This window comes from Candidatus Poriferisodalis sp., from assembly GCF_965262965.1.
Taxonomy (GTDB): Bacteria; Actinomycetota; Acidimicrobiia; order Acidimicrobiales; family Poriferisodalaceae; genus Poriferisodalis.
This window is the reverse complement of sequence record NZ_OZ253573.1, coordinates 1263760-1320927: the sequence shown is the minus strand read 5'-3', so window position 1 is coordinate 1320927 and position 57168 is coordinate 1263760. Positions and strand designations below refer to the sequence as shown.

The 57168-nt window shown below is 64.7% G+C and carries 57 protein-coding genes (2 of these 57 cut by a window edge); 29 read left to right on the top strand and 28 right to left on the bottom strand.

Features of this window, described 5'->3' with window-relative positions; genetic code table 11:
* Positions 1-561: the 5' portion of a DMT family transporter gene (locus tag ACQY5K_RS06365; protein WP_428121127.1), read on the bottom strand. The gene continues 369 nt to the left of window position 1, outside the view; 561 of the gene's 930 nt are visible here — the first part of the coding sequence; it begins with the start codon at positions 559-561; the stop codon falls past the left edge of the window.
* Positions 562-716: 155 nt separating this feature from the next.
* On the opposite strand from ACQY5K_RS06365, the gene ACQY5K_RS06360 reads away from it, so the two are divergent.
* The 3 genes from ACQY5K_RS06360 to ACQY5K_RS06350 are packed head-to-tail and all read left to right on the top strand — an operon-like array spanning position 717 to position 1970.
* Positions 717-842 (top strand): hypothetical protein, encoded by a 126-nt coding sequence (locus ACQY5K_RS06360; RefSeq protein WP_428121125.1) that lies wholly within the window; start codon positions 717-719, stop codon positions 840-842.
* A gap of 12 nt (positions 843-854) precedes the next feature.
* The gene (locus ACQY5K_RS06355) at positions 855-1808 is read left to right on the top strand and encodes a molybdopterin cofactor-binding domain-containing protein (RefSeq protein ID WP_428122587.1); all 954 of its coding nucleotides are present in this window, start codon (positions 855-857) and stop codon (positions 1806-1808) included.
* Complete coding sequence (locus ACQY5K_RS06350; protein ID WP_428121122.1) at positions 1809-1970, top strand: hypothetical protein; 162 nt, start codon at positions 1809-1811, stop codon at positions 1968-1970. It begins immediately after the preceding gene.
* A gap of 26 nt (positions 1971-1996) precedes the next feature.
* Here the strand turns inward: ACQY5K_RS06350 and ACQY5K_RS06345 are convergent, their stop codons facing one another.
* From ACQY5K_RS06345 to ACQY5K_RS06335, 3 genes are all read right to left on the bottom strand, one after another.
* The gene (locus tag ACQY5K_RS06345; protein ID WP_428122584.1) at positions 1997-2317 is read right to left on the bottom strand and encodes a type II toxin-antitoxin system PemK/MazF family toxin; all 321 of its coding nucleotides are present in this window, start codon (positions 2315-2317) and stop codon (positions 1997-1999) included.
* Between the two features lie 55 nt (positions 2318-2372).
* Positions 2373-3161, bottom strand: a complete 789-nt coding sequence (locus ACQY5K_RS06340; protein WP_428121120.1) for a Panacea domain-containing protein — start codon at positions 3159-3161, stop codon at positions 2373-2375.
* Between the two features lie 409 nt (positions 3162-3570).
* A complete protein-coding gene (locus ACQY5K_RS06335) occupies positions 3571-4878 on the bottom strand; it encodes an AAA family ATPase (RefSeq protein WP_428121118.1) in 1308 nt (435 codons plus the stop codon).
* A gap of 338 nt (positions 4879-5216) precedes the next feature.
* Between ACQY5K_RS06335 and ACQY5K_RS06330 the strand changes: the two genes are divergently transcribed.
* The 7 genes from ACQY5K_RS06330 to ACQY5K_RS06300 all read left to right on the top strand — a co-directional run bounded on the left by ACQY5K_RS06330 (position 5217) and on the right by ACQY5K_RS06300 (position 14967).
* Entirely contained in the window at positions 5217-7325 is a 2109-nt protein-coding gene (locus tag ACQY5K_RS06330) for a type I restriction-modification system subunit M (RefSeq protein WP_428121116.1), read from the top strand.
* A 32-nt stretch (positions 7326-7357) separates the two neighbouring features.
* Positions 7358-8644, top strand: coding sequence for a restriction endonuclease subunit S (locus ACQY5K_RS06325; RefSeq protein WP_428122582.1), 1287 nt, complete (start codon positions 7358-7360; stop codon positions 8642-8644).
* The gene (locus tag ACQY5K_RS06320) at positions 8641-11733 is read left to right on the top strand and encodes a type I restriction endonuclease subunit R (protein WP_428121114.1); all 3093 of its coding nucleotides are present in this window, start codon (positions 8641-8643) and stop codon (positions 11731-11733) included. Before ACQY5K_RS06325 ends, ACQY5K_RS06320 begins: the two co-directional genes overlap by 4 nt.
* Positions 11734-11739: 6 nt before the next feature.
* On the top strand, positions 11740-12051 hold the full coding sequence (locus ACQY5K_RS06315) for a DUF1883 domain-containing protein (RefSeq protein ID WP_428121112.1): 312 nt from the start codon (positions 11740-11742) through the stop codon (positions 12049-12051).
* A 31-nt stretch (positions 12052-12082) separates the two neighbouring features.
* Positions 12083-13192: an IS630 family transposase gene (locus ACQY5K_RS06310; RefSeq protein ID WP_428122579.1), complete on the top strand. Its 1110-nt coding sequence runs from the start codon at positions 12083-12085 to the stop codon at positions 13190-13192.
* 61 nt (positions 13193-13253) lie between these two features.
* Positions 13254-13775, top strand: a complete 522-nt coding sequence (locus ACQY5K_RS06305; RefSeq protein ID WP_428121110.1) for a toll/interleukin-1 receptor domain-containing protein — start codon at positions 13254-13256, stop codon at positions 13773-13775.
* 133 nt (positions 13776-13908) lie between these two features.
* Positions 13909-14967, top strand: a complete 1059-nt coding sequence (locus ACQY5K_RS06300; protein WP_428121108.1) for a DUF2806 domain-containing protein — start codon at positions 13909-13911, stop codon at positions 14965-14967.
* 52 nt (positions 14968-15019) lie between these two features.
* Here the strand turns inward: ACQY5K_RS06300 and ACQY5K_RS06295 are convergent, their stop codons facing one another.
* The 5 genes from ACQY5K_RS06295 to ACQY5K_RS06275 form a co-directional block, all read right to left on the bottom strand.
* Positions 15020-16063 (bottom strand): hypothetical protein, encoded by a 1044-nt coding sequence (locus tag ACQY5K_RS06295; protein ID WP_428121105.1) that lies wholly within the window; start codon positions 16061-16063, stop codon positions 15020-15022.
* Between the two features lie 658 nt (positions 16064-16721).
* Entirely contained in the window at positions 16722-17333 is a 612-nt protein-coding gene (locus tag ACQY5K_RS06290) for a TIGR02391 family protein (RefSeq protein ID WP_428121102.1), read from the bottom strand.
* A 194-nt stretch (positions 17334-17527) separates the two neighbouring features.
* A complete protein-coding gene (locus ACQY5K_RS06285; RefSeq protein ID WP_428121099.1) occupies positions 17528-18454 on the bottom strand; it encodes a hypothetical protein in 927 nt (308 codons plus the stop codon).
* A complete protein-coding gene (locus tag ACQY5K_RS06280; protein ID WP_428121097.1) occupies positions 18451-19488 on the bottom strand; it encodes a hypothetical protein in 1038 nt (345 codons plus the stop codon). The genes ACQY5K_RS06285 and ACQY5K_RS06280 overlap by 4 nt, the downstream gene beginning before the upstream one ends.
* Positions 19489-20115: 627 nt before the next feature.
* A complete protein-coding gene (locus ACQY5K_RS06275; RefSeq protein WP_428121095.1) occupies positions 20116-20367 on the bottom strand; it encodes a hypothetical protein in 252 nt (83 codons plus the stop codon).
* A gap of 97 nt (positions 20368-20464) precedes the next feature.
* On the opposite strand from ACQY5K_RS06275, the gene ACQY5K_RS06270 reads away from it, so the two are divergent.
* The 4 genes from ACQY5K_RS06270 (at position 20465) to ACQY5K_RS06255 (ending at position 23000) form a co-directional block, all read left to right on the top strand.
* A complete protein-coding gene (locus ACQY5K_RS06270; RefSeq protein ID WP_428121093.1) occupies positions 20465-20884 on the top strand; it encodes a hypothetical protein in 420 nt (139 codons plus the stop codon).
* A gap of 229 nt (positions 20885-21113) precedes the next feature.
* Complete coding sequence (locus ACQY5K_RS06265; RefSeq protein WP_428121091.1) at positions 21114-21434, top strand: hypothetical protein; 321 nt, start codon at positions 21114-21116, stop codon at positions 21432-21434.
* Positions 21435-21655: 221 nt separating this feature from the next.
* Positions 21656-22348 carry a topoisomerase DNA-binding C4 zinc finger domain-containing protein gene (locus ACQY5K_RS06260; protein WP_420623287.1) on the top strand — a complete coding sequence of 231 codons (693 nt, stop codon included), beginning with the start codon at positions 21656-21658 and terminating at the stop codon, positions 22346-22348.
* Between the two features lie 409 nt (positions 22349-22757).
* The gene (locus ACQY5K_RS06255) at positions 22758-23000 is read left to right on the top strand and encodes a hypothetical protein (RefSeq protein ID WP_420623288.1); all 243 of its coding nucleotides are present in this window, start codon (positions 22758-22760) and stop codon (positions 22998-23000) included.
* A 105-nt stretch (positions 23001-23105) separates the two neighbouring features.
* Here ACQY5K_RS06255 and ACQY5K_RS06250 read toward each other — a convergent pair whose 3' ends face one another.
* The 3 genes from ACQY5K_RS06250 to ACQY5K_RS06240 form a co-directional block, all read right to left on the bottom strand.
* Positions 23106-24200, bottom strand: coding sequence for a hypothetical protein (locus tag ACQY5K_RS06250; RefSeq protein ID WP_428121089.1), 1095 nt, complete (start codon positions 24198-24200; stop codon positions 23106-23108).
* 262 nt (positions 24201-24462) lie between these two features.
* Positions 24463-25956 carry a hypothetical protein gene (locus ACQY5K_RS06245; protein WP_420623290.1) on the bottom strand — a complete coding sequence of 498 codons (1494 nt, stop codon included), beginning with the start codon at positions 25954-25956 and terminating at the stop codon, positions 24463-24465.
* A gap of 489 nt (positions 25957-26445) precedes the next feature.
* A complete protein-coding gene (locus ACQY5K_RS06240) occupies positions 26446-26913 on the bottom strand; it encodes an alkyl sulfatase dimerization domain-containing protein (RefSeq protein ID WP_428121087.1) in 468 nt (155 codons plus the stop codon).
* A gap of 12 nt (positions 26914-26925) precedes the next feature.
* On the opposite strand from ACQY5K_RS06240, the gene ACQY5K_RS06235 reads away from it, so the two are divergent.
* Positions 26926-27459 carry a DNA sulfur modification protein DndB gene (locus ACQY5K_RS06235; RefSeq protein WP_428121085.1) on the top strand — a complete coding sequence of 178 codons (534 nt, stop codon included), beginning with the start codon at positions 26926-26928 and terminating at the stop codon, positions 27457-27459.
* A gap of 151 nt (positions 27460-27610) precedes the next feature.
* On the opposite strand, the gene ACQY5K_RS06230 is transcribed toward ACQY5K_RS06235, so the two are convergent.
* The 8 genes from ACQY5K_RS06230 to ACQY5K_RS06195 all read right to left on the bottom strand — a co-directional run bounded on the left by ACQY5K_RS06230 (position 27611) and on the right by ACQY5K_RS06195 (position 34873).
* Positions 27611-27784 (bottom strand): hypothetical protein, encoded by a 174-nt coding sequence (locus ACQY5K_RS06230; RefSeq protein ID WP_428121082.1) that lies wholly within the window; start codon positions 27782-27784, stop codon positions 27611-27613.
* A gap of 172 nt (positions 27785-27956) precedes the next feature.
* On the bottom strand, positions 27957-28277 hold the full coding sequence (locus ACQY5K_RS06225) for a DUF5678 domain-containing protein (protein ID WP_428121080.1): 321 nt from the start codon (positions 28275-28277) through the stop codon (positions 27957-27959).
* 316 nt (positions 28278-28593) lie between these two features.
* Entirely contained in the window at positions 28594-29901 is a 1308-nt protein-coding gene (locus ACQY5K_RS06220; RefSeq protein ID WP_428121078.1) for an alkyl sulfatase dimerization domain-containing protein, read from the bottom strand.
* A gap of 103 nt (positions 29902-30004) precedes the next feature.
* Complete coding sequence (locus tag ACQY5K_RS06215) at positions 30005-30751, bottom strand: ABC transporter ATP-binding protein (RefSeq protein WP_428121075.1); 747 nt, start codon at positions 30749-30751, stop codon at positions 30005-30007.
* Positions 30752-30753: 2 nt separating this feature from the next.
* Positions 30754-31470, bottom strand: coding sequence for an ABC transporter ATP-binding protein (locus tag ACQY5K_RS06210; protein ID WP_428121073.1), 717 nt, complete (start codon positions 31468-31470; stop codon positions 30754-30756).
* Positions 31467-32456 carry a branched-chain amino acid ABC transporter permease gene (locus tag ACQY5K_RS06205; RefSeq protein ID WP_428121071.1) on the bottom strand — a complete coding sequence of 330 codons (990 nt, stop codon included), beginning with the start codon at positions 32454-32456 and terminating at the stop codon, positions 31467-31469. The genes ACQY5K_RS06210 and ACQY5K_RS06205 overlap by 4 nt, the downstream gene beginning before the upstream one ends.
* A gap of 32 nt (positions 32457-32488) precedes the next feature.
* Positions 32489-33415, bottom strand: coding sequence for a branched-chain amino acid ABC transporter permease (locus ACQY5K_RS06200; RefSeq protein ID WP_428121068.1), 927 nt, complete (start codon positions 33413-33415; stop codon positions 32489-32491).
* Between the two features lie 45 nt (positions 33416-33460).
* Positions 33461-34873: an ABC transporter substrate-binding protein gene (locus ACQY5K_RS06195; protein ID WP_428121066.1), complete on the bottom strand. Its 1413-nt coding sequence runs from the start codon at positions 34871-34873 to the stop codon at positions 33461-33463.
* Between the two features lie 335 nt (positions 34874-35208).
* Between ACQY5K_RS06195 and ACQY5K_RS06190 the strand changes: the two genes are divergently transcribed.
* Positions 35209-35934 carry a hypothetical protein gene (locus tag ACQY5K_RS06190; protein ID WP_428121063.1) on the top strand — a complete coding sequence of 242 codons (726 nt, stop codon included), beginning with the start codon at positions 35209-35211 and terminating at the stop codon, positions 35932-35934.
* 59 nt (positions 35935-35993) lie between these two features.
* Here the strand turns inward: ACQY5K_RS06190 and ACQY5K_RS06185 are convergent, their stop codons facing one another.
* Entirely contained in the window at positions 35994-36419 is a 426-nt protein-coding gene (locus ACQY5K_RS06185) for a GlcG/HbpS family heme-binding protein (protein WP_428121060.1), read from the bottom strand.
* Between the two features lie 133 nt (positions 36420-36552).
* Here ACQY5K_RS06185 and ACQY5K_RS06180 point away from each other — a divergent pair, with 133 nt between their 5' ends.
* From ACQY5K_RS06180 to ACQY5K_RS06155, 6 genes are all read left to right on the top strand, one after another.
* Positions 36553-37503 (top strand): TIGR03560 family F420-dependent LLM class oxidoreductase, encoded by a 951-nt coding sequence (locus ACQY5K_RS06180; RefSeq protein WP_428121058.1) that lies wholly within the window; start codon positions 36553-36555, stop codon positions 37501-37503.
* A 100-nt stretch (positions 37504-37603) separates the two neighbouring features.
* Complete coding sequence (locus ACQY5K_RS06175) at positions 37604-38176, top strand: VOC family protein (RefSeq protein ID WP_428121055.1); 573 nt, start codon at positions 37604-37606, stop codon at positions 38174-38176.
* A gap of 13 nt (positions 38177-38189) precedes the next feature.
* Positions 38190-39158, top strand: a complete 969-nt coding sequence (locus tag ACQY5K_RS06170) for a quinone oxidoreductase family protein (protein ID WP_428121053.1) — start codon at positions 38190-38192, stop codon at positions 39156-39158.
* A gap of 96 nt (positions 39159-39254) precedes the next feature.
* Positions 39255-40820: a 4-hydroxyphenylacetate 3-hydroxylase N-terminal domain-containing protein gene (locus ACQY5K_RS06165; protein ID WP_428121050.1), complete on the top strand. Its 1566-nt coding sequence runs from the start codon at positions 39255-39257 to the stop codon at positions 40818-40820.
* 116 nt (positions 40821-40936) lie between these two features.
* Positions 40937-42247 carry an LLM class flavin-dependent oxidoreductase gene (locus ACQY5K_RS06160; protein ID WP_428121048.1) on the top strand — a complete coding sequence of 437 codons (1311 nt, stop codon included), beginning with the start codon at positions 40937-40939 and terminating at the stop codon, positions 42245-42247.
* Positions 42244-43062 carry an alpha/beta fold hydrolase gene (locus ACQY5K_RS06155; RefSeq protein ID WP_428121045.1) on the top strand — a complete coding sequence of 273 codons (819 nt, stop codon included), beginning with the start codon at positions 42244-42246 and terminating at the stop codon, positions 43060-43062. Before ACQY5K_RS06160 ends, ACQY5K_RS06155 begins: the two co-directional genes overlap by 4 nt.
* Positions 43063-43123: 61 nt before the next feature.
* Here ACQY5K_RS06155 and smpB read toward each other — a convergent pair whose 3' ends face one another.
* Positions 43124-43612: an SsrA-binding protein SmpB gene (smpB, locus tag ACQY5K_RS06150; RefSeq protein ID WP_428121043.1), complete on the bottom strand. Its 489-nt coding sequence runs from the start codon at positions 43610-43612 to the stop codon at positions 43124-43126.
* A 100-nt stretch (positions 43613-43712) separates the two neighbouring features.
* Between smpB and ACQY5K_RS06145 the strand changes: the two genes are divergently transcribed.
* From ACQY5K_RS06145 to ACQY5K_RS06115, 7 genes are all read left to right on the top strand, one after another.
* Entirely contained in the window at positions 43713-43988 is a 276-nt protein-coding gene (locus tag ACQY5K_RS06145) for a ubiquitin-like small modifier protein 1 (RefSeq protein ID WP_419922708.1), read from the top strand.
* Between the two features lie 46 nt (positions 43989-44034).
* The gene (locus tag ACQY5K_RS06140; RefSeq protein WP_428121039.1) at positions 44035-44982 is read left to right on the top strand and encodes a PLP-dependent cysteine synthase family protein; all 948 of its coding nucleotides are present in this window, start codon (positions 44035-44037) and stop codon (positions 44980-44982) included.
* Positions 44983-45004: 22 nt separating this feature from the next.
* Positions 45005-45808, top strand: a complete 804-nt coding sequence (locus tag ACQY5K_RS06135; RefSeq protein ID WP_428121037.1) for a hypothetical protein — start codon at positions 45005-45007, stop codon at positions 45806-45808.
* Between the two features lie 86 nt (positions 45809-45894).
* Complete coding sequence (locus tag ACQY5K_RS06130; RefSeq protein WP_428121034.1) at positions 45895-46644, top strand: MBL fold metallo-hydrolase; 750 nt, start codon at positions 45895-45897, stop codon at positions 46642-46644.
* 42 nt (positions 46645-46686) lie between these two features.
* Positions 46687-47415, top strand: coding sequence for a ribonuclease PH (rph, locus tag ACQY5K_RS06125; RefSeq protein ID WP_419922712.1), 729 nt, complete (start codon positions 46687-46689; stop codon positions 47413-47415).
* Between the two features lie 19 nt (positions 47416-47434).
* On the top strand, positions 47435-48016 hold the full coding sequence (gene rdgB, locus ACQY5K_RS06120) for an RdgB/HAM1 family non-canonical purine NTP pyrophosphatase (RefSeq protein WP_428121032.1): 582 nt from the start codon (positions 47435-47437) through the stop codon (positions 48014-48016).
* A 94-nt stretch (positions 48017-48110) separates the two neighbouring features.
* Positions 48111-48692, top strand: coding sequence for a ClpP family protease (locus tag ACQY5K_RS06115; protein WP_428122577.1), 582 nt, complete (start codon positions 48111-48113; stop codon positions 48690-48692).
* Positions 48693-48732: 40 nt separating this feature from the next.
* Here ACQY5K_RS06115 and ACQY5K_RS06110 read toward each other — a convergent pair whose 3' ends face one another.
* The 6 genes from ACQY5K_RS06110 to ACQY5K_RS06085 form a co-directional block, all read right to left on the bottom strand.
* Positions 48733-49179: a hypothetical protein gene (locus ACQY5K_RS06110; RefSeq protein ID WP_428121030.1), complete on the bottom strand. Its 447-nt coding sequence runs from the start codon at positions 49177-49179 to the stop codon at positions 48733-48735.
* 81 nt (positions 49180-49260) lie between these two features.
* A complete protein-coding gene (gene rpe / locus ACQY5K_RS06105) occupies positions 49261-49992 on the bottom strand; it encodes a ribulose-phosphate 3-epimerase (RefSeq protein WP_428121027.1) in 732 nt (243 codons plus the stop codon).
* A gap of 74 nt (positions 49993-50066) precedes the next feature.
* Entirely contained in the window at positions 50067-51314 is a 1248-nt protein-coding gene (locus ACQY5K_RS06100) for an acetyl-CoA C-acetyltransferase (RefSeq protein ID WP_428121024.1), read from the bottom strand.
* Positions 51315-51469: 155 nt separating this feature from the next.
* Entirely contained in the window at positions 51470-53770 is a 2301-nt protein-coding gene (locus ACQY5K_RS06095; protein WP_428121022.1) for a xanthine dehydrogenase family protein molybdopterin-binding subunit, read from the bottom strand.
* Positions 53771-53938: 168 nt separating this feature from the next.
* Positions 53939-54745: an alpha/beta fold hydrolase gene (locus ACQY5K_RS06090; RefSeq protein ID WP_428121019.1), complete on the bottom strand. Its 807-nt coding sequence runs from the start codon at positions 54743-54745 to the stop codon at positions 53939-53941.
* Positions 54746-54788: 43 nt separating this feature from the next.
* Positions 54789-57168, bottom strand: partial view of a hydantoinase B/oxoprolinase family protein gene (locus tag ACQY5K_RS06085; protein WP_428121017.1) — the 3' portion only. It continues 1763 nt past the right edge of the window; the window shows 2380 of its 4143 coding nt (coding positions 1764-4143); its start codon lies beyond the right edge, outside the window; it ends in the stop codon at positions 54789-54791.

Below are 57168 nucleotides of genomic sequence, written 5' to 3'. Positions count from 1 at the left end.
CAGCTTGGAGAAGACGAAGTAGCCCGTCCACGCGAACAGGGTCAGCAAGGCCAGCAGGTCGCCCCACGCGCTCCACTCGGGAATCCCTGACGATCCGAACACCACGATGGCAATGCCGCCAATGGCAGTCACCGCCATGCCCCAATGGCGCCTCTGTGGCTGCTCACCGAACAGTCTCGGCGCCAGAAACAGCATCAACAGCGGCTGCAGCGACGCGACGACCGTTGCGTTGGCAACGGTGGTGAGCCGTAGCGCCGTGAAGAACAGCATGATGTCGAAGGCCAGCGAGACGCCGCCCCAGGCCGAGATCTTGATCGAGTTCCATCTCAGCGGCGTGCCGTTCGCCCACAGGAACAGCAGAACCAACGCCGTGTAGAGCCACATCCGCCAGAACACGACGGCCAGCGGGCCCAGCTCGGAGAGCCCTTTGGCGATGACCCCCGATGCTGCCCAGCCCACCATCGCGACGGCCGCCGCAGGGACGCCCAGCGCACGCTCGGACGGGTCCGGCAGACCGCGGCCGCCATAGGGGTCGCTCGGCGCGCCCGGTGTCTCGGCCATAGCCCCGCCCCCCTCGGCCGCGGGCAAACCGAGCCGACGTCGGAAGACTACGCCTACTGGAATCGGGGAGTGCAGTTGTTCGAGGGCCGTAGCTCAGGCGAAATGAGCGCGCTCATAAGTAGCGTGCGGGCAGCAATCCACCACGGGGACTGAACATGAGCATTCTCGGCAACGCCGTCGTCCGGCGAGAAGATCCCGGATTCCTGACGGGGTCGGCTACCTACGTCGACGACCTGCTGCCGGCGGACGCCCTGTATTTGGCCTACGTCCGTTCGCCGTAGGCCCACGCCCGCATCACCGGCGTGGAAGTTGACGAAGCCGTCGCTGCGCCTGGCGTTGCCGGTGTGTTCACCGGTGCCGATGTCGCCGAGATGGGGCTCGCTCCCAACGTCCTGCCAATGTTCCCCGACGCCATGAGGCGTCCCTACGTCGCTGCCGATGTCGTGCGCTACCAGGGTCAGCCGGTCGTGGCGGTGGTGGCCGAGACCCAGGCTCAGGCGGTCGACGCGACGGAGCTCGTGATCGTGGACTACGAGCCGCTGGCGCCGGTCACCGACCCTGAAGCCGCCGCGCAAGACGGGGTGCTGATCTTCGGTGATCACGGCACCAACGTTCTCAGCCACATGGAATCGCCCGCGGCGGCCGATTTCTCAGAGTGCGAGGTCGTCGTCTCCGAGCGCATCGTCAACCAGCGGTTGACGGCCGCACCCATCGAGGGCCGTACCGGCATGACCCAACGCATGATCACTGGCACCTACGAGTTCGGCAACGTCGGCTTCAGCGCCGACGTGGTCGTCACCAACACCGTCCCGATCACCGCGTACCGGGGTGCGGGCCGGCCCGAGGCGGCGGTGGCCATCGAGCGGATGGTCGACCGCTTCGCAGCCGAAATCGGTATGGATCCCGCCGAGGTGCGCTCGCGGAACCTGGTGCCAAAGTTCACCGAGCCGTACGTGACCGCGATGGGCACGAGCTACGACGTGGGCGACTATCCCGAGGCCCTGCGGCGTGCACTCGATGCCGTCGGCTACGACGAGCTGCGGGCAGCCCAGTGCGAACGCCGGGAGCGGGGCGACACCCCGCTACTGGGCATCGGCATCGCTCAAGGCGTTGCGCAAGCCCTGCTTGAGGGAATCCAGTACGACGAAGGCGGCAACCTGCTCACCGGCAACTTCATGGACTACTTGGTGATCTCCGCTGCCGAGCTGCCGTCGTTCGAAGTCGTTCACATCGAAACGCCGACGTAGGTGAACGAGCTGGGCGCCAAAGGCGTGGGGGAGTCGGGCACCATCGGCGCCATCCCCGCGGTCTACAACGCTGTTGTCGATGCGGTGTCACACCCCGGCGTCCGCCACCTCACCACCCCCATCACCCCGCAACAACTCTGCGAAGCCATCGCAGAAACATAGGAACTCAGCTCGTCGTGATGATCGGGCTATGGGATCTTGAGTCCCAGATAGTAGAGAATGCTTCCCCTCACTTCGGCTAGCAGCCGAGCGGGTAGCCGTCCCCTCCAGCGGGATGGCAGAAGGTCTGACTTCTCCAGTGGTTGCAACGCTGGTGTCCGAACCCAGCTTGTCTTCTGCATGCCAGCCACGCCGCTCTGTAGCTGGATACAGAACGCGGTTGTTGACTTGGCCGAACTGGATATCGGGCAGCCCATGACGACGGGCCAATTCGGCTGGTCGTTGCCTATGTCGTTGAGGACGACGAAGGGCCGCGATGCATGAAGGCTGCGATCGCTCTCAGGCAGCATGCGAATCAAGTCGTCGTCGACGTCGTAGACGTCGCCTAGTCGGATTTGCGACACCTCAATCAGCCAGCAACCTGCGATTGGCCCGAACTCTGTTGCCGCGAAAAACCCCGACTATCTCTGCTGCGTCTGGGGTACCCAAAGCACTGACATCGATCTGAGGCATGACAACGAGGTCGGGCCGATCAGCTATTGCGGACATGACGGCATCAACGTCAGCGATATCAGTTCGTGCCTCATGCATGTCCAACAGAACGCCTCTCTCCCCGACACGCCGAGCTTCGAGCATCGGAACAGTGTCGTATGCCATGTCCGTTAGTGAGCGAGCGGTATGGCGACCGTAGTCTTCGAGCACGGCTTCGAGATGCGCCAGGAAATCACCTGCCTGCGCAGAAACGTCCGCAGAAGTGCGAGAGGCGCTCAGCACTGCTTCTTCAATGTCTGTTGAAAGACGGCTGGTATTGCGCTCGATCACACCGTCAGCTACGAGCCGGTCCTCGACCTTGCGCAGCGATTGGCAGTAGGGACCGTAATGCCACCAGCGCCACAAAATCCCTGAAAGGGCCTTCCCGTCTGATGCGACAGACCGGAGGTCTGCCAGATACAGCAGCTTGACGACTTTGCTGCGCGTCATGTGCACTCCGTGGTCGCCCGCGAGCCGCACCAGCGCCTGCATCGAGATGCCCGCACGATCCTCGTCGGTCGCCAGCAGCACCACATCGCCAGTGTAGGCAGCGGTGCCACCAGCCGAGCGAGCAGGCACCGCTCCAGCATCTTCGTTCTCAGCACAGCCCAGAGAGCTTGCCGCTGTGTCTCGCAGGCTCGTGGTCGCGCTCAGTTCATTCATCACGCAGGAACATACGTTGCGGCTGTCACACCTCGGCGTACGGCACCTGATCACGCCGATCACCCCGCCACGGCTGCGCGACGCCATCGCCGAGGCATAGAGGCCGAGCATCGTTCTCACCATTCAAGGGTGGGCGGCAACCGCTTGGAAGTTGATGCTCGACACTCTCTTCCCAGGTCCTAGAATCTTCTTCGAAGGCCCCGGAACCGTCACTGCTTCGGCAAACGGCCGGGATTACGCCTTTTAAGGGCTCTCGGCCGGAGCCCCTTGGTCAGGTCCGCTGACCAGCAGGTACGAAATCGCTGACGTCCCACCCGAGATGCACGCCACAGCGCGTGCCCGATATCAGCTGTAGGCCGTCAGTTCCTGGTCCAGGCTCCAAACTTCGGCTCTCACGTATGGGCCCCGATCAGAGCCCAAGTACATCGACCAGCGAACGCTGCGTAGCTGGCACGTGCTCACGCGGTCGCAGTCGGTCACGAATTGCTGAGGTTCCCAGCGGCCCGCCGCCGATCACCTCGAAGTAGTCAGGAAAGTCGGTGAGACGCGTGGACTGCGTCCATCCATCCGAATCGCGGCTGCAGACGATGACGCCTTCGTGATCTTCGCCCTCCAACGCATCGAGAATGGCAGGGCTGTGGGTCGTCGCCAAGGTCCGTGCACCCGCGGCAGCAGCCATCTTGAGGCGGCCAAGCAGCAACTCGACTTGCGACGGGTGCAGGCCGTTCTCGAGTTCTTCGACAACAAGCAGTCGAGAAACCGGTGTCGAACCTGCCGACTCATCGTCAGCAGGCCGAGCCTCGAGCAGCGCCGCTGCAATGGCAAGAAAACGCAGGGTGCCGTCGCTCATGAGGCGCGCCGGGATTGGACGCAACGCATCGCCGAGCCGTTCGTGCATCGTCGTCATCACATCGCCGAGGTCGCTGCTGACGACGCCCAGATCGGCAACTTGGGCTTCCGACAGGGACCGCGTCATCTCGAACAAGGCCCGACGTGATTCTTCATCGCGCATCAGGCTCGCGAGCGCTGCAGAGAGGTTCTCGGCGTTCCTGCGAAGGCGGGTGTCCTTCTCGGGTACGTACTCGCGCATCTGCTGCGGAATGGGGTCGAGAATGAAGATCCCGCGCAGGGCCGCGAGCATGTGTTCAGCAACACTGTGAATGTGCCGACCCGCCTTCGATGTCGCCGGCACTCGAGTCGCCACCTGCGATGTCAGCAGCTGCGTCGCCCGAAACGTCACTGCCGGGTTTGGACCCTGCTTGCGATTGTCCCAGCGGGCATCAATGTCGCCCGAGTCCTTCCGGGGCGCATCTGTCTTGAGCAAGTCTTGAGCCTCGCCATGGCGCGAGCCGCCGACGCGTCGTGTCCAGAGCCGCTCCCGCACAATTTGCACGCTCGGACGAACAGACACTTCTACATCCAAGAAGTAGGTCCTCTTTTCGATACGGGCGGCGCAACCGATCTTGAAGACGTCATCGCCGACTGGCGCGCATCCTTCGGATCCGCCTCGAACCAGTGGCCCGTCTCGGCCGCCATCGAGCGCATCTCGGACGGTCATGCCGCTTACAAGGGCCGACAGCACCGCTGCAGCGTCGATGACATTCGATCTACCGCTGCCATTGCGCCCGACGAGCAGCGTCAGTGGCCCGAGCCGGACGTAGGCGTTCCGCAGGCTCTTGAACGCTGGCAATCTGAGTTGTTCCAGCGTGGCAGCCATAGTTGCAAGCGTATTGATGCCCCAGACGGGCGGACTGAAGCTGACGCGGACCAGAACCTGAAGGCCGTGACACCCTGCCCGAATCCACTTCGAGTGTCGGGCCACAAGAAGGGCGAGTCACTGGACTGAACGCCCAATGGGCATGGCGAGAAAGAGCGGACGGCGTCGGTACAAGTCGAGGGATTGGTCCCCCACACATAGGCCGTGGCGAGTGGTTTCGACCCATGCGGCCAATTGGGCGCTGCCGGCCCGTTGGCGACCTCGCGAAGTTCCTCTCACTACAGTCGCCGACGGACCATCACTGCCCAGGTCCTGCAGCGGCGCGGTCGGAGGATTGAGTGAACGCACAGACCCACGGCGAGCTTGCGAACTTCATCTGGGACATCTGCAATCTGCTGCGCGGCCCCTACAAGCGCAACGAGTACCGCAAGGTGATCTTGCCCCTCACGGTGCTGCGCCGTTTCGACTGCGTGCTCGCTGACACCAAGGACGACGTGCTGGTGGCTGAGCGGGTCCACGCCAAGCAGTCCGAGAACGTGCGCCATCAGCTTGTCGCTGCCGCGGCGCAGCGGCCGTTCTACAACACGTCCCCGTTCGACTTCGCCCGTCTGCTCGACGACCCCGACCAGATCGCGGTGAACCTCAATGCGTACATCGCCGCGTACTCGCCGAACGTGCGCGACATCATGGCCAGCTTCGACTTCGGCGCCCAGGTCGACCGCCTCGCCGAGCGCCAGCGCCTGTTCCAGGTGATCCAGCGCTTCGCGAACCTCGACCTGTCGCCCCAGCGCGTGGACAACATGCAGATGGGCTATGTGTTCGAGGAATTGATCCGCATCGGTGCCGAGCAGTCGAATGAGGAAGCCGGGGAGCATTTCACGCCCCGCGAGGTCATCCGGCTCATGGTCAGCCTGCTGCTGTCCCCCGAGCCTGACCTCGGCAAAGCCCACATCGTCAAGACCATCTATGACCCCGCGTGCGGCACAGGCGGCATGCTCAGCGTCGCCGAGGACTTCCTGCGCAGCCACAACGCCGATGCCAGGCCGCATCTGTTCGGCCAGGACATCAACAACGAGTCATGGGCGGTCTGCCGCTCGGACATGCTCATCAAGGGCGAGAACGCCGACAACATCAGGCTGGGCGACTCGTTCACCGCAGACGGCTACAAGCACAAGTCAGACGACACCCGGTGGACGTTCGACTACATGCTGGCCAACCCGCCGTTCGGGGTCGAGTGGAAACAGCAGCAGCAGACCATCAAGAACGAACGCGACACGCTCGGCTACCAGGGCCGTTTCGGCGCGGGGCTGCCGCGCATCAACGACGGCTCGCTGCTGTTCCTCCAGCACATGCTGTCCAAAATGGCGCCCGTCGCCGCTGACGGCACCGGCGGCAGCCGTATCGCGATCGTGTTCAACGGGTCGCCGCTGTTCACCGGCGACGCAGGCGGCGGCGAGAGCAATATCCGCCAGTGGATCGTCGAGAACGACTGGCTGGAGACGATCATCGCCCTGCCCGACCAGCTCTTCTACAACACCGGCATCTCCACCTACATCTGGGTACTGACGAACCGCAAGGAGGGCGACCGCCGCGGCAAGGTCCAACTCATCGACGCCCGCGAGTTCTACGTCAAGATGCGCCGCAGCCTCGGCAATAAACGCAACGAACTCTCAGCAGACCAGATCGACGACCTGACCCGCATCCACGGCAGCTTCACCGACGGCGAGACACGCAACCTCACCGACGAAGACCCCATCACACATGAGCCGCGCACCCGACCCCGCGTTGTCAGCAAGATTTTCGACAACGACGACTTCGGCTACCGCAAGATCACCGTCGAACGCCCGCTGCGGCTCAACTTCGCCGCGACAGCAGAACGCATCGCCCGCATTGAGGACCAGACGACATTCGTGAATCTGGCCAAGAGCAAGAAGGGCGCTGGGCCAGCCCACGACGCCGAGGTGGCCGAGGGCAACGCCCGCCAGCGGGCCATTCGCGACACGCTCGAAACCCTGTCCGACACCACTGGCGGCGAGATCATCGGAAACCGCGACGAGTTCACCGCACGGCTGCGAGCAGCCGCCGAAGCACACAGCGTCAAGCTGTCCAAGCCCGAAATCACGGCAGTCCTCGCAGCGCTCGGCGAACGCGACCCCCTAGCCGACATCTGCGAGGACCGCAACGGCAACCACGAACCCGACACCGGGCTGCGCGACACCGAGAACGTGCCGCTCGGCGAGGACATCGACGCCTACATGGAACGCGAAGTCCACCCGCACGTCCCCGACGCCTGGGTCGACCACGACAAGACCAAGACCGGCTACGAAGTCCCCCTCAACAGGCACTTCTACGTCTACGAACCGCCCCGCCCACTCGAAGTCATCGAAGCCGACCTCAAGACGCTCGAAGCCGAGATCGGGCAACTGCTCGCGGAGGTGACGGCGTGAGGCCGCCATATCCCGATTACACCGAGTCGGAAATGGAGTCGATCGGCGCGATCCCGTCTCACTGGGAGACGCGGCGTCTTAGGACACTGGCTGCCTACCGCACAAGCAGTGTGGACAAGAAATCCGCTCCTGACGAGGCAGCGGTTCGTCTCTGCAATTACACCGACGTGTACTACCGAGAGCGAATCCTCGCCGGTGACGACAATTTCATGCACGCGACGGCCTCCGCCCAAGAGATCGACCAGTTTGGTCTGGAAATCGGCGATGTGCTGATAACGAAGGATTCGGAAGACTGGTCTGACATCGCCGTCCCTGCGGTTGTCGAGGAGACTGCCAACGACTTCGTGTGCGGTTATCACCTCGGCATTATCCGTCCGGGTAGTCACCTCGAACCGGCGTTTCTGTTTCGCGCGCTGCAGTCGCAGAGCGTGAATGTCCAACTCCAGACGGCAGCCACAGGGGTAACCCGATTCGGGGTTACCCGAGGGGGTGTCGGACGCACGGTTGTCCCTCTGCCTCCCATGGATGAGCAACGTTCAATCTCAGCTTTCCTCGACTCCGAGACCGCCCGCATCGACAAGCTGATCACGAAGCAGGAGTTGCTGATTGAGCGGCTTGACGAGTACCGGACGGCGTTGGTCACGAAGGTGGTGACGAAGGGGCTGCCGCCCGAGGCTGCGGAGGCCGCTGGGCTGGACCCGGCGCCGGCGCTGAAGGACTCGGGGGTGGAGTGGCTCGGAGGAGTGCCGGAGCATTGGGAGATCAAATCCTTGGTCCGCGCCGTCATATTCCAGCGTGGTCATGATCTCCCCAATGATGTACGCGAGCCAGGAACTGTGCCAGTTGTTTCTTCGGCCGGAGTTTCCGGCCACCACGCCGAGGCAGCCGCTACCGGTCCTGCGATTGTGACAGGGCGATATGGCTCGATTGGAGATTTCTATGTCATCGACGGCCCTTTCTGGCCATTGAACACGAGCCTCTACAGCATCGATCTCCGTGGCAACGACGTGATGTTTCTGATCTTCATGCTGAGGAGCATCAAGCCATTGTTCATCGCCAATGCAGCAAAGTCGGCAGTCCCCGGCGTCGACCGCAATGACATTCACGGAATCCAAGTAGCGATTCCCGGACGAGAAGAACAGGAGGCCATCGCTGGCTACCTCAAAAAAATGTCCGAGCGCATCGACGCTCTGAGAGCGAAGGCCGAGTTGTCGATCGAGCGCCTGTCGGAGTACCGCTCGGCGCTGGTGTCAGCGGCGGTGACGGGCAAGATCGATGTGCGAGAGGCGGCGCTGGCTGGTTCTGGGGGTGGCGGATGATGTCTGTTCAGACGACGGAGCATGCGTTCGAGTCGTCGGTGGAGTCGATGCTGGGGCAGGCCGGCTGGACCTCGGTTGATGCGTCGGAGTGGGATGTGGATCGGGCGTTGTTCCCAGCGCGTGTGATCTCGTTCGTGCGTTCGACCCAGCCGGAGTTGTGGGAGCAGGCTGAGGCGTCTCAGGGAGCTGAGCTTGAGCCGCGTCTGCTGGAGCGGCTGTGTAAGGAACTGGACTTGAAGGGCACTTTGGAGGTGTTGCGTCACGGGTTCAAGTTCGTGGGCAAGACGTTCCGGCTCGCGTATTTCAAGCCCGCGCACGGCCTGAATCCTGATGCGGTGGCTTTGTTCGGTGCGAACGAGTTGACGGTGACCCGTCAGGCGCGTTGTCATCCGGGCAAGAACGACACGGTTGATCTGCTGTTCGCGTTGAACGGTGTGCCGGTGGCGACGTGCGAGTTGAAGAACCCGATGACGGGTCAGAACTGGCGGCACGCGGTCAGCCAGTACAAGTCTGATCGTGAGCCGGGTGCGCCGTTGTTCAGGTTCGGCAAGCGGGCGTTGGTGCATTTCGCTGCGGACCCTGATGAGGTGCACATGACGACGCGTCTGGCGAAGGGCGATACGCGGTTCTTGCCGTTCAATCGGGGCAGCCACCCGGGCGAGGTGCGTTGCGGTGCGGGCAACCCGGCTCATCCGTCGGGGCATCGGACGGGCTATTTCTGGGGCGAAGTGCTGGAGCGGGACCGGTTCTTGGAGATTGTTGGCTCGTTCATGTTCACTGAGCGCCGCGAGGAGAAGGTCGTCGACGCCAAGGGCGCCCGCACGGTCAAGCGCGAGACGCTGATCTTTCCCCGCTATCACCAACTCGACTCGGTGAGCCTGATGGTCGAGACCGCCCGCGCCGAAGGGGCGGGCAGCAACTATCTGGTGCAGCATTCGGCGGGCAGCGGCAAGACGAACAGCATCTCGTGGCTGTCACATCGCCTGTCGAGCCTGCACACCGCCGCTGATGACAAGGTGTTCGACTGCGTAGTGGTGATCACCGACCGGCGTGTGCTCGACGCGCAATTGCAGGACGCGATCCGCCAGATCGAGCACACCGAAGGGGTCGTGCAAGCCATCGACGAGAACTCCCAGCAGCTTGCCAAAGCGCTCACCGACGACACCAAGATCGTCATCACGACTTTGCAGAAGTTCCCGTTCGTGATGGGCGGCCTGATGCGCATCGCCGGCGCGGACTCTGCCGCGGCGAGCGAGGCTGAGAGCGCTCAGGTGGCGGAGTGGGCGCAGGGGCTGGCGTCGCGGCGTTACGCGATCATCGTGGACGAGGCGCATTCGAGCCAGACCGGCGACACTGCCCACCAGATGAAAGCGCTGCTGGGCGCGGGAGCGCTCGCGGGCGGCGACGACCCGCAGGACTGGCAGGACGGCCTCAACGCGGTGGTGGAGTCACGCGGACCGCAGGAGAACCTGAGCTTCTTCGCGTTTACCGCCACGCCGAAGGGCAAGACGATCGAACTGTTCGGGCGTCCGGAAGCGGACGGCAAGCCGGTGCCGTTCCACACCTACAGCATGCGCCAGGCCATCGAAGAGGGATTCATTCTCGATGTGCTGGGCAACTACACCGACTACGACACCTATTTCAGTCTGGTCAGCACCGCGGAGGAGGACGACGACTTCCCCAAGCGTCGCACCGCGACGAAGCTGTCGAAGTTCGTGACCCTGCACGAGCACAACCTGTCCCAGAAGACCGAGATCATCGTCGAGCACTTCAGAAACCAGGTCATGCACGCCATGGGCGGCAAGGCCAAAGCGATGGTGGTGGCGGGGTCGCGGCTGCACGCAGTGCGCTACATGAACCACCTCACCCGCTACATCGACGAGCACGGCTATGACGACGTTCGGCCGCTGGTGGCGTTCAGCGGCACCGTCACCGACCCCGACACGGGCTTCGAGTACACCGAGCCGAAGATGAACATCGACGTCGTGTCGGGCAAACCGATCAGCGAGGCCGCGCTGGCCGGGCGGTTCGACTCGCCGGACTACCAGATACTGCTCGTGGCTGAGAAGTACCAGACAGGGTTCGATCAGCCGCTGCTGCAGGCCATGTACGTGGACAAGCCCCTCTCGGGGGTGCATGCGGTGCAGACGCTCTCGCGGCTGAACCGCATCGCCGCGGGCAAGCAGCCCCCGTTCGTGCTCGACTTCGTGAACTCGCCCGCTGACATCGCTGCGGCGTTCGCCCCCTATTACGGCGTCGCCGAGTTGCGCGAGCAGTCCGACCCCTACCAACTCGACACCCTCGCCCACGAACTCGGCCAAGCAGGCGTGTACCAGCAGCCCGAGGTGGACGGCTTCGCGTCAGTGTTCTACCTGCCCGCACACAAGCAGCAGCCGACCGACCACGCCCGCCTCGAAGCCGCCCTGCAGCCCGCACGGGACCGCTTCGCCGCCCTCGACGACGAAGAAGCCCAAGAAGAATTCCGGGACCGGCTCACCGCCTACGTGCGCCTCTACACGTTCCTGAGCCAGATCATCCCCTATGCCGACTGCGAACTCGAACGGCTCTACTCCTACGGCCGCATGCTGCTGCCCCGGCTGGCCGCACCCGACGGCGGCGACCCCATCGATCTCGGCGGCGACGTCGAACTGGAGTACTACCGCATCCAGAAAATCTCCAGCGGAGCAATCAGCCTCGACAGCGACGACGCCACCGTCACCAGCCCCACCGCAGTCGGCACCGGCACCGCCGAAGAAGAAACCGAGCCGCTGTCACAGATCATCGAACGCCTCAACCACCTCTTCGGCACCGACTTCGACGACACCGACCGCCTGTTCCTCGAAGCGGTCCACAACGACGCCATGCAAGAAGACGACATGCTCGTCACCGCACGAGCCAACGACTTCGACAAGTTCTTCCTGGCACAGCGGACTCGCCTGCGAGAACTCATGCTTGACCGTCTCGCCGAGAACGAGGCACTCGTGAACCGCTGCCACAACGAGGCCGATGTCGGCGATGTCGTGGACTACGGAATGATGCAGGCCATCTTCGGCAGCGCCAACGCGGTGACCGAGAGCGGTGAGGACTGAACGCGGGTGGGCGAGTTCATCCACAGCGATCTCGGATTCCGGGACAGCGGCGACGTCGTTGTCGTGACGCTCAGCGGTTCTGCCGCGAACGTGCGACTCGTCGACTCCCTCAACTTCTCCCAGTACCAGAGCGGGCAAGAACACCACTACTTCGGCGGCCTCGCCGAGCAGTCGCCGGTGCGCATCCCGATCCCGCACAGCGGCATGTGGCACGTGGTTGTCGACATGCAGGGTTTGAGCGGAAGCGTCAATGCTGGTTTCCGTGTGATTCCTGCGGAGGCACTTAGTGTCCTGAGTGGTGAGTTAGTCGCGTTTTAGTGTTCGGTGCGCCATCATGGAGTCTTCGACGATGATCGGAGGCTGTGATGGGGCTCGACGGGGACGGCCGGCTGTGCCGGTGGAGCTGGACGTCGGGGAGCGCGAGACCCTGGAGCGGTGGGCGCGGCGGCCCAAGTCGTCCCAGGCGCTGGCTTTGCGGTGCCGGATCGTGCTGGGCGCCGCGGCGGGGCGTGCGAACAATGACATCGCCGCGGAGCTGGGCTGCCATCCCGCGACGGTGTCGAAGTGGCGCAAGCGGTTCGCGCAGCGGCGCCTGGACGGGCTCGCTGACGACCCGCGGCCCGGGCCGCCGCGCAAGATCACCGACGCGGTGATCGAGGACGTGCTGGTGCGCACTTTGGAGACCGTGCCGGGCGACGCGACGCACTGGTCGACGCGGTCGATGGCCAAAGCGGCGGGGGTGACCCAGACCGCGGTGAGCCAGATATGGCGCGCGTTCGGCCTCAAGCCCCATCTCGTCGACGAGTACAAGGTGTCCCCCGACCCGCAGTTCGTCGACAAGGTCCGCGACGTCGTGGGCTTGTACCTGAACCCGCCCGACGCGGCCGTGGTGCTGTGCGTGGACGAAAAGACCCAGATCCAGGCGCTCGACCGCACCGCGCCGATCCTGCCCCTGATGCCCGGCACGCCCCAAAGACGCACCCACGACTACCGCCGCCACGGCACCACCGACCTGTTCGCAGCCCTCGACACAGCCTCGGGAAAAGTCATCACCTCCATGACCGCGCGCCACCGAAGCGAGGAGTTCCCCAAGTTCCTGAACCAGATCGACAAAGAGATCCCCGACGGCCTCGGCATCCACATCGTGCTCGACAACGTCTCCACCCACAAGACGCCCGCGATCCAACGCTGGCTCGTGCGCCACCCCCGCTTCAGCCTGCACTTCACCCCCACCTACAGCTCATGGATGAACCTCATCGAGCGCTGGTTCTCCGAACTGACCACCAAATGGCTCAAACGCGGCACCCACCGCAGCATCCAAGAGCTCAAGGACTCCATCAACGCCTGGACCGACAACTGGAACGACAACCCGAAACCGTTCGTGTGGCACAAGACCGCCGACGAGATCTTCGACACCATGGCCGCATATATGCAACAAATTCCCCACTCAGGACACTAGGCCGCTGCCGCCCATCCAACAGTCGCCCGTCTCGCCCACTGCCAGCTACACCTTGCAGGACGTGGTTGACAATGCCGCTGCACTGAGTCCGGCCAGCGCAACGGCTGATTACGACATCTTCATCTCGCACGCGACCGAGGACAAGGAAGCGGTAGCTCGACCTCTCGCGACAGCGCTCGACGCCCGCGGCATCACTGTCTGGTACGACGAGTTTGAGCTGCGCATCGGGGACAGCCTCCGCCGGAAAATCGACGCAGGCATCGCCGGGAGCCGTTTCGGACTGGTCGTGCTGTCTCACGCCTTCTTCGACAAGGGATGGGCGCAATACGAACTAGACGGTCTAGTTACTCGGACAGTCGGAGGCGACCAAGTGCTCTTGCCGGTCTGGCACGAGATTTCCAAGGACGATGTTGCGGCGCGCAGTCCATCGCTCGCCGACAGAGTGGCCCTCAAGACCTCCGACTTCACGATCGATGAAATCGCGGATCAGATCGCAGAAGTCATAACGGACGGCCGTCAACCGGAATCTGGCAGGGCATTGCGGCACGAAGATGCGGCGAGCGCCGAGACAAGCTCGTGTTGAGCACAGAGGATTCTGGTCGGGCAAGCGCCGCAACATTCGGCGCTACGAGCACTTCGCGAGACCTCGAATGCCATGCCACGTCTGCTCGACGTGATGCGTTTGCGGAGTCGAGCATCACAGGGAGGTCGCAGCAGTGCTAGAGCTTCCGGCGATTGCGAAACTGATCGACTATGTAGCTGCTGGTATCGGCGCGGTGGCAGGGCCTCTGCTCGAACCGTGGGCAGCCCGCCGCCACGCCAAAGCCGCAGTAATCGAAGCCCAAGGCCGAGCAGACGCTCAGAGCATCCTCGCGACATCGGAAGCTCATCAACTCCAGACCATTGCGCAGGCGCAACTTGAAGCCAGACGGCTGTTTGACCCGACGGCGCTCACGCAAGCCGGTCAGCGGACAGATGCGGACGTGGTAGCGCAGGCTTGGCAATTCCAGCAGGAAAAGCGCATCCAAAACATCCGGGCAGTGACTGAGGCCGCCGCTGCGGAGCTAGGCGACGAGACCGTGCCGGGCGACGGCCCTGACCCTGATCTCGACTGGGCTGCCAGGTTCTTCAGCGGCGTCCAAGATGTGTCATCGGCTGAGATGCAGGAACTCTGGGCGCGTGTGCTCGCGGACGAGGTACGTCAACCCGGCAGCACGTCCATTCGCACGTTGGAAATCCTGCGCAATCTGGATCGTCGAACTGCCAAAGTATTCCAAAGGCTCTGTGCCTTGTCCACATCGCTCGTGGCCCCGATCGCCCGAGTCGATCTGCCCGATGAGATCGTCGGCTTGGGCTTCGACGTCCGGCATCAGCGGCTCGTGATCGACCAACGCGTAATCGCGATACGAGGGAGCGCGGCCAGCAACGCTCTGAAGGACTACGGATTGGACTTCGGAACGCTCAACGTGCTCAACGAATACGGTCTCATCATTTCTGACTACAACTCCTGGCGCGACTACCGTCCCGCAGTCATCCCGCCAAGCGCGGCCCCGGCAGGACCCTTTCGAATCGACCACGCAGACCGCCACTGGGTCCTCCTCCAAGACAGCGGCGACACAGCCCAAGGGGAACTCCGCCAGCACGGCGTCGCGTTGTCGAGCGCAGGCCGAGAGCTTGCATCCGTAGTGGACTTCGAACCAGACGAGCAATACCTCAACGACCTGCGCGGCCACTTCCAAACACAGGGACTTCGGCTCGTCGAAGCAGCTACTTAGACAACGGTTGGGGAGTGCTTCTGCCTCGCTGCCAAGATGACTGCCGTAGCGGTCAGGCAGTGGGGTTGGATGAGGGTTCGGGCCGGAAGTACTTGGCGCGGATCAGTTGGTTGACCGTGCGTTGGAGATCGGCCAAGAAGTTCACATCGATGCCTTCCGTGCGGCCGTGAGCGATGTCGTTCCTGTAGTCCTTTAGCTCACTTGGGGTCTTGCTGCCTGCGAGCGGAGCGTCAGCGGCCGCGATCTGCGCACGTTCGTACAGAGCGCCCGCCGCGTCAACGCCTGACTGCCGCAAATGCAGATAGAAGAGCTGCTGGAACGATTCGTCCTTGGCGTCTTCGCAGTACATCGAGCGGAACACGAGCGCCACGCGATCGTCGTCGAGGTCTCGTTCCATCTCCTCGACGGCATCCCGAATGCGGGCCGCTCGCTCGGCGTAGCCCGTCGCATCCAATGGCGTATCCGCGGTGAGTGCTGGTGCGTGCATGGTTGGCTGCATGATGTCGACGAAGCGGCCGTCGTCGGTGACGAGGCAGCGCTGGTCCAGAAGTTTTTGGATCGGGCCGGCGTGCTGCTGTGCGGCACGCACCCCTGCCATGACCAAGTTCAGTTGCCTCTGGTCTGCGGGTAGTTCGGGCCATGCGCCGTCAATTGTCGGCCAGGCGGCGATGAACTGTTCACCTTGACGGCCGCCAAGCAATCTGGGCAACTCCTCGCCGCCTTTGGTCAGGACTTCATCGGAGACGCAGCATTCGCCTTGATTCATTGCGACTGGTGCTACCGCATCGACCTCTTCGACCACGACAAACAGACGCGTGCCATGCGCCCGTGCCGCTCGCGGCCACGTCTCGTCCACGACATGCCGCAGGGACGGGCTGATTGCATAGTGATCACCGAATGCTGCATCGGCGAAGCAATCCACGAGATTCGATGTGACCGTCGCCCCCATCGACGCCGACTCATAGATCGTGTGATGCGGCTCATCGCTGCTCTCCGTCAAGAGCGCCCCGGGAAATTCGAATACCCGCGTTCGTCGATGACCGCTGATCGTGCACGCCAACGCAATGCCGCCCCATCCCGAGTACATCTTTCGCACTGCGGCCAGTGTGAAGTTTCGCGATTCCGTACGAGGCTGCAACGACTGCAACAGACGCTCTGCCGAATTTGAAATTTGAGCCATCTCAACAGTCCGATTGGTCTGCGCCTGACAACCGCCCGGCCTCACTCGGCGAGGCAGGCGACAAACGCACCACTGACTCGCCTGTGCATCTTCTGTGACACAGGCAAGGTATCGGACCCGACGGCTACTGCCCGCGTGTGATTCCAGCTTTGGCGAGCAGGCCTGCTGACGCTCCGGCTTCGCGTGAGGTCGCGTACCGGATGCCCTTGCGTTGCCCGTGGCTGGCAGCGTGGGTGATGTACCCGTCTACGGCGGCGGCTCGGTTCGATGCATCTCCGGCACAGCAATGCCATTCCAAGCGTGGAGGCCTGCTCACCCCGCTTGTCATCTTGAGTTTGGTATCTCGTCACGCAAGTGGGGTGTCAGTGAGCCTCTTCGAGTTCACGATCTGTGCTGGACCGTTCGACGAGATGGAAGCTCGACTCCGCAGCGCAGAGATCAACCATGGCCAGGAGCAGGGCGCTGACCCTCGGATGACGTGAACCGTGGCCGCCGAGACAAGGCGGAGGAACATGGCCGTAGCTCAGTGGGCTGCGCCAACGCTTTCCGTGGAGCGCGGGCCAGGCTGAGGCCGCTATGTCGATCCGGCCTCGACCAACTCGCTGTCATCAACCCAGCGCGCCGGGGTGCTCAGTGCTCCAAGCTGCTCCAGTGCCTGTTGCTCGGTGAGGTCGGCCTTCTTGTGGGCGACAAGGTTGCGAAAGCCCTGCGAACATGCTTCGCCGAGGCTCGTGGCTCCCTCGTGAGCGGACTTCCAGGATTCCTCGTCCTGCCGCTCCACGAAATTCAACCTCAGCCTGGGTTTGTTGGGAGTTGGATCATCGAGTGAGAACGACTGCTGAAAAAGCGCTTTGCCGCTGATGTCTCTTCGGCTGAGTTTCACCTGTGTCTTACGGATTACGGCTTCTGCTGCGGCATGCACAGCGTCGCCGAAGTAGCCGTCGTCCCAGTATCCCCTGGCCGCATCCCAGACCCACGGATGAAACCCGATCGCCGCCAGCGCCGGTCCTGAGGGTCCGAGGATTTCAACCACGTCGTCCTCATAGGCGAGCATTCCGATGAGGATGTCTGCCGCTTCAAGCCCGTGGCTCATGTCGTCGAATGTCCAATGCGCATCGAGATGGGCCAGTTTCTCTAGCAGCGAGGGATCAAGACGCGCTGCGACCTGACGAACCAGCGGCAGCAACCGTAAGGCAGCGGAACGTGCGATCTCGTGTTCGGAGCTGTAGTCGTTCGCGCGGGCATCATCGAGCCAGGCACGGAATTGCCCGACTCGCTCGATCGCCACCCCAGAGTTGTTGAGTGTCACAACGGAAATGCCCTCTCAGTCCAAGCGAGAAGATCGACGGATCGAGTCCTCAGACGGCGTTGGGTGCGCATTTAGTCGCCGCACTCGCGTGTGTTTCTGCGCGGGCCGCCTCGGCTGAGCCGCAGGATGATGGCACCGACGACGTGCACGGTGAGCCACGCGTCCTCGCCAACGGCGTTCCCTTGCCCGGGATGGGCGCTGCCGAGGTTGCCGCGATCCGCTATCAGCCAGCCCTCCAGCGGTTTGTCGTGTTTCGCCAAGAGTCCATTGTCGATCGCGGCTGCAAATTGCTTCGAGAGATTGTCGGAGCCGCCGCCACAGCCGAGTGCAGTCAATACGGATTGCAGCGCTGTGCATGCCTTGGTGATGGCTTCGTCGGGCTGGCGGTGCTGGATCGCCCTGAGAGCCTCTCGGTATGTGGAGTCGGCGTCAGCGAAGGCTCGCTCGCCGGTGAGGAATTCGACGGCGGGGACCAGAATTTCTTGATCCGCGATGCTGCCGCTGCGCGGCAGAAAGTCCCCGTCCACGAAGACGAAGCCGATCCGGTGGTCGTCGAGGATTTCAGTGATCCGGTCCCGGAGCAACTCGCGCGAACGGGGACGTCTCGCGATGAACTCCTCGTCCCTGACCGCCTGCCAGCGCCAGAGACCCTCGATCAAGCCCAAGATGACCGCCGGCGACGCGTCCGGGTCCCTGATGCTGTCCACGAAGTCATCGACGCTCTGGCGGCCGAACAACTCGGGCACTTCGGCCACCCGGCTCACGACCCCCGCGGCGTCAGAGACCTCCTGGGTGATGGCACTCAACAACGTCTCTGCGTCGCGGCCGTCCATGTCGTCCCAGAGTTGGTTTCGTACGCATGCAGCGAGCTTGATGCGTGCCGTCGCGTCCAGCGCCTCGGTCCACAGGCTCACGCCCGCAGCCTCTCGCTCGGCCATGTCGCGTCGAAGCTCCTGTTTCGGAAAGAGCACCCATGGCTGCTCGACCGGATCGGTCATGACTGACAAACAGCGTCGGCCACGACCCCGTGGAACTGCTCAGCCAGCGACGTCGCCAGCATGACCGCGGTCAACGACCGGCACGTCGAGAAAACACCGGGCTGGCCCGCAGCATGGACAGTTGCGTGCCTGGAGAAGCCACGAGGAGGCGGCCTCCCGCTCTCCGGCGACCATCGCACGAGTGCTCGGGCGACAGGCTGGAGGGCCAGCCAACAGCGCAGCCTGCCAATCGGCACACGGTCCAAGTACGCGCCGGTGAACTCCTTGGCTGACTGTGTTCGGAGCCTCAGCGCGACGCTCTCGATGACGCCCGCCGCGAGCGCCTGGGCAGCCGACGTGTACCCATCGGAGAACGCTTCGACTGCCTCGCTGCACAAGCCGACCAGTTCGCCGCCGAGATCGTCGAGCACGACGCGGCAGTCGTCCATGATCTCGTCGCTGCGTTCCACGAGTACTTGTCGACGCGCAGACGCATCGGGTGCCGCCAGAAGCTTCTGGACGATCTCCGCACGCGGAACCCCGCACACGGCGATGCCCTCGACTCGCGCTATCTCCGCCACCGCGTCGAGAGACGGCAGGCTGCGCAGATTCGGCGGGTAGCAGTCCTCCAGCCGCTTCCACAAGTCATTGGGCGAGCGCGTCGAAGCAACGATGGAGGCTTCTTCGACTGAGCGGCCGAACCTCGCGACAGGCGAGAGGTCGAGTCGCAGGCCCGACTGGAGCCTGTACACGCACGAATCTGCCGCTGCAGCGATGTCGTCCACGAACCCCTTGGACGTTGCGGCCATTCGGGTCAACCCCCGACTCGCAGCAATCCCCGCGTCGAGGCGCCCCGCTGCGCTGATCGACCTCGACCATGAGGCTCCGAGTTGTCCGCTCTCGGCGAGTCCGGAACTGAACGCTGCGACACGAGGAGTTTCACGAGCGAACGCCGTCACTGCCCGCGCCGTGTGATCCAATCCGAGGACAGCGCGAAGCGATAGCGCCTCAGCCATCCCGCGGTGGCCGTCACGACTGGACAAGCTATCAGCCATGCGGTCGAGTATGTCCCGACCCCACCAATGCGCCAACCCGGAACGACACATCTGTCATTTCGAGATCGTTGCGTCCGCGGCGCACAAGGCCCGCAGGCGCTGCTGCTGCTCCAGAACCAGCACGATCAGTGATCGCGCCACCGCATCGTATTCTGGCCACATTCTCGCAGACCATCGATAATGCGCGACTCTTCGCGAGCAAGTGTAGGGAATCCCCGAATGGCACCCTGAACCCGCGGATCAGGCGAAATACCTGTTGCGCCGCAAGGTCAACGCAATCGCCGGATCGCCTTTTCCCCGACAGCGTTTCGGCAGCGATCCCGACCGGCCAAGCAGTCGATGTGGCCCCTCCATGCTCGCAGACGAGTCAAACCGCAACGCATTTGGGACTCACGGCGCCCTGCCGGCCCCGAAGTCGGCCTGACCTGCACAAGTGCCGGCCCCGAACGAACCGCGTCGTGTCCGGGGCAGAACGCAAATGTGGACCACCCGCTCGTCCCGATGTGGAGCCTCAAGTGCGGCACTCGTGAAACAGCCGTGACCTGCGAGTCCGCCTGCTTGCGAGCCATCCGCAGACTTCCACCGCGGGCGATATTGACTCAGCCACAAGGTGCGCGCCAAGTAGGTTCAGCGGCCCGACCCGAAGGAACCCGCGCTATGTCCGATGACCACATGAAGACTGCTCTCAGCCTCGTTCATGACCGCCAAGCTCGAACGGCCAAGTTGAGCGAGGTGGTTGAGCGACACCCGAATCTGAGTCGCAAGGGGCTTGAAGAATCCGATGTCGGCATGGTCGACTGGGACCAAGAAGAGCTGCGGCGGACGTTGTTGTGGATAGCCGCTTGTGAACCTCATCCGCATACGGAAATCGGTCGTCACAGCTACTCCTACAAGCATCGGTGCAGAGGACGCGACCGGTGCTTACGTTGCCAACGGCTCGCTGATATGTGCAGCGTTGATGTGCGAACTTCTGGTCGTGCCGATCGCAGGATCGCTGAATGCGGACATCGGGTTGAAGTCCCCGGTGCTGACACCTGCCAGAGACCATCTCATGGCATGCCAAGCGGCGGATTGCGAAGGGGCGTGCTTGCTGCACAATCGCGTCGCATCGATTCGGGCGTACCGGCACCCGACTCTTCGAGAGTTGGTCGGGCGAGCCGGGTTCTATTGGGATGAGTTGTCGCCACGGGTGCAACGGGACCTCAAGGCCGAGCACGAAGCCGATCCGTACAGGGCAATCGAGGACGACGTGAGCGGTCTCTACTCTCGCCTGACTGAGATCGCTCCAGAGGCACACGAGGCATGGGCCTGGTGCGCCGATTGCGAAGAGCACCACTGCTGGCCGTGCGGTGAATCACCGATTGGCATGTTCGTCTTGCCATCGCTCGCCGCCTAGGTGCGACACACGCAACCCGACAACATCGACCGTCTCGACCGGCCGCGATGTCGCAATTGGAGCCGACACTCTCGATGAGCGCAGCGGAGCCGATTGACCCAGACACGCATTCTCAAGATACTGCTCTGACCAGCGGAAACGGGTTTCGAACCAGCGCCCTCGCGGTCGTGACCGGCGTGAGTCGCAAGGAGCGGCATCGATGTCGCTCTCGGGGCGATTGGAGCGGCGTGTGAGTTCGATTGCCTGGACGGCGGTGGTGGTCGGGGGATGGTTCGTGCTGAATCTGATCGGCACGCTCGTCAACCGAAGCGATGAACGGATCGGCAGGTTCGTTCGGATTGAGCAGTCAGGCGATGTCCCCACGCCGTCGGACCAACGCACAAGTCGTCTCCGGGGCGTCCGAGACACCAAGACCAGCGGCAAACTGACAGTCCACCACCCCGACTGGCTGCGACCCGCAGTGCGTGCTCTGAACAACATGCGAGCGCAAGCGCCGTACTTGGCTGCGACGATGGCGTTGGCGTGGTGGATCGAGCGGATGTGGTCCTAGGCGGGCGGTCGTCCTCGGCTTGCAGCAACTGGCGCGCAAACGCACTTCGCTAGCCCTCGAAGCCCCCAAGGACATGCAGCCAGTAGCGAGTGGCACCGTGAACCCGCAGGTCAGCCTGAGTGCCTGTTGCGCCACGAGGGACCGCAGCGAACCCTCCATCGGCTGCGTCCCGCCGCTCAGCACTACAGTCCGCGATGATCGCGACTACTAGGACGCTAGGCATGACGTCGAAACGCATCGATCCCTCGGACAACGAAGCCGCTACGGAATCTCCGTGCCCGAAGTGCGGATCGGTGATGGTGCGCCGGGTCGCGAAGCGAGGCGACAACGCGGGGAACGAGTTCTGGGGCTGCTCGACGTTTCCGAAGTGCCGCTCAATCGTGCAGATCGCAGAACCCGAACCAGAGGCTTCGCCGGACGCGGATGGAACCGATCCGGTGTGCCCGTTCAGCAGCCCGCCGCCCGATCCGCCCAAGGGACTGCTGAAGCGGGCCGTCTCCGCGATGGACGGCATCTGGCGTTTCAACCTCGAACTTGACGAGCCGGACGCGAACGACCGCTGGGACCGTGAGCACCGCCGCAAGGTGCTCAACTACCTGCACATCCGCGACGGCGAGCGCTGCGGTCTGTGTGGCGGCAAGATGAAGCTGAAAGGCGCACAAGTCGAGCACGTCGTGCCGAAACGGTTCGCGGTGTTCGAACTCACCGCCGAAGGCGAAGCCCGGCAGGGCACGTACTACACGAGCGTGCTGCACGGCATGGAGAACCTCCAAGTCGCACACCAGCGATGCAACAAGTTCAAGGGCAACAAGCCTGACATCCGCGAATGGCGGCACCCGAGCATGCCCCGACTCGTAGTCGCCAAAGCCCAAGACGACCGGGTGCTGATGCTGCCGCCGCAAGAAAGCGTGTAAGCGGCGAGTCGCCAGGTGCGCCAAGTGCACTGTCGATCTCATCACCGACCTCGTACCGGTCTGCCCGAACTGTCACGCCACGCTGCACCGCCATCCCGACAAGCCGTGCAGCGCGGAGGAACTGCGGCGGCTGATGGGGGAGGCGAAGCAGGCGTGACCGCATCACCGGTGACGGACCGGCGCGCTCTCATCGGGCTGTGCGGCGCGGTCCAGAATCTGTTTGTTCGCGTTCGCGAATCCTTCGGTTCGCGTTCCGGAACCAGTCCGATCGCGGTGCGGTTTGGGAGAAACCGCGAATTCGAGGACCGAGCTATTGTTTCTGTTCGGCGCTCTGACCTGCATGAACGGCTGTCAGAATCATTCCGCGCTCGTCCCTCTACAGGAAGAGTCACGCGGCTAGCGTCACGGCATGGACGAAGCCACCGACGACGCACTAGCGCACATCGCTTCACACCTGCGATCCATCGCAGACGAACTGGTCGGCGTCGAACTCGGAGCACAAAACGTGATCCCCGAAGCAATCGTGTGGGCCGCGGCGTACAGCGACGATCCTGCTACGAACTCCACGACACGAGCGAGTCGTGCGAAAGCGGCGGTGGAGCAGTGGCGTGAGTGGCAGGAAGCAGATTTTCAGGCACGCGAGGGCAGCTAAGCCGCGGCTAGCTGTAATGCCCCCACAGGTTGTTGACGCGGCTGGCGGGCCAGCGTCAGCAGTCGGTGCTCTGGTCGGCTTGGCGAGGTTCCGCCTTCCGGTATATCAGGCCTCGTCGCGGTGCTTGTCGCGTATAGCGTCGCAGATGATCTGCGGCATGAAGCGTCTCCACAGGGCACTGCTTTCACCGTGGCGGTGGAGGTGGCATGCACAGACCGATGCGTCGAGCGCATCGAGATCGGCCTGAATCTTGCAGGCGTCCTTGATCATCGTGTCGTGGACTCTGTTCTGTACGGATTCACGCAGCGCCCGAGTCTTGAGCGCCAGTTGGTTGTCGGCGTAGGCGTCGAGGCGTTGATGCCAATTGGCCTGCTGCTCGTGGGTGGCGTTGTCGAACGTTGCGATGCGGTCTTGTAGCGCGCGCCAGTGCGTGCCGCGGCCCTCGCAGAGTTCCAGCACGGCTCGTGTGGTGGGTTCTAGCGCTGGGGGTTCGCAGATCATCCACTGGCTGGCGAACAGGCCGAATATCCCCGCCATCGGCAACATCTGTAGGACGTCGTGTTCGATGCGCTCAGGCTCAATCTCTACCTGTGTTGGGGGCAGCCACATGGCGCCGTTGATCACCACACGCGGTGCCAGAGGCATCATGAACCGTGCGGCGACTGATTCGCGTGGACCCCAAATCTTGGTGTCGAATACAGGCACAGCGCCCAAGGTGATGGGCAAGTCGGATGGCAGCACCGTGAGCACGGCACCGCAGTCGTGGTAGTCGCGTGTGCTGTCCCAGCGTTCTTGGATCATGGCTTCGGCTTCGGCGCTGTTGGGCGTCTTGCGCGAGTCGGCGAATTGTTGTGCGAGCACGGCCAACGAGCGTGCGTGGTGGAGTCGGGCTAGGTCTATGAGCGGCGTGAGATTCTCTGGTTCGGACAGGAAGTCTCGTGCTGCCTCGTAGTCCGTCATTTGGGGGCCGAGCGAGTCCATCAGCCCATCGAGGGCGAGTTTTGCCGGGTTCTCGATGTCGTTGCCCCATGTGTCTTCCTGTTCTGGTGACGACAGGGAGCGCAGCAGGTGAAGTTTGTCGGCGGGCACGATTGCGCTGTCACGGTGGTACGTGCAAACCACCCCGACATCGCCGTTCTCGTCGGCCCATCGCTTGATCAGGAACTTGCTGATGTAGTGCTGACGCCGTGGTCTGGGCACCGCGTGAAGCTAGCCGTGCCATGCCGAAATCTTCGCTGTCACGAGATGCATGCTCCTTCGTCCGCGTCCGATGAGCCGCCGAACGCCCGGTGGCGCTGCGTTCCAACGCGGCGCAGGGAGAACGGAGAGTGGAGGCCGCGCGTCGTTCTGCACGACCTCGGTCTCGTCTGGGAGGACACCCCCGATCAACGAGCGCGCGGCACCGTCGAAATCGCGTGTGCAGGCGGGACGTCTTGCACCTACGGCTACTCCATGCCCGTTCTCATGCCCACATTTCGAGAATCCAGCGCACCGCGGGAATCAGCACGATGGCTACGCCTACAACGGTCATCGCTGCTACTGCGATCGTGAATTTCTTGATTGATTTCTGCAGTCTTACGTTCTCGCTTGCGCCGATCAGGGTGCCGATTTGCGTGGCGCGTTCTCGGGTGGCTAGTTCGAATTGCTGTAGCCAAGAAGCCTTGTCGTGGATGTCCTCATGCCGTCGGTCGGCCATTGAGACGGACTCTTCGCCTTTCCTTGGCTCGACGGGGATGAATGTGGGCACGCTGTCACGGAACAGCCGCCGGGCACCGGCATGCTCGGCGAGTTCAACTGCGACAGCAGTCACATCGGCCGCAGCGAGCATCTCGTTCTCGATGTCCTCCAGCACTGCCGCGGCTCGGTCCCGTGACTTGATTTTCTGCAATTGAGTGTTGCGTGCTTTGACTATTTGGGTCGTGCATTCGTCAATCAGCACAGTGATGGCCCAAGCCAAGACGACCTCTCCTGCCTCCAACTCGACGTCTTGGACGCGAGCGGACCTGCTCGATTCTGAATCCTCGCCCATCGCGGCTGTCAGTTCGTCTTCTCGGACCGCCATGGCAGCGTGATGCTGAGACCCGAAAATGGTCCCAAACCGCAGTCCAGCGGTGTCAGCGCTCTTCCACGCATACCAACCGATGTCGATTCCGAGCAGTCCCATGAAGTGGCCCATCGAACCTTCACGCTCAACTTGGGTCGGGAACGGCACAGCCTGACGTGTCGTGATGAGTTCACAGGTCGGCACTCTGCCGTTCTGCGTTCCCGACGAGAAGACTCCCGGAAACTGGTCCCCGAACCAGTCGGTTATGGCCGCTGCGTGTTCATCTCTCAGCCGCTTCAGATCATCCTTTTTCTGATTCGCCGGGTCATAGACGGTGTAGCCCAGACCCTTCGGAATCAGGCTTGATTCACGATCCTGTTGCAGTACTTCGTGAATGGACTTCGAGTGCTCGTCGGTGAGCACGAATCCCACTACCAGCGCTGTCAACGAAGCGCTTACCGAGTGCATCATGGCTTTGGCGTACCGAAACTGCTCTGGCATCGGCACTCTGTACTGAGCGCCGATGGCATAGATCATCTCCTCGGTCGGAGCGAAGGGGTCCAAGTTGAGCCATCCGCCGCTGAAACGCGAAGGGCGCAGACTGCGCAGCCAGTCAGCGGGATCGTGGCGCGACACGCCTTGCCACGGCATGTCACGAGCAAGCCGCTCGAATGAAGATACGAGGCCGTCGAAATGCGACGGCGTGTAGAACTCGACGCCCCAAACGCAATGGAGGTCGACACGCTCGCCTTCGGGTACTGAAGATGATTCGTTCCACTTCGGGTCGATGGCGCGCCAACGCTCCACTTCGGCTTCGTCCTCACTTAGGTGAGGCGCGGTCAGTGGCTCCTTGCGAATGACGAGCCTCTTGAGTCGTCCTTCACGAGTTGGAGTCTCGTCGCTCGTGCTCATCGGTGCTGTCAGTTCCGTCCGCAGGACTCAGCCCGACAAGCCGTCAGGGCGACAGCGACGCTACCCGCGCGACGAGAGCTGCCTACGGCAACGTCGAAGCAAGCCGCGGTGAGACCCGGCACCCTCCCGGCGAGGCGCATTCCCCCAATCTGGCTGGCAGATTCCCGCCTCAGCTACTGCCCCGTGCGATCCCAGCTTCGGCGAGAAGGCCTGTCGGCACGCATGCTTCCCGCCAGGTCGCGTAGTGGGTGCGCTTGCGCTGCCCGTAGCTGGCGGCGTGGGCGATGAATCCGTCTTCGGCGGCGAATCGGCTCGATGCATCCCCAGCAGCAAGACCACTCGGAGCGTAGGAACCGAACAACGAACAGGGGCTACGAAATCCCGGGTTCGCCTTGTCCCCGACAGCGTTTCGGCAGCCATCCCGACCGGCCAAGCAGCCGATCCGACCCCTCATAAGTCAGACCGAAACGCATTCGGGATTCGCGGCACCTAGCTGCCGTCGGCAATCTCTCGGGACTCGGCGGCGGCGGCGCTGAAGATGCCGATCGACATGAGCGAGCGCTCGGCCATCCGTCGAGCATCGTAGATCTCAGCTCGAGTGCCGTGCAGGCTGACGGAGGTCGGGTCGGATGCCACCGCCAGCTCGATCAGGTGGCACGCCAGCTTGAAATCGCCCTCGTCGACCAATTCCTGCGCCCGTGCTGCGATCACCTCAGCACCACCGCCGAGGCGCACCACTTCGCCGGCAAGCTCAGCCTTGGGCGACGGCTTGAGATACGCCGGGTCGAGATCCCACCAACCCCCGTACTGGCGCCAGATGTTGCGAATCACGAACTCGGGCTCGTCGTAGACGGGCCTCATCCAGGAGCGCTCCAGCCACTCCGCTGGCAGCGAAACGCTCTGGAGGATCTCGTCGAGGGACGCGCCCTCGTTCATAAGGTCGATCGTCTGGCTCACCAGCGTCTCCAGATGGACTGCGTGGATGCCGTGGCGTCGTTCAGGGGGCGCACCGACAAGGAACGCGTATCGCTGTCGGTCAGGAACCGGAACTTCGCGACGCTCTCAGGGCTGCAACGCGCCAACACCCAACTGCTGGGCGACATACCCGACGACGCTGACGAAGCGACCGTCGCCGAAGCACGCAACTACGCCATCGACTTCTGGAACCGAGTGACGCAGTTCGTGGAGCCATGGTCGGAGATCGCGGCTGGAACGATGACCTCAATCGAAGCACGCCAGGAATACCTGTCCTCATACACGCTGGTGCTGTGGGCGCTCGGACGCGTCGGCGCTGTGCTGAGAGAACAAGGCATGAGCCTCGACGCCCTTAGCGCCCTCGCCGACGTGGACTGGCGTAAGCGCAATCCCGAATGGGAGGGCATCTGCATCCTCGGCAACAGCATCATCACCAGAACGTCAACACGTGACGCCGCCGGCGAGCTTCTCAAGCACAAGCTCGGGCTTCGACCTGACGCTCCAGATGCAGTGCTTGAGAAGCTCTGAGCCGTCCTGCCCTTGTCGTTCCCCTTACGAGACACCGGTCCCGGCTGGTAGCGCGGACGGAAAGGAAATGGGGATTCTGTGTGGGCGCCGGGACAAGGAGGAATCCTCCGCACCGTCCACGAACCGGCGCACTCGCTCCGTAAGGGTGTCGCTACTGCGGAACGTGAATACGGCAACCGTTGCGGTCAAGCCAGTCGGCTGCGATCTCCAACAGCTTGCACTCGTACTGGCTCAAGTGTCGCGTCCGCTCGTTGCCGTGACGCTCGACAAGCTCCAGCAAGGCTTCCGGCAGCGTCAGCCCTCGGTAAGCCTCGTAGATCGCCACGCCGAGAACTTACCGGCAGCACTCGGTCACTTTCTCCCCGGTAGGTTCCATGCCGTCCGACCCGCTTGGCATCGCTGCCGCTGGGCCGAGCGCGGGCGTGCGACACCAAGTCGAGGCAATTCGACGAGTGCGACTGCGTACGGGCGTTGGTCTGATCTGCTGAAGTCGCCCTTTACGCGGCGCACCGGCTCCCTTCGGCAAGCAGCCAGATGGAATCCTCAACGCATGCATGGTGCAGGACAGCACCGCTGATGTCTTCATCGGCCTCAAGGAGTGCTGCCAATACGTCGTCCGCTGTGTCTCCGTGGGCGACGACCCGCAGGTGCACGATTCCGATCCACTGGTCCGGATACTGCTCCTTGAAGCGTTCGCGGTTGTCCTCCAGGTACCTCTGGTCGGCTTTGAACTGGCGTTCGCCTTCAAGCACGGCCTCCAGACCGCCGACAGATTCAACCATCTCGCGAATTCGGTCCTCGGAAACGACGGTGCTCACCTGATCTCACCTCCGAATCGACACAGCGGGCGAGCATGGCGTCAACCAACCCGCGAGCGTCGGAGCCATGCCTGATGCTGGCCTGTTCCTCGCCTCTCACAACACGAGCCTACTGAAGGCACCGCCCACACCTCTACCAGAGTCGGGAACACTCGGAAACGCAGCAGTAGCGCGATTTTGACCAGCCCTGCGCGTTAGCGAATCGCCGTCAGCATCCCGATTGCACGGCAGTCTTGTCACACCTCGGCGTACGGCACCTGATCACGCCGATCACCCCGCAACGACTCTGCGAAGCCATCGCCGCAGGAGCGCAGGATTAGCTGCTCTCGGCGATATGGCGTGACTCGGCGGCGGTTGCGCTGTAGATGCCGATCGACATCAGCGACGATTCGGCCGCCCGGCGAGCCTCGTAGATCTCCGAACGCACGCCGTGCAAGCTCGCGGACGTCGGGTCAGCGGCCACGGCCAGCTCGATGAGGTGACACGCCAGCTTCAGATTCCCGGCTTCGACCAGCTCCTGGGCCCGCGATGCGAACGCCTCGGCGCCGCCGCCGAGACGCACCACCTCGCCGGCAAGCTCAGCTTTCGGCGACGGCTTGAGATACGCCGGGTCCAGATCCCACCAACCCCCGTACTGGCGCCAGATGTTGCGGATCACGAACTCGGGCTCGTCGTAGACGGGCCTCATCCAAGGGCGTTCCAGCCACTCCGCTGGCAGCGAAACGCTCTGGAGGATCTCGTCCAGCGGTGCGCCCTCGTTCATGAGGTCGATCGTCTGGCTCACCAGCATCTCCAGCGACTCGGCCAGTGTCAGCAGCACCGTGCCGATTCGTTCACGGCCCCGCACCGGGAGGCCGTGCGCTGGGATCAGCAGCTCAGGCTCGAGGGCGTCCATGCGGCGCAGCGCCCGAGCCCACTCCAGCGGGTAGCGCTGCACCTTCTGGGGGTTGCCGGCGTTGGGAAAAACCCACGCCACGAGGTCGCCGGGGCAGATTGCCCGGTGCGAGGGCACCCACGCCCACGTGTGATCGTCGGTCTCGCCCTTGTCGTGGTGCAGCTCAAGGTCGAGCCCTCCCACCGACAGCGAGTCATGCGTGCGGTAGGTGCGCGTCGGCCACAACGCATTGGATGGCAGAAAGCTGTCGTCGTCGAATGCGATGCCCACCCCGCGCTGGCGCAGCCCGAGTCCGAACTGGCGCCGGTTGATGATGAGGTTGTAGCCGTTGGTGGCGTTGTAGCGCTCGAAGCGCGGAATCACGTTGTCGTGCCCGACAACATCAGGCAAAGGCTGGCGGCGCTCGGCCGCATCGGCAGCGAGCGCGCCGCTGCCGCCCACGTGATCGATGTGCCCATGGGTGTACAGCAGCGTGTTGATGCGATCCGCGGACCAGGCCCGCAGCGAGTCCACGACCGCCGCTCCGCTGAACGGCCCGCTGGCGTCCAGGCACACCAAGCCGTCGTCGGTGCCGAAGGCGACCATGTTGCTGAACGCCTCGATCAGCGCCACGTTGTCGTCGATCTCACTGAGTGCGTTGTCGACCCGCACGATCTGCTCGTCGGCCACGCCGGTGTCGATCAGCCGGCTCGACAGCTCGATGGGGTCGATGGTCTTCGATGTTGCCACGACATTTCCTTCGGGTTCGACGGCTTACGGTTCGACGGCTAACGGTTCGAGCGACGGTCTGCGCTTCGTTCTCGATGGCCGTTCGGTCTCGGCCACTGATGCGTCAGTCCTGGAGCAGGTATGCCGAGTGCAGCACCTCGGGTTGGTGGATCAATTCCGCAGCGCTGCCGTCGTAGCGGATGCGTCCGCCCTCCAGCACGTAGGCCTTTGTGGCCAACCCAAGCGCGACCTGTGCGAACTGCTCGATCAGCAGCACGGCCACACCGCTGTTGGCCACCTCGGCCAGCACTGGCGTGAGGCGCTTCACGACAATGGGCGCCAGTCCCAGCGAAAGCTCGTCGACCACGAGCACCTTGGGCCGAGACACCAGTGCCTGGGCCAGCACCACCATCTGCTGCTCGCCACCCGACAGCAATCGTCCGTAGCTCTCCCAGCGGCGATCCAACTCCGGAAAGAGCGACCTCGCGTACTCGACACCGTCGGCAGCAGCCTCAGCGTCGAGCGAGTACGTAGCGACTCGCATGTTGTCGGCCACAGTCAGATCGGTGAGCAGCCGGCGCCCCTCGGGCACGACGGACGCCCCGGCGTGGCGCACTCGTTCTGGCCGCCAGCTGGTGATATCGGTGCCTCCCAGCGTGACCTGGCCTGACCGCACACGGGCCAAGCCGGCGATGGCGGCTGCGAGGCTGGACTTGCCGGCGCCATTCGGCCCGAGCATCGTGGTGATCTCGCCTGGCGGCACCTCGAGTGAGACATCGTGGACGACCGGCCGACCGCCACGGTCGACGGTCAGATCGGCAAGCACCAAGTTTGATGTCGCAGCGCTCTGGGACGCTGTGCCATCAGACACGGTCATACCTCCTCGTCGCCGACGTAGGCGGCAATGACCTTCTCGTCGTGCAACACCTCGGCGGTCGGCCCGGCGGCGACCAGACGACCGAAGTCGAGCACGGCGGTCCAATCACAGCACGCCTGCACCAGCGACATGTCATGGTCCACCAAGATCACTGTGGCCCCCGTGCGCTCAGGCACGCTCCGAATGATCTGTGCGAGTTGTTCAGTTTCTTCTTCGGGCAACCCGGCGGCCGGCTCGTCGAGCAGCACGACTCGTGGTGCGCCCACGATGGCCCGTGCTACTTCAATGAACCGTCGATCACGCTGTGACAGCGTGCGGACGACGGCATCACGCACTTCGGTCAATCCGGTAAACGCCAGCACATCGTCGACAGCGTCTTGCCCTTCGGAGCGCGAGTCTTCAGCAGCGTGCTCGTGCACCGTTCGCACGTTCTCGTACACGGTCAGGCTCTCGATGGTCTGCACGGTTTGAAACGTGCGTCGAACTCCCCAGCGTGCGCGCCGGTAGTCGGTCATCGCGAGCAAATCGACGTCGTCGATCATCACTTGTCCAGCGGCAGGTGTGACGAAGCCCGACATCACGTTGAAAAGCGTCGTCTTGCCGGCGCCATTGGGGCCGATCAGCCCGCATGTGCCACCCGGAAACGTGAGCGTCACCTCGTCGAGCGAGCGGACGCCGCCGAACTGCACGCTGAGGCCGGTGATCTCGATCACTCGAGCAGGCCCTTGCGCTCCATCGACTTCGTCGTCTGGATGAGGTTGATCATGAGACCGATGCCGAAGATGGTCAGGGCGAAGTCGTTCCAGAACTGGTGGCCGATGACGTTCTGGGTCAAGAAGTCGAGCAAGATCTCGGCGAAGAAGGCAGCGAGCACCGCACCCCACAGCGAATTGATGCCGCCCATGAGCACGACCGCGATGAGCAGCAGCGCCGCCTGCCGGTTGAACTCGTTGACGCCGATCGAGTTCTGCACGTGGCCGGCGAACAATCCGCCCGCCACGCCGGCCATGAACGCTGCAAGGCCGAATGCGATCAGCTTGTAGCGGGTGATGTCGATGCCCGAAGCCAGCGCGGAGGGCTCGCTTTGACGCACCGACGCCCAGGCTCGTCCTGGCTTGGTTGCGAGGAAGGCCACTGCCAGCATGAAGACGATGAACGCCACCACCACGGCGAACCGGAAGTAGGCAACGTCGGTCTGGGCGAAGACCGGCCGCCGCACCGGCGTGATCGCAGTGAGCGACGCTGCGACGCCCCGAAATCCGCTGCCTCCGTTGGGCAGCTTCAGCTGGAACAGGATGATCTCAACCCCCACCGCCAGCATCAGCGTCACCAGCGCCAGGTACAGCCCGCTGACTCGCAGCGCGGGCAGGCCGATGAGCACGCCGATCACGGCGGCACCGACGCCGCCGACGATCATGAGCAACGGGTACGGGACGTCGGTCGCGAACGCCAGCCGGACCGTGATCCAAGTGCCGATGCCATAAGGCGCAACTTGGCCGAGTGACACCAGACCCACCCGGCCGTACAGCATTCCCACGCTGGCTGCCACCATCGAGAAGATCGCCATCTGGGTGAAGTTGTGGATCCACGTGGCGTCGAAGATCGACGGCATCGCGAACATGGCGAAGACAAACAGCGCGATGACGATTGCCGGCTGGAATGCCCGATTCGACTGCACGCGCCCGGTAGTGCGCGCCATGTGAGAAAGCACACGCCCGACGGCGCTCTCCATCACGACATCTCCCTGCCGGCCAGCACGACGGTGCGCCGACGCGAGATCCACAAGATCGCAACCACGGAGATCACCACAGGGGTGAGTCGGCGGTAGGTCGCCAGGAATTGCAGGTTTCCGTGGAACGGCGTCAGCACCGACTCCACCACCCCGATCAGGAGGCTGGCGCCGAAGGTGATCCACAGCGATCGCAGCTGGCCGACGATGGCGCCGGCCAATGCCGGGATCACGAACCAGGTGAGCGTGGCCTGGTCCATGCTCTTGAACAGCGACGGCAGCAGCAGGAACACGCAGCCGCACAGGATGCCCGCCCCGAACCATGCCATTGCCTCGACGCGACGAACCGGGACGCCCAACAGGCCCGACGTCTCGCGGTTGTTCGCGATGGCCCGCATCGCGGTGCCGGTTTCCGTGCGCTTCAGGTAGATCCCCACGACGATCACGACTGCGAGAGCGAACAGCAGTGCCAGCACCTGGGTGGTCGTCACGACCGTGCCGCCGACTCTGAACGTCGAATTGGGGAAGTGCATGGAGCGCGGCTTGGACGTGTCCCAGCGCTCTTTCATGATCCCCATCAGGAACAACGCAAGCGCCACCGTGCCAAGCGACTTGGCGAGCGCGTCACGCCGGTCGAGCAATGGCGCCAAGAACCATCCGTAGATCAGGAAGATCAGCGCGCAAACGGCCACGAGCGCCGGGTACAGCAGGATCGCGAATCCCGATGCCCGAGGCTCGGGCAGGATCAGCGAGCCGCCCATCAGCGACCACACGATGTGGACGCCCATCGAGCCGATGGCACCGAACGCCAGGTTCACCACACCGGTGGTGCGGTACAGGACGACGATGCTCGTCCCGGTCACCGCATACATCGCCCCGAATGCCAAGCCCTGAATGATGAAGGGCAGCAGTATCGAAGTACCGGGCATCCGAACCGATGTATGCGGTGTATTTCGGGTCGTGGAGAGGGTGGATCAGCCGCCGGAGCCCAAGCCGCCCGTCCAGTTGTTCGGCTCGTCCGCGGTGAGGCCGCCGGCCCGCTCTGCGTCACGCACGGCGATGAGGATCGGATCGACCTCGGCAATCTCGAAGCAGCCGCTGTCATCCACCATGCGGTCGACGCCGTTGGGCACCACGTTGTAGTCCCAGTTGTTGGGCACATTGCCAAGTGGCAGGCCGCCGAAGTACCACGGCTTGCACAGGTGGTCGGTCTCGAAGTTGGCGACCGCGCCGATCGCTGCGTTGACCGCTACCGGGTCGTCCAGGTCGGCCGGGTCCATTCCGAGCAGGGCGTGCGTGAGGATCTGTCCGGCAACGAAGCCCATCTGCTGGAAGCTGCCGAGCGTCGGGTCGGGGTTGAACTGGGCCGTCACCTGCCGGTACAGCTCCACGTCGTCGCGAGGATCGTCAAGCAGGCTGAACTCGGCGTTGACATTGATCTTGCCTTCCCAAGCGGGGCCGAGCGCAACCGCCACCGAGCTGTCGTTCAGCGGCGTGGACGAACCCCAAAGAACCCGGTCAATCAGACCCTGCTCCTCGGCGGCCTTGAGGATCTTCAGGCCTTCGGGCGGCGTGAAGTTGAGGATCACTCCGCCGCCGTCGCCGGCTCGGTTGACCAGATCGAGCACGATTGACGTGGCATCGGCAAGCGGCACCTCGTGCTGTACGTCTTCCCACTCGAGACCATGCTGTTGGACGTAGATGCCAGCGAGCGAGTTGTAGTAGTGCGAGGTGGGCGTGATGCCAGTTGTGGTCACGATCTTGCCGGTTGCGCCCTTGGCCACCACAGCCTGCGCCGCACCGAGTGCCGAGTAGGCGGGTCCCATGTTGGTCGCAGCAATGCTCGGCGAGCTGAAGCACTCCGCTGGCACACCAGAGACGATGACCTTGTAGCCCTGCTCCTCGTAGTAGCCGGCGTTGACCGGGCAGTCCAGGATCGAGAAGCCTCCAGCGAGGGCCACGACCCGGTCGGTTTCGACCAGCTTGCGAGCAGCAGCCGCAGCGTCCGCAGGATTCAAGTTGTCGTTCTCCCAGACCATCTCCAGCGGGCGACCGTGAATGCCGCCATTGGCGTTCACGCAATCAAAGAACGCCTTCATCATGAGCGGACCGGTCGAGAAGTCGATGCCGGGAACGGAAGTGGTCACGTTGCCGATGACGATCGGTTCACCGGTCGCTTGCTGACCGTTTCCGAGACCGCACGCGAGATGGTCGCCTTCGGCCATGTCGTCGTCGGCCATGTCGTCGCCGGCCATGTCGTCGCCGGCCATCGCCTCGGTCGTGGCGGCAGGTGCCTCCGTGTCGTCTGTGGCGCTGTCGTCATCGCTGGCGCAGGCTGCGGCTACGAGCACTATGGCAAATGCGATTGCTGTCAGTTTTCGAAGCATGGGTGCTTCCCCTCCGTGTGGTGCCCGGGGTCGCACCCGGACGGGAACTCAGGCCTCTCCAGAGGCGGCGTTCCCAGCAGGCGAGGTGTCGGACCTCGCCCAGCGCGGAGTATAAGTCGGTTTGAAGAACTGAGCGCAGTCGGCGAATGTGCCGCAATTGAGGCCGTTGCCCGAGGGAGCGGCACCACAATTGCAACCCGCGCACCCCGGCTATTGCGGCTTGTCGAGAAGTGCAGCGACTCGTTGCGTGGCGCTGCTTGGTTACATTGCTGGCGGCGCGAGACCGTTCAGCGCGCTGTACCTGGCGCCCGTTCGGGCCGAGCAAGGGAGAAACCATGGCTGACCAAGCACACCGCCCGGTGGAGCTCACCGACGACATGCGAATGAAGTTCAACGCAGTCTCTACCGCCACGCTGGCGGGCCAGATGCAGCGCCGGGGAATGCAGAACAGCTTCCTGAACGGTCTGCGGCCACTCAACGCGGGACAGCGGATGCTGGGCTATGCGCACACGCTGCGTTTCGTGCCTAAGCGTGAGGATTTCGAGCGCCGCATGCAGGGTCCCAACGCCCAGCGGCAGGCCGTGGAGTCGATCGAGCCCGAAGAGGTGCTCATCGTTGAGGCCCGTGGCGAGCCGCACGCCGGCACGATCGGCGACATCTTCTCGATGCGCGTGAAGCACCTCGGCGGCGCCGGCTTCATCACCGATGGTGCCCTGCGTGACACGCCTGCGGTGGCCGAGGTCGGCCTGCCCGTGTACCACCAGTCGTCCCACGCAGCGACGCTTGGCCGGCTGCACACGCCGCTCGATCACCAGGTGCCGATCGCGTGCGCCGGTGTCACGGTGTTTCCGGGCGACATCATCGTGGGTGACGGCGAAGGTGCCGTAGTGATCCCGGCACTTCTCGCCCCCGAGGTCGCCAACGACTCCTACGCCCAGGAGATCGAAGAGGAATGGGCGATCGAACGGGTCGCTGCGGGCGAGAGCTCGATCGGCGTGTTCCCGATCTCGAAGGATCGGCGCCCCGAGTTCGAGGAGTGGCTGGCCAAGCGCCAAGGCTGAGCTCGCCCGGCAGGGCCAGCAGCGACGAACGGGTTGGGCTGATCTAGCCGGCCGCTGATCTAGCCGGTCACTGCGGCGGCGCCCGCTTGGGCCACCTCGGTGTCCTCGTCAGCCGAGCCGCCAGACGCACCGATGGCACCCGCCAAGGTGCCGTCCACAAAGATGCCGACGCCGCCCCCGAACACGATGAGTCTCGGGGTGTGCGTGATGCCGTGTACCAACGCAGGCTCGTCCTTGATGAGATCCCACCATGCGCCGCTGGGCATGCCGCCGAATCCGGCGACCGTGAAGGCCTTGTTGAGAGCGATGCCAACCGACAGCCGGGGAGCGCCATCCATGCGGGCAGTTGCGATGGGATCACCCGCCGCGTCCGTGACGGCGATGCAGAAGCGCTTGCCCATGGCCTCGGCCGCCTCGAGCGCCGCATCGAGTGCCTTACGGGCGCCGACGAGGGTCAACGACTTCGAGTCAGTGGTGTCTGGCATGGCGAATTCCGGCCTCCGTTGTGGGATGGGCGCCGAGATTACGCTTCGGAGCGCACCGATACTGCCGAGCACCACGTCGTGCGACGGATGGATGACGAATGGTTGCGGTGGCCGCCGGGAAGGAATGTGAGCAATGGACGTCGGGATCATCATCGGAGAGGCCACGCCACTGGGATGGGAGCGGTGGCGGCACATCTGTCGGCTCATCGAGCGGCTGGAATTCCATTCGCTGTTCCGGTCGGACCACTACTTCAACGGCAAGCAGAAGGACGCCATCGACGTCTACCTGTCGTTCGCCATGGCTGCCACCGAAACCGAGCGGATCCGATTCGGCCCTCTCGTCACCCCGGTCACATTCCGTGAGCCCGTCAACGTCGGCCGCATGGCCCAGCAGCTCGACTCGCTCTCAGGTGGCCGCTTCGTCATGGGCCTCGGCGCGGGCTGGTACCCCGATGAGCATGAGATCTACGGAATCGACTTCCCGCCTGGACCTGAGCGCTACGACCGGCTCGAAGAGGCGATCGCGCTCATGACCGAGCTGTGGTACTCCGATTCGGGCACGTTCGAGGGCACCCACTATCGGATCAGCGGCACGAACTCGAAGCCTCACCCGCCCGCTGGACGACCGCCGATTCTCATCGGGGGCACCGGCCCGCGGCGCACGCTGCGCATCGCCGCCGAGCATGCACACGAGTGGAATGCCACCCCGCTCGACCTCGACGACTACCGGGCCGCCAACGAGGCCCTGGCGAGGCACTGCGAGGACTTCGGTCGTGACCCCGCGGACATTCGCCGTTCGATGCTCATCTTCGCCACCATCGGCCCCGACGAACACCAAGAAGGCATGGCCTTGCAGCGCTTCTTGGACATGATGGCCCCCGAGGGCTCGGGCATCAGCCTCGAGGACGCCATTGCGGCTGGCCACGGCCCGTGGCGCGGCTCGGTGGGCCAGCTCGTCGACCATGTGGGGCAGTTGCGAGATGTCGGCCTCGACGAGGTGGTGTTCGAGCACTTCTGTCATGAGGACGACACGATCCCGGAGTGGATCGCCGCCGAGGTCAAGCCTCGACTCGAGGCGCTCTGAGCGCAGTCAGCTTTCTCCGTTCACGGCGAGTGGGGCTAGGCTCGGCGCAAGGAAGCTGCGGTCGGACCTAGGCACTGGTCGCATGTCCAGGGGGTAGCCCATGAGCGAAACCATCAACAAACGCAGCACTGCGGTCACGCCTCGGGGCGTGAACCACCTCGTGCTCAACGTCCGCAACATGGAGGAGTCGCATCACTTCTGGTGCGACCTGCTGGGCTTCAAGCAGGTCGGGGCGCTGGATCCCGACAAATACGACGTTCCCCCCGTGAAGATGCAGTTCTACAGCGGCGTTGTCGACGACGTGAATCACCATGACGTGGCCCTGGTCGAGCTTGCGAACCTTCCGGCGCCGCCCGAGAAGTGGGACATGTTCGACAGCGCGTGCGCGGTGAACCACATCGCCATCTCCTATCCCGACCGGGAGTCCTGGTTGGAGCAGGTGCAGTTCCTCAAGGAGAACGACGTCTCGATGAACCTGCGGGTCGACCATGGCATGACCCACAGCGTCTACATCAACGATCCCAACGGATACGGCGTCGAGGTCCTCTACGAGTTGCCAGCCGAGGTGTGGGAACACGACATCAATGGCGCTCTCAACTACGCCAAGATGCTGCCTGAAGAAGACCTGCTGGTCGACACCACCGACTACGAGACGAACTTCAGCAACGCCTGAGCCTGCTGCGCGCATGCGAGCGATACAGGTAACGGAACCCGGCGGGCCCGAAGCTCTCGTCTGGACCGAGGTGGACGACCCGGTCGCCGACGCAGGGACGGTCGTCGTCGAGCTTGAGGCTTCGGGCGTCAACTACATCGACACCTACCACCGCAGCGGTCTGTACCCCATGCCGTTGCCGTTCATCTCGGGCGTGGAGGGCGCGGGCGTCGTCGCCGAGGTGGGCGACGAGGTCGAAAGCCTCGCGGTTGGCGATCGGGTGGCTTGGACGTCCCACACGGGTTCATACGCGCAGAAGGCGCGGGTGCCGGCCGGCGTGGCAATCGTGCTGCCCGAGGGCATCAGCACCGAGTTGGGCGCGGCGACCATGTTGCAGGGCATGACCGCCCACTTTCTGGCCTGCGCCACGTTCCCGTTGGAGCCCGGGCATCGCTGCCTCATCCACGCCGGCGCTGGTGGCGTCGGGCTGCTGCTCATCCAGATCGCCAAGCTCCGCGGCGCCGAGGTCTTCACGACCGTCAGCACGCCCGAGAAGGCTGAATTGGCGGCGGGCGCCGGTGCCGATCACGTCATCAACTACCGCGACGAGGACTTCGGCGACGCCGTGGAGCGCATCGCCGGCCCCCGGCCGCTCGACGTCGTCTTCGACGGGGTGGGCGCTGACACATTCGAGCGGGGCCTGGAGATCCTGCGGCCGCGGGGGATGATGGCCACCTTCGGCAATGCTTCGGGACCGGTGCCGCCGCTGGCACCGCTGCGGCTGTCCACCGGAGGGTCGCTGTTCCTCACCCGGCCGACGCTTGCTCACCACACGCTCACCCGCAACGAGCTCGAGGGACGGGCGGGTGACCTGTTCGGATGGATCGCCGAGGGCCGCCTCGACGTGCGTATCGGCGCACGCTTCGCGATGGCCGATGCGCGCAGCGCCCACGAAGCCCTGCAAGGCCGGGCCACCACCGGGAAGGTACTGCTCATCCCCTAAAATGAATGAACTCAGTATTGTGTCGAGGCAAATCGCCATGTCACGCCCTGCGTTATGGTCAGGGACCGCATCCCGGGAGACTGGACAGGGGGAGTCATGAGCCAAACAGTCGAGACATGGTCGCCGATGACCGGCGACGAGTACGTCGAGAGCCTGCGCGACGGGCGCACGGTGTACTTCCACGGCGAGAAGGTGCGTGACGTCACGACGCACCCAGCGTTCCGCAACAGCGTGCGTTCGATCGCTCGCCTGTACGACGCACTGCACGATCCTGACCAGCAGGACGTGCTGATGTGCGAGACGGACACCGGCTCCGGCGGCAAGACGCACAAGTTCTTCCGAGTGCCCCACAGCGCAGACGACCTTGTGGGCGCCCGGGACGCCATTGCGGGCTGGCAGCGCCTGACCTACGGATGGATGGGCCGCAGCCCCGACTACAAGGCCTCGTTCCTGGGCACGCTCGGAGCGTTCCCTGAGTTCTACGGCGACTACTACGACAATGCCCAGTACTGGTACAAGCGCTCCCAAGAAGAGGTGTCGTACTGGAACCACGCCATCGTCCATCCACCGGTGGACCGCCACCTTGGCGCCGATGAGGCCGGCGAGGTGTGCATGCATGTCGAGCGGGAGACTGACAACGGCCTGATCGTGTCGGGCGCCAAGGTGGTTGCTACCGGTTCGGCGCTGACGCACTACAACTTCATCGCCCACTTCGGCCCGGTCCCGATCCAGAAGCCCGAGTACGCCATCGTCTGCACGACGCCGATGGACTGCGAAGGCGTGAAGCTCATCTGCCGCAACTCCTACGAGCTGCAGGCCGCAGCGACCGGCAGCGTGTTCGATTACCCGCTTTCGAGCCGGCTCGACGAGAACGACTCGATCCTGGTGTTCGACAAGGTGCTCATCCCCTGGGAGAACGTGTTCCTGTACGGCGATCTCGAGACCGCCAACAACTTCTTTCCCGCGTCAGGCTTCATCCCCCGCTTCACGTTCCACGGCCTCGCTCGGTTGTGCGTGAAGCTCGACTTCATTGCGGGTCTGCTGTCGAAGGCGCTTCGGGCCACCGGCACCCGCGACTTCCGGGGGGTGCAGGCAAACCTGGGCGAGGTGATCGCCATCCGCAACCTGATGTGGGGGCTGAGCGATGCCATGTGCAAGAGCCCCGATCCGTGGGAGAACGGCGCGGTGCAGCCATCGCTGATCTACGGCATGGCCTACCGGACCTTCACGCCCTACTTCTATCCGCGGGTCAAAGAGATCATCCAGTCAGTGGTGGCCTCTGGCTTGATCTACGTGAACTCCAACGCGGCGGACTTCAAGTCCGACGAGATCCGGCCGTATCTCGAGAAGTACGTGCGGGGGTCCAACGGCATTCCGGCACTGGACCGGATGAAGATCATGAAGCTGCTCTGGGACGCCACTGCCAGCGAATTCGGCGGCCGCCACGAGTTGTACGAGCGGAACTACGCAGGAAACAGCGAACAGATCAGGTTCGAGAACCTGGCGGTGGCCGACTTTGAGATCCCAGGGATGGGCTCCATGACCCAGATGCTCGAAGGCTTCGCCGAGCAGTGCATGGCCGAGTACGACCTCGACGGCTGGACGATCCCCGGCTTCTTCAATCCCGATGACGTGTCGATCGTCGGGCGCGATCTGGGCTGAGCGCCCCCCAATACGGCCAGCGCGGTCCGGGCGGCCCGGATCGGGCAGGCGGACGCAGAGTCGAACGCGGAGTAGATTTTTCTGAGCGCCCGCGCACGCACATAGAGGAGCCCGACGTGAAGTCCATCTTCTTCCACCTGATGCCCTACCCCGAGCTCCCGCCGGACTTCCCCGAAAAGCACCGTTCGGTGTGGGTGGACATCGATCCGGCCCTGTACGACCCAGAGGTCGGTCACCGGACGTATAACGCCTATCTGGATCAGCTCGAATTCGCTGCCAAGTGCGGTTTCGACGCCGTCGGCATCAACGAGCACCACTCGAACGGGTACGGCCTGATGCCCAGCCCGAACATCATCGCGGCGGCGCTGTCGCGCAGCTGCGGTGACACCAACATCGTGGTGCTGGGTGACTCGGTGGCGCTCTACAACCCGCCGCTGCGAGTGGCCGAAGAGATCGCCATGCTCGACGCCATCACCGGCGGGCGCATGATTGCCGGGTTCCCGGTGGGCTCGCCGATGGACACCATCTACGCCTACGGCCAGAACCCAGCGACATTGCGAGAGCGCTACCACGAGGGTGTCGACCTGATCCGCCGGGCGTGGACCGCAGACGAGGTCTTCAGCTTCAACGGCAACTACAACAAGCTGCGCTACGTGAACGTGTGGCCCCGCCCGGTGCAGAAGCCGCACCCGCCGATCTGGATCCCCGGCGGGGGCTCGGTGGACACTTGGGACTGGTGCGCCGCGGAAGATCTCGTGTACTGCTACCTGAGCTACTTCGGCTACAAGGCCGGTCTGCGCACCATGCAAGGCTTTTGGAAGAAGGTCCAGGACATGGGCAAGGAGACCAACCCGTTCCAGGGAGGATTCGCCCAATTCGTGGCCGTGGCCGACACCGAGGCCGAGGCTTGGGACTTGTACCGCGAGCCGGCCGAGTACTTCTTCAACACCTGCCTGCATGTGTACGCAGGGTTCGCGGACCCGCCCGGCTACAAGACGCCCAACACGGTGCGCGCGGGCGTCGAGGGCATGGTGGAGCGGGCCGCACGCGAGGCCACGGCCCGTCGTGAGGCCAATGCCGCTGATGCTGCCAAGGCGGGCGCAGCCCGATCTGGAAATGCATCGGCGTCGTACGGCTCGAAGAAGCTGACCTTTGAGGCGATGGTCTCCAAGGGCTACATCATCTTGGGCAACCCCACCCAGGTCACCGAGCAGGTCCACGAGCTGGCCACCACGATGAACGTCGGCCACCTGATGGTGTTCAGCCACTTCGGGAACATGGATCCCGAGCTGGCCAAGATGAACACCGAGATGTACGCCACCAAGGTCATGCCCGAGGTGTCGGGCCTGTTTGAAGACGAGTACGAAGACCGCTGGTGGCCCGAGCCGGCACAGCAGCTCAGCCTGTCATCGAGCTCGGCAAGGTGAGCGCCGGAAGCAGCGCTGCGCTGACTGGGCACTTCGCACCGTCCACGCTGTCGTACCGCGACGGCCACATAGGTCTCGTCAAGGTTGGCGAAGGCCCCACGATCGGCTACCTCCACGGGATGCTCGGCAATCCGGGTGTGCATCCGGTGCTCAATGAGCTGGCGGCGACCGGCCATCGGGTGCTGGCCCCGAGCCTGCCGGGCTTCACCGGATCCAGCCAAGCTGGCGGCCTGCGCAACCTGCACGATTGGGTCGTGGCCGCGAGCGAGATCATCGACATTGCGGGCATCACTGGCGCTCCGCTTGTCGCATCAAGCGTCGGCGCGATGATGGCGCTGGAAGTGGCAGCCGTGCGTCCCGAGGCCTTCGGACCGATGGTGCTTGTCGCGCCGTTCGGCCTGTGGGACGACGACGATCCTGTCGCCGACCCTTTCGGCACGACGCTCAGCGTGCAGCGCGCGATGCTCACCGAGGACACGACAGTCTCGGCTGCCTTCTTCGACGACCCGTCCGATCTGCCTGCGGACATGGTGGTCGAGCACGGTGTTCACCGGTACCTGACCCGAACCTCCGCCGCTCAGCTGATCTGGCCGCTGCCCGAATGGGGCCTCGCCGCACGCCTTCACCGCGTGAGCAACCCCGTGACGCTCGTGCACGGTGCGAAGGACCGCATCATCCCGTCGTCGTACCTGGCTCGCTGGTCCGCGGCGCTGCCGAACGTGGTCGCCACGCACCTCGTCGACGATGCCGGTCACCAAGCCGACTTCGATCAGCCAGCGCAGATCGCTCAGATCGCAGCGGCCGCCTTCGCCTGATCTGGCGTGCCGGGCTGCACCCCGGTCCTCGACCGGCTATTGCCTATTGGGGGCTGCCTGTTCAGATCGAGCGGTGACGGATCGCTCGTTGTGCTTCGCGGTCGGTCTCGCGCTTGCGGATGGCCTGGCGCTTGTCGTACAGACGGCGGCCCCGTGCCAGCGCCAGTTCGAGCTTGGCTCGACCCTCGGTGAAGTAGATCGACAGCGGGATGAGTTGCAGCCGGTCCTGCTCGGTGCGGGCCCGAAGCCGGTTGATCTCAGCGCGGTGCATCAACAGCTTGCGAGACCTGTCCACGACGTGGCCCATGGCCGCCGAGGCGTGTCCCCACGGTGCGATGTGCATACCCATCAGCCACATCTCGTCGTTGCGGACCCGGGCGTAGGCATCACCCATCTGGGCGCCGCCGTCACGCAGCGATTTCACCTCCGTGCCCGCCAGCACGATGCCGCACTCGAACGTGTCCAGAACTTCGTAGTTGCGACGCGCGCGTCGGTTCGACGCCACCACCACACGATCGTCGGGATGGTCAGTCCCTCGGTTGCCGGACACCTTCGCGAGGGTACGGCAGCTATCGCCCGTACAATCTTGAGCGATCCGGTCGGGAATTGCCCCACCGTTCGCACCGGTCCGCCGCTCTACGGGAGACTCGATGGCCGTCACCGTCCGCTTGCCCACCGTCCTGCGCCCCCATGCCAACGGGCAATCCCGGGTTGACGCCGAAGGCGGCACCGTGGCCGAGGCCGTGGCATCGCTCGTCGGCCGCTTTCCCGGCATTGCGCCGAACCTGCTCGCAGAAGACGGCAGCCTGCATCGCTTTGTGAACGTGTACGTCAACGACGAGGACGTGCGCTATCTCCAGCAGATGGACACCGCGGTGGCCGACGGCGACGAGCTGTCGATCCTGCCGGCTGTCGCCGGCGGCTGATCCGGTCCCCGGCTCGATATCGAGCCGCTCCACCCGCGTTCGCGCCATGGCCGTCTACCGCTCGATTGACGAGCTGATCGGCGGCACGCCCACACTCGACGTCAGCGGGCTCAGCCCCAATCCCTCGGTAAAGCTGTATGCGAAGCTCGAAGGGCACAACCCGACCGGCTCGGTCAAGGACCGTGTCGCGCTGGCGATGATCGAGCGTGCCGAAGCCGACGGCACGCTGCAACCCCGCAGCACGATCATCGAGCCGTCGTCTGGCAACACCGGCATTGCGCTGGCCATGATCGGGCGACGGCGCGGGTACCGGGTGAAGATCGTCCTGCCTGGAAACGTCACTGACGAGCGCCGCCAGATGCTGGATGTCTACGGCGCCCAGATCATCGCGAGCCCCGCCGAGCAGGGTTCGAACGGCGCTGTCCGCCTGGCGCTCGAGCTGGCCGAGGCGAACCCTGAATGGACCATGCTGTACCAATACGGGAACGAGGCCAACCCCGAAGTCCACTACCGCACCACGGGGCCCGAGATCGCAGCCGATGTGCCCGACATCACCCATTTCGTGGCCGGCTTGGGAACCAGCGGGACGCTCCTCGGCGTCGGCCGCTACCTCAAGGAGCACCTCGACGGCGTCGAGGTGTGGGCAGTCGAGCCGCCCGCGGGAGAGCAGGTTGAGGGCCTGCGCAGTCTCGACGACGGGTACGTGCCGCCGATCTTCGAAAACTGGGGCGGCGCCGAGCTGCTCGACCGCAAGATGATCGTCCGCCCTCGTGAGTCCATCGAAGCGACGCGCATGCTCGCTCATGAGGGCGTCTTCTCGGGCATCTCCGGCGGCGCGGCGCTGGCGGGCGCCCGCAAGGCCGCCACCCGCATCGATGCTGGCGTCATCGTGTTTGTGGTGAGCGACCACGGATGGAAATATCTCTCGCTCGGCGCTTGGACCCACGACCTCGACGTAGCCGTCGAGCACGCCGAGCAAGTGATCTATTTCTAGGTTCTCGCTCTAGGTTTGCGGGATGGAAGGGTGCAGATTGCCCGTCGCCGTGATCCTCGCGGGCGCGCTGGCAGTGGCGATCTGCGCCTGTGCCTCTCCGCCGATACGGGTCGAGCCCATCGCACCGACGACCATCGGCCTGTCACAGCAGGTCACCCAGACGACGCTGCTGCCAGACCGAGTGTCCACCGAGCCGCCGACAGCCTCGCTGATGACGATTGCTCCCGGCGGCGCAGGCACAGACGACGATGCCGCGGCCAGCGAGAACCCGTCTGGGGCCTCAGCGACCACTGCACCTGTCCGTCTCGGGAGTGCCGCCGTTCCGCACCCTGAAGGTGTCGTCCTCGACGGTGAAGGCCTCGGGATCGTGACGTTCGGGATGAATGTGACCGCGGCGCTGCGCAGGCTGACTGATGCGCTGGGACGACCGATCGTTGACAGTGGATGGACCGATGCATTCGGGATCTACGGCGCTTGTCCCGGCAGCCGGCTGCGGGGTGTCGAGTGGCCTGGAGTGCTGGTGCTGTTCGGCAATGCCGAAGACGGCTACCAGTACCGCGACGCTGATGACGAGCACTTCATGGCGTGGCGCCTCGGCTGGATCGGTCCCGACCCCTATCTGCTGCGGACATCTGGGGACATCGGGGTCGGCAGCACCCGCGGCGAAGTCGCCGAGGCGTACCCGGCGGCAACCTTCGGGCCCGCCGCCGCTGGAGTCCCCGCGTCGGTTGTTATCGGGGCCGACCGGGGAGAGCTGCGAGGCGTCTTCCACGAGTCGGGCACGCTGCGAACACTCGAAGCCGGCGTCGCCTGCGACACGGGCTGACGTCGCGCGGCCGCTCGTCGGCCAGTAGCGGGCCTGGGGCGACGTCGCGGTGAGTCGAACGGTCCGCGTGCGTAGTATCGACACCCGTGAACGGGCTCTCAGTGACAGTGCTCGGCTGCTCGGGGAGCTACGCAGCGCCGGGTGAATCGTGCAGCGGCTACCTCGTGCGCAGTGCGACGACCGCGTTGTGGGTGGACTGCGGGCCGGGAACGTTCGCCAACTTGCAGCACTACGTCGAGCTGAAAGAAGTCGACGCGCTGATCGTGAGCCACCATCATCCGGACCACTGTGCCGAGCTGCCTGTCGTGTACAACGCGGCGAAGTACTACATGGGCATCCAGAGCATGCGGGTGCTTGCCACGCAGGGCGTGCGGGAAGTCACCGATGTCCACGGCGACAGCTCGGACCTGTTCGGCTGGGAGACCATTTCGGACACCTCGTGCGCGAATGTGGGCGACATCGACGTGCTGTTCTCGCGCACCGACCATCCGGTCGAGACCATGGCGATGCGCTTCGATTCCGGCGGAAAGTCGATCGTGTACACCTCCGACACGGGCCGCGGCTGGGCGCTGTCAGCCCTCAGCCGGGATGCCGGACGACCGGAACCGGATCTCGTCGTGGGTGAGGGCACGCTCCTGGCGGCAACCGACGACCCCGCCATCCCCCATCTCAGTGCGGCGTGGCTCGCTGCCGATGCGAACGATGTGGGGGCGCGCCGACTGGTGGTGACGCATGTGCCGCCGGGTTCCAAGCCCGAGGATCATCTCGCCGAGGCCGGCGACGTGTTCAGCGGCGAGGTCGCAGTGGCGCGAACTGGCGCCACCTTCTGGGCCTGACTACCGGGCCCGACCATTGGGCCAGAACAGGGGATCGACGACATGACACGCGCCGACGGACGTGCCGTTGACCAGTTGCGTCCCATCAGTTTCGAGCGCGACTTCACCGATCAGACGCCCGGCTCGGTGCTCGTGAGCTTTGGTCGCACCAGGGTGCTGTGCACAGTGTCGATCGACGACGACGTCCCGCGCTGGATGCGGGGCCGCGGGACCGGCTGGGTCACCGCCGAGTACGCGATGCTGCCAGGCTCCAGCGGCGAGCGCGTGGGCCGCGAGGCCAAGCGCGGCAAGCAGAAGGGCCGCACGCTCGAGATCGAGCGCCTGATCGGGCGGGCGCTTCGGGCGGTGTGCGACATGGCAGCCCTCGGCGAACGCGAGGTCACCGTGGACTGCGATGTGCTGCAGGCCGACGGCGGCACCCGCACGGCCTCGATCTGCGGCGGCTACGTGGCACTGCATGACGCATGCGCCCGGCTGTTGAGCAGCGGCGCGATCGAGCGGCACCCGCTCACGGACGAATGCGCAGCCATCTCAGTGGGCATCGTGGACGGCGAGGCACGCTTAGACCTGCCCTACGAAGAGGATTCTCGGGCCGAGGTGGACATGAACGTGGTGATGACCGGCCAGGGCCGCTTCGTGGAAGTGCAGGGAACCGCCGAAGGTGACCCGTTCGACGACGCCCAGCTCTCAGAGATGCTGGCATTTGCGCGCTCGGGCATTGCCGACATCGTCACCTTGCAGCGATCAGCGCTCGCCACGCCCCCGGCCTGATCGCATTCGGCTCGATCGCATGCGCTTGGTGATGGCCTCGGCCAATCCCCACAAGACAGTCGAGATCGCCGAGGTTCTGGTGGAGGCGATGCCCGATGTCGAGCTGGTGGCGCGCCCCAGTGATCTCGGCGACGTTGCCGAGGATGGCTCGACGCTTGCGGAGAACGCGCTGATCAAGGCTCGGTTCGTCTGCAGCGTGGCCGGAGAGCCTGCGATCGCCGATGACACCGGACTCGAGGTGGATGCCCTCGGAGGCGCACCTGGCGTGCACAGTGCGCGCTATGCGGGGCCGCAGGCCGACGCCGGGGCCAACCTCGCCAAGCTCATGGCAGCGCTGCGTGACGTGCCCGACCCGTTGCGGACCGCCCGGTTCCGCACCGTGGTCGCCGTGGTGTTCCCCGACGGGAACGAGGTGCTCGCGAACGGCGTGGTCGAGGGCCACATCGCCCTCACAGCCCGCGGCGACGGGGGCTTCGGCTACGACCCTGTCTTCGTGCCCGACGAGGCGGCTTCGCTGACGTTCGCTCAGATGCCGGCCACTGACAAGAATCGGATCAGCCATCGAGGCCGCGCCCTGCGAGCGCTTGCGGAACGGCTGTGATCGGCAGGGTCCGGCCGCTGGTCGCGTCGGTAGCCTGCGGCTCATGACGCAACTCGCAGGGATCGATCACTCGATGCACGCCAGCACTGCACCGATGCCGAGCGGTTACGACGCCGGCGCCACATCGGGCTGGGCGCAGATCTCGAATCGCCTGCTCGACGACCGGATCGTGTTCGTCGGCGACGAGGTCGACGACCATCTCGCCAACGTGGTTTGTGCGCAGATGCTGTACCTCGAAGGTCAGGAACGCGGGCGCGACATCTCGCTGTACATCAACAGCCCGGGTGGGTCGGTCACAGCTGGCATGGCCATCTACGACACCATGCAGTTCGTCCAGTGCGATGTGGCGACGGTGTGCTTGGGCCTGGGAGCCTCGATGGGTCAGTTCCTGCTCACTGCGGGAGCCCCCGGCAAGCGCTATTGCCTGCCGCACGCCCGGGTCATGATGCACCAGCCTTCCGGCGGAGTACGGGGTCAGGCATCCGACATCGCAATCCAGGCCGAGCAAATGGGATACATCAAGCGCCTCATGGCCGAACGCATCGCACACCACAGCGGCCAAGATGTCGTCCAGGTTCTGGAGGACTCAGAGCGCGACCGCTGGTTCACCGCCGAAGAGGCCAAGGCCTACGGCCTGTGCGATCACGTCATCGTCAAGCGCGGCGAGATGATCTGAGCCAGCTCTGCTGGGACCATCGAAACTCAAACAGAGGAGATCAGCCCGGCGCTGCTGTGCAATTGCGGGTCACGTAGTCGCTGACTCGCTGCGCGGCCGCGTCCTGGTGCTCGAGAAACGGGTCCTGTGCTGCGATGAGCGCTGCGGCGCGGTCGAACGCTTCTCGAGATGACGTCTCGGCAACGGCGTCGGACAGCGCCTCGGTCAGCGCCGCCAACAGTTCTACGTCTGCGGAGATCTCGGGCGGAGCGGCCGCTGCGGCATCGGCAAACTGGCGGGCCGTGCGATCCATTGCACCGCGTGCCTCGACGTCGTCAGAGGGGTTGACGTCGAAGCTGAGCTGATCGACTCGTAGCAGGTGGGAGAACTCTGCGCAGAACTTCTCGACGGGATCCTCATCACCGCGGTTCATCCAGACAAGCCACACTGCACCGAGGGCCGCGAGCACCGCGACGGCCCAGACGAACCGCCGCCTTCGAGCCGCCATGTCACGCCTTCGGGTGAGGCGAGGCGGTCGCCGTAGCGGTTCGTTGGCCGACGTTCGCTGTACGCCGGACGGCCCGAGTCGTCACGAATTGAAGGTCTGCGAGGCTGCGGCGGCGGCCGCGGCCTCGGCCCGGCACCTCAGGTCGGCCACACCGTGGGCGAGGCCTTCGTCGTACCGGAAGAGCGCGCTGCCCGACACCAGGACGTTGGCGCCTGCAGCCGCAGCGCCCTCGATCGTGTCCGCCGAGATGCCGCCGTCGACCTCGATGTCGACGCCGTTGCCCCCAGCGCCCTCGGATCCGCTCGCGTCGATGAGCTGGCGCAGCGCGTTGATCTTGGGCTCCATCGTCGAGATGTACGCCTGACCGCCGAAGCCGGGATTGACGGTCATGACGAGCACCATGTCGACGAGGTCCAGCACGTGGGCGACCGCTTCTACCGACGTCGAGGGGTTGATGGCGACCGCGGGCCGTGCACCGAGCTCCTGGACACGGCTGAGCGTGCGGTGCAGGTGCGTCACCGACTCGGCGTGCACGATCAGCATCTCGCATCCCGCGTCGACGTAGGCACCCAGCATGGGGTCGGGATTGACGACCATCAGGTGCGCTTCGAACATCACGTTCGCGTGTGATCGGCATGCCGCGATCACGTCCGGGCCGAAGGTCAGGTTCGGCACGAATACACCATCCATGACGTCCCACTGAATGCGATCCACGCCGGCCTCTTCGAGCGCAGCGCATTCGTCGCCGAGGCGCGCGAAATTGGCAGGAAGCACGGACGGAACGATCTGGATGGGCCGGTCGGGTGCGTTCACCCGCCCAGTGTTGCCGACGCGCCGACCGGCAGCGCGGCAGATATGTCTCGCCCGAAGATGGGCTGGCTGATGTGTTAGCTCAGCCGCTCCACGATCATCGCCATGCCCTGACCGCCGCCGACGCACATCGACTCGAGGCCGAAGGTCTTGTCGCGGTCGCCAAGGCCGTTGAGCAGCGTGGTCATGATGCGCGCACCGGTCATGCCGAACGGGTGACCCAACGCAATGGCACCGCCGTGGAGGTTGAGCTGATCGACCATGTCGATGCCCAACTCGTCGGCGGAAGGAATCACCTGGGCGGCGAATGCCTCGTTGATCTCGACCATGTCGATGTCGCTCATCGTCATGCCCGCACGTTCGAGCGCCTTCTTGCAGGCCTCGATGGGGCCAAGGCCCATGATCTCGGGGTTCAGCGCCGAGACCGCAGACGAGATGATGCGCGCCAGCGGTGTGATGCCCAGCTCCTCGGCACGCTTGCGGCTCATCACCAGCACGGCGGCGGCACCGTCATTGAGTGGGCAGGCGTTGGCGGCGGTGACGCGACCGTCGGGCCGGAACACCGGCTTGAGCTGCGATACGGCGTCGTAGGTCACCCCTGCACGCGGTCCGTCATCGGCGCTGACGATCGTGCCGTCGGGCAGCTCGAGCGGTGTGATGTCCATCTCGAAGAACCCACGAGCGATGGCTGCCTCGGCCTTGTTCTGGCTCATCACGCCGTACTCGTCCATTGCCTGGCGGCTGACGTTGCGGTGCTCCGCGACGTTCTCGGCGGTCTGGCCCATCGCGATGTACAGGTCGGGCAGCACCCCTCCGGCTGGCGTCCAGTCGCCATGGCCGCCCTCAGAGCGAACCTTGGTCCGCTCGCCGGGTGCCTGGAACTGCGGGTTCGTCGTGCCCGGCAGGCTGTCGGAGTTGCCCTTGGTGTAGCGGCTCACGCACTCGACACCTGCGGAGATGAAGGCGTCGCCCTCGCCGGCACGGATGGCGTGTGCTGCCATGCGGATGGTCTGCAGCGACGACGAGCAATAGCGGTTGACTGTCGTGCCGGGCACGTTCTCAAGTCCGGCAAGAATTGCCGAGGCCCGAGCGATGTTGAAGCCGGCCTCGCCGCCCGGCTGTCCGCAGCCCAGCATCAGGTCTTCGATCTCGTCGCGGGGGAGATCGGGCACCTTGTCGAGCAGCTTGGTGACGATCTGTGCGGTCATGTCGTCGGGCCGCATCTCGGTCAGCGAGCCCTTGAATGCTCGGCCGATCGGACTGCGTGCGGTAGCGACAATGACCGGATCGGTCGCGGCATCAGTGCTTGCTGAAACTGGGCTCATGAGGTGTCCCTCCTCTGGCGCGCCCCACCCTCGGCTGGGCCGGCCACGCTGTGTGTGCGACCCCAGAGGCTACGTCATCGCCCTGCGCTCTGTCCGATGAGGCGTGCGTGCATCGACGGCCCCGCGAGCGCGGCGGCGTCGCGGTGTCCGCAGCGCTAGGCGTTCTGCAGGGCTCGCCAGACGGCTTGCGGGCTGCAGGGCATGTCGATGTGGTCGATGCCGAGGTGGGCGACCGCGTCGCAAACGGCGTTGTGCACCGCAGGCGTCGAGCCGATCGTGCCGGACTCGCCGATGCCCTTCGCTCCCAGCGGGTTGCGGGGGCTGGCGGTCTCGGTGTTCGATACCTCGAAGCTCGGCAGTTCCGCAGCCGATGGCACCAGGTAGTCCATGAGGCTGGCGTTGAGCGGGTTGGCATCGTCGTCGTATTGGACGTGCTCGAACAGCGCTTGCGCGACGCCTTGGGCGATGCCGCCGTGCTGCTGGCCGTTCACGATCAGCGGGTTCATGATCGTGCCGCAGTCGTCGACGGCGATGTGGCGAAGCAACTCGACCTCGCCGGTGTCACGGTCGATTTCGACCACGGCCACGTGGGAGCCGAACGGGAACGTCGAGTCGGTCCCGTCGAAGTTCTCCTCGGCCATGAGGCCTGCTTCGATGCCCGAGGGCCGCGCAGCGTCGTCGTTGGCGAGCTTGGCAATGTCGGCCCAGCTCACCGAGCTGGTCGGCACGCCCGCAACTGCCAGGCTGCCTTCGGCCACCACGATGTCGTCCGCGGAAGCCTCCAGCAGGTGTGCGGCGAGCTGTTTGCCCTTCTCGAGCACGGCCTGGCTGGACAGGTACACCGCCGAGCCGGCCGTCTGCAGCGACCGCGAGCCCAGCGTTCCTGCGCCCGACGGCACTTCGGCGGTGTCGGCGTCGTAGTGGGTCACATCGTCCATCGCGATGCCCAGCACGCCTTCGACGATCTGGCTGAACGCCGTGTCGTGGCCCTGGCCATGGCTGGACGTGCCGACCCGGATCGATGCCGTGCCGTCCTCATGTACCTCGGTGCTGCCGTACTCGATGTGCAGGCCCACTGGCGCGGTGATCTCCACGTAGGACGACACGCCGATACCGAGCATCTTGGAGTCGCCGGCTGCGCGGCGGGCCTGCTGGTCGGCTCGCAGGTCGGCGTAGCCCGAGGCGTCGAGCACCGCGTCGAGCGCACGCTCGTATTCGCCCGAGTCGTAGGTCACCCCGGTCTGCAGCGCTGCAGGGAAAGCGTCGGGCTGGATGAAGTTCTTGCGGCGCAGCTCGGCGGGATCCATGTCGATAGCGACGGCCGCCTTGTCCATGATGCGCTCGACCATCTGGGTGGCCTCGGGACGGCCGGCACCGCGGTAGGCACCAATCGGCGTGGTGTTGGTGATGACCGTGTGCGCCTTGAAGTGGATGACGGGCATGTCGTACACGGCCTGGGAGAGCATGCCGGTGAGCAGCGGCAAGATGGCGCCGATGACGGGGTACGCGCCAGCGTCGGCGACGACGTTGGCCCGCAGGCCGACGATGCTGCCGTCGTTGCGCACGCCGAGTTCGGTGTTCATCACCATTGCGCGGCCCTGCACCATCGAGAGCATGTTCTCGGTGCGAGTCTCGGTCCAGCGCACCGGCCGGCCCAGCGCCTGTGCTGCTTTGCCGGCAACGATGTATTCGACGTAGCAGGCCGCCTTCGGTCCGAAACCGCCGCCAACCCACGGGGCGATGACCCGCAGCTGATCGGCTTCGAGGCCGAGCGCAGGAGCGAGCGCATCGCGCATCGAGTGTGCCGCCTGCGTGGACAGATACAGGGTCATCGCTTCGCCGTCACCGGGCACAGCGACACAGCCGTTCGGCTCCATCGGGACGCCAGCGAGCCGTTGGGTGACGATGCGCTCAGACACCACTGCGTCGGCACCCTCAAACGGATCGTTCGCGTCCTGCACGTCGTCCTCGGGGGCGATGTGCGCGAAGCAGACATTGGACTCCTGGCCCTCCCACACGACCGGTGAGTCAGGCGACAGAGCGGCCTCGATGTCCGAGACGATGGGCAGTGAGCTGTACTCAACGCTGATCATCTCTGCGGCATCGGATCCTTGGCTCTGCGTCTCGGCCACCACCGCCGCCACGAGGTCACCGACGTAGCGGACCCGGCCCGCCGCCAGCGGGGGGCGGTTGAACCCAGGGTCAATCATCGGGAAACCCTGGAAAGCGTCCATAGGAAGGCTGTCTGCTGTGTAGACGGCCAGAACGCCGGGCATGGATTCGGCTTCGGAGGTATCGATCGAGGTGATCTCGGCGTGCGCTTCTGAAGAACGCACGAAGACCATCTGGGCGGCGTCGATGTCCAAGTCGTCCACGTAGTGGTTGGCTCCGGTCAGCAGGCCAGGATCTTCCTTGCGCTGGACGGGATTTCCCAGAATCGAACCAGATGCGGCCATCGTTTGCCCCCTTGTGGTGGGCGCCTGTCGTGCTCGGCGCCCCTCTGCTTGTCGATTGCGCGCCCGGCCGCATCCGGCGGCCCGGCGTCAGCCGCGACAGTAGCCCAACCGCGCTGGCGGCCCGTGCGCCGCAGTGGGGCCGCGACGGGGCCGTTGCGAGCCTGCGCGTCAGGCGCTCGCGGCACCGCCGGCGTCGAGCGATGCGACCCAGCTTGCGACCGTTTGCGCGGCCAGTTCAGGGTTCTCGCACATCCACCAGTGACCCACATCGGCCAGCTCGACCACCTGCGCACCGGCCCGCTCCGCGCAGCGTCGGTGCTTGTGATCACCGCCGGTGAAGTGGTCGCCTGTTGCGAGGATGCACAGTCCCGGCCGGGCCGCAGCAGCTTCCAGACCCTCGCCCAGGCGGGCCATCGCCGGCTGGGCCGCATCGCGGTACAGCGCCAGGATGCTCGCGCCCATGTCGGCGTTGATGTTGGGCACGAGGGCGGTGGCCACTGCGGTGCCCATGCCCATGCCGGCGTAGAACGGAATGCGCCGGTCGTCGGGGCGGCTGATCATCCGCTCGATCGAGGCCTCCCCGTCGGGTGATTGCCACACCTGCGCGGCGTCGTGCCACTCGTAGTCACGGTCGAACAGACCGATCATGTCGGTGCACCACGAGCGGATCAGGTCGGGCCGCTCCATCGCAATGCGCATGACGTGTCCGCCGCCCCAGTCGTGCCCCAGCAAATCGACAGGGCCGCCGTCGGGGCGGGCATTGAGCGTCTCGAGCTCGGCGACGAGCCAGTCGCGGTACTCCGCCATCGTCGCCCCGAAGCCGTCGGGCACGGGCGCGCCGAAGCCCGGAGGCGACAGAGCGACCACCTCGATGCCCTCGCCCTCGATGCCGTCGTTGCGCTCGGCCAGCGCGGTGCACATCGGATCCCAGATGGCGGGTGTCTCAGGGTTGCCGTGGACAAGTACGAGGGTCACGGGGCCAGTTTGGCGCAGCGCCGCTCGGGGGTGTCGAGCCTCCTCAGGCGTCGGCGAGTGCGGGGCGCGGGGCGGCGCGCAGATTCGCCGTGGCGTCGAGGTCGATCGAATGGCCGCCCTCGGCAATGACAACGCCGTAGTCGCGGCGCGCACGCTCGACACTGACCACGTCGTCCATGACGTCTCGCAGCACGGCGTCGGGCTCCCGTTCGAACGGATCGCCCCAGCCGCCGCCGCCGGGCGTATCGGCGATCATGCGAGCCGGGCCCAGACGCTGGACGCCGTACTTGGGCGGCACGAATGTCGGGCCGTCGGCCTCGGTGTTGACGGGCACGATCCATTCCAGGCCGACGCCGCCGGTGCCGCCGCCGCGCACACCGTGGCCAGAAGGCGTGTCGAGTCCTTCGGCTCGGTACGACCAGGTGGCGGGTTCGAGGATGTCGGCCTCGTAGCGCACGCCGGTGCCGCCACGCCGCTGGCCCGCTCCGGCGTTGTCGCAGCGCTGCTCGTGGCGGATGTAGCGCACCGGATACATCTGCTCGTGGAACTCCAGATTCGGCAGGTCCAGCCCGCCGAGGGTGATGAGGTGACCCATCTGCGCGAAGCCGTCTCGCTCGGCAGTGGCGCCCGGCGTGGCCATCGCGTGCCACTGGTACATCACCCAGGTGGTGCCGTCGTCGCGGCGCCCCGTAACGTGGCCGTGCATCGTCTTGGACCACGCTGCGCATGCCCGATCAGGATCCGCTTGTGCGAGCGCCTGCCAGGTCGCAATCACGATCTCATGGGCGACGAACACCGTGTTCATCGTCATCGGCGCAGGCGGCAGGGCGTTCACGATGCTGCCCTCCGGAGCGATGATCCGTACGGACCGGTACGTGCCCTCGTTGCGCGGGATGGACGTGTCGAAGAACGACGACACGGCCAGGTACACCGACGAGTAGGTGTTGGCCACCGAGCTGTTCTTGAAACCCTCGATCTGGGGATCGGTGCCGGTGAAATCCAGCGTCATCTCGTCGCCGTCGACAGTGAGATGCACGCGCACCGCAATGTCGGCGGGGCCGAAGCAGTCGTTGTCGGTGCGGTCCTCGCCGTAGTAGGTGCCGTCGGGCAGCTCGGTGATCGCGGCACGCATGCGCCGTTCACCGTGAGTGAGCACACCGTCGAGATACGCCAGGTACGGACCTGTGCCCAGTTCGGCAACGAGGCCGAGCACCCTTTCCGCGCCGATCCGAGTCGAACCCAGCATGGCAAGCAGATCGCCATCGAGCAGCTCGGGTGTGCGGCAGTTGATGAGCAGCAGCTCCCAGAGGTCGTCTCGGATCTTGCCGGCTTCGATCAGCTTCATGACCGGCAGGCGGATGCCTTCCTGCCAGATCTCGGTCGCCTCAGGGTTATAGGTGCCGGCGAGGCCCCCGCCGATGTCGGACTGGTGGGCGCGGTTGCAACAGAACCCCACGAGCGTGGCTTCGCCGGTGCCGTCGGGACCCGACTCGTCACCATCCGCGCTGCGTACCTGCTCGCCCTCACGGGCGACGAAGACCGGCCTGGCTATGACCCAGTCGGGCAGGTGGTTGCCGCCGGCCACGTAGGGATCCGACAGCAGGAATACGTCCTCGGGGTTGATGCGGCCCTCCCAACGCTTCAGCAGGGCGCGCACTGCAAAGCCGCCTCCACCGGTGTGGATCGGGATGCCGTCAGCGTTGGCGACGAGCGTCCCGTCAGGTGTCGTCACGTAGCAGGAGAAATCGTGGCTCTGGCTGAAGATGGTGCTGCGCGCCGTGCGCGTCATCACCCAGCCCATGTGCTTGCTGATCTGGTCGAGTCGGTTCTGCATGACCGCCAGCACGATGGGATCCAGTTCTGCCGCCGCTCCGTTGGCTTGGCTGCGGCTTCGGCCTGACTGCACGCTGCGAGACACCGACGCGTCACCCGGCGCGGACTCGCTCGCATCTTCGTCGGCGGGGGTGAGATCGATGAACAGATCTCCGTTGGCGTCCACCCACAACCGGTCCCCGGGACGAGCGACGACCGTCGTGGTGAGCTCCTCGACGAGCGCCGGACCGTCGATCGTGTAACCGCGCCGCAGCAGGTCGCCGTCGAACACGGGCGTATCGCACCAGCCGAACGGCCCATGCCACACCGAACGCGTCTCGATGGGCTGAGGCTCGCCGGTCGCTGCGGAGGTTTCGGTTGTTGCGACGTCGCCGGTGGAGGCGCGTGCGACGAGGCGAAGCGAGGCCACCATGATCGTGCCGTCGGACTGGACGTGCCCGTACAGGCGCTGATACTCGGCCTCGAACGTTGAGCGAACTGCGGCAGCGTCGACCGTGGACCCGCTCCCGTTGGGCCGCCCGGGCTCGCCGTGAGCGGGAACTCGAATCGACCAGAGCTGGCCGGGGTGGTGCAGTTCCAGTTCGCAGTCG

Bases quoted from the DNA above. Each gene is read 5' to 3' on its own strand.
- ACQY5K_RS06360 (WP_428121125.1), top strand. From the start codon at position 717: ATGAGCATTCTCGGCAACGCCGTCGTCCGGCGAGAAGATCCCGGATTC.
- ACQY5K_RS06345 (WP_428122584.1), bottom strand. From the start codon at position 2,317: ATGCTGCCTGAGAGCGATCGCAGCCTTCATGCATCGCGGCCCTTCGTC.
- ACQY5K_RS06340 (WP_428121120.1), bottom strand. From the start codon at position 3,161: ATGAATGAACTGAGCGCGACCACGAGCCTGCGAGACACAGCGGCAAGC.
- ACQY5K_RS06335 (WP_428121118.1), bottom strand. From the start codon at position 4,878: ATGGCTGCCACGCTGGAACAACTCAGATTGCCAGCGTTCAAGAGCCTG.
- ACQY5K_RS06325 (WP_428122582.1), top strand. From the start codon at position 7,358: ATGGAGTCGATCGGCGCGATCCCGTCTCACTGGGAGACGCGGCGTCTT.
- ACQY5K_RS06320 (WP_428121114.1), top strand. From the start codon at position 8,641: ATGATGTCTGTTCAGACGACGGAGCATGCGTTCGAGTCGTCGGTGGAG.
- ACQY5K_RS06310 (WP_428122579.1), top strand. From the start codon at position 12,083: ATGATCGGAGGCTGTGATGGGGCTCGACGGGGACGGCCGGCTGTGCCG.
- ACQY5K_RS06285 (WP_428121099.1), bottom strand. From the start codon at position 18,454: ATGACCGATCCGGTCGAGCAGCCATGGGTGCTCTTTCCGAAACAGGAG.
- ACQY5K_RS06280 (WP_428121097.1), bottom strand. From the start codon at position 19,488: ATGGCTGATAGCTTGTCCAGTCGTGACGGCCACCGCGGGATGGCTGAG.
- ACQY5K_RS06260 (WP_420623287.1), top strand. From the start codon at position 21,656: ATGACGTCGAAACGCATCGATCCCTCGGACAACGAAGCCGCTACGGAA.
- ACQY5K_RS06255 (WP_420623288.1), top strand. From the start codon at position 22,758: ATGGACGAAGCCACCGACGACGCACTAGCGCACATCGCTTCACACCTG.
- ACQY5K_RS06245 (WP_420623290.1), bottom strand. From the start codon at position 25,956: ATGAGCACGAGCGACGAGACTCCAACTCGTGAAGGACGACTCAAGAGG.
- ACQY5K_RS06235 (WP_428121085.1), top strand. From the start codon at position 26,926: ATGGACTGCGTGGATGCCGTGGCGTCGTTCAGGGGGCGCACCGACAAG.
- ACQY5K_RS06205 (WP_428121071.1), bottom strand. From the start codon at position 32,456: ATGGCGCGCACTACCGGGCGCGTGCAGTCGAATCGGGCATTCCAGCCG.
- ACQY5K_RS06200 (WP_428121068.1), bottom strand. From the start codon at position 33,415: ATGCCCGGTACTTCGATACTGCTGCCCTTCATCATTCAGGGCTTGGCA.
- ACQY5K_RS06195 (WP_428121066.1), bottom strand. From the start codon at position 34,873: ATGCTTCGAAAACTGACAGCAATCGCATTTGCCATAGTGCTCGTAGCC.
- ACQY5K_RS06190 (WP_428121063.1), top strand. From the start codon at position 35,209: ATGGCTGACCAAGCACACCGCCCGGTGGAGCTCACCGACGACATGCGA.
- ACQY5K_RS06185 (WP_428121060.1), bottom strand. From the start codon at position 36,419: ATGCCAGACACCACTGACTCGAAGTCGTTGACCCTCGTCGGCGCCCGT.
- ACQY5K_RS06180 (WP_428121058.1), top strand. From the start codon at position 36,553: ATGGACGTCGGGATCATCATCGGAGAGGCCACGCCACTGGGATGGGAG.
- ACQY5K_RS06175 (WP_428121055.1), top strand. From the start codon at position 37,604: ATGAGCGAAACCATCAACAAACGCAGCACTGCGGTCACGCCTCGGGGC.
- ACQY5K_RS06170 (WP_428121053.1), top strand. From the start codon at position 38,190: ATGCGAGCGATACAGGTAACGGAACCCGGCGGGCCCGAAGCTCTCGTC.
- ACQY5K_RS06165 (WP_428121050.1), top strand. From the start codon at position 39,255: ATGAGCCAAACAGTCGAGACATGGTCGCCGATGACCGGCGACGAGTAC.
- ACQY5K_RS06145 (WP_419922708.1), top strand. From the start codon at position 43,713: ATGGCCGTCACCGTCCGCTTGCCCACCGTCCTGCGCCCCCATGCCAAC.
- ACQY5K_RS06140 (WP_428121039.1), top strand. From the start codon at position 44,035: ATGGCCGTCTACCGCTCGATTGACGAGCTGATCGGCGGCACGCCCACA.
- ACQY5K_RS06135 (WP_428121037.1), top strand. From the start codon at position 45,005: ATGGAAGGGTGCAGATTGCCCGTCGCCGTGATCCTCGCGGGCGCGCTG.
- rph (WP_419922712.1), top strand. From the start codon at position 46,687: ATGACACGCGCCGACGGACGTGCCGTTGACCAGTTGCGTCCCATCAGT.
- rdgB (WP_428121032.1), top strand. From the start codon at position 47,435: ATGCGCTTGGTGATGGCCTCGGCCAATCCCCACAAGACAGTCGAGATC.
- ACQY5K_RS06115 (WP_428122577.1), top strand. From the start codon at position 48,111: ATGCCGAGCGGTTACGACGCCGGCGCCACATCGGGCTGGGCGCAGATC.
- ACQY5K_RS06110 (WP_428121030.1), bottom strand. From the start codon at position 49,179: ATGGCGGCTCGAAGGCGGCGGTTCGTCTGGGCCGTCGCGGTGCTCGCG.
- ACQY5K_RS06100 (WP_428121024.1), bottom strand. From the start codon at position 51,314: ATGAGCCCAGTTTCAGCAAGCACTGATGCCGCGACCGATCCGGTCATT.
- ACQY5K_RS06095 (WP_428121022.1), bottom strand. From the start codon at position 53,770: ATGGCCGCATCTGGTTCGATTCTGGGAAATCCCGTCCAGCGCAAGGAA.